Source organism: Olsenella sp. DNF00959, assembly GCF_001553055.1.
Lineage (GTDB): Bacteria > Actinomycetota > Coriobacteriia > Coriobacteriales > Atopobiaceae > Olsenella_I > Olsenella_I phocaeensis.
In genome coordinates this window covers 343,868-399,529 of the sequence record NZ_KQ960133.1, presented here as the reverse complement: position 1 = coordinate 399,529, position 55,662 = coordinate 343,868, and the positions used below count along the sequence as shown (strand labels likewise).

The following is a 55,662-nucleotide window of genomic DNA, read 5'->3' as shown; positions in this document are numbered from 1 at the left end:
CGAGCCCGTCACGATGGACACCGAGGAGTTCATCTTCGCCGTGGCCGAGAGGCTGCGGGGGCTGCAGGAGTAGGGGTTCTGCGGCCTATGCCGCCACCAGGCGTTTCTCTCTAATCCACACCGATCGGCCGCAGATGTCTGCGACGAGGTCGCTGTGCGTGGCAACGACGACGCGCACGCCCTCGGACTGCAGGTCGACGAGCAGGTCTAATATGACACGCTCCGTCTCCTCGTCCAGCGAACCCGTTGGCTCGTCCGCAAGCAGGATCCGCGGCCTCCTCACGAGGGTCTGGACCAATGCCACGCGCTGGGTTTCGCCACCAGACAACCTTCCTGCCCTCTTGCGCTGATAGAGCGGGAGCCCCACGCGCTCCAGCAGGAGCCCCGCCTCCTCCACGGCATGGCTGGCATGAGACAGTCCGAGCAGCACGTTGTCCAGCATGCTGCGGTCGGTCAGAAGACGCGGAACCTGGGTGACGTAGCCAATGGTGCCCTGGCGTATCCGCACCAGCTCCCTGACGCTCTTCGGCAGCAAGATGCCATCAAGGCGGTACTCGCCATCGTAATCGGCGTCTAGGCCAGCCAACATGCGCAACAGCGTGGTCTTCCCCGCACCGCTGCGCCCGCGGATAGCCACGCTCGAGCCAAGGTGCCACAGGGCCGCATCTCGCCTCTCCCTTTGCGACGAGAGCTGCCACGAGACCACCGTCGCAAGCCCCAGGAGCACTGCCGCGAGGAGTGCCAGCGTGCAGACGACCAGGGACACGTTTGACAGCACGAGGTTTCTAATGAGCCTGAACTGGATGAGGTACTCCGGTGTGCCAAGCAACGCATAGCTCGTGAAGCCCGTCCTCTGGCCGATGAGCGCAAGCTCGTTGGCTACGGAATCGGGCGAAGAGCCCTCGTCCAGGGCGATGTCGCCCGACACCAGGCAAAGGCGAGTGCTCTGTTGAAGTCCTCGGGGTCGCCCACTCCCCTTTTTACCGAGTCGAGTCTGAGGGGATAGGGGATGACCACCATCTCGTCCAACGAGTAATTGAAGTCTCCCTTGTAGAAGACGGCCGAGCACTCCTCGAGGAAGCCGACGACCTCAAAGGTGAGAGGCCTCATATAGAACCGGGCATCGATCCTATCGCCCACCTTATACAGACGAGAGTACCCAGAGCCCAGCACCACCGGCTGGCACGTATCGGCCTCGTAGGTCACGGTGGCCCAATCGACCTTGCCAGAGCCGTCCGCAAGGCGAAGGCCATAGAAGTCCCACGCGTTCTTGTCCAGTTGGACTGCAGGGACGTCGTAGGCCAGCCCGCCAAGGATCTTGTCCTCGTACGGACAGGGATCCCAGCTCCACCCAAACGCAACCACGGCAAAATCGCGAATCGGCTCCGAATGCCTGACGGCGATGGGCTGCCCGAATATGGACAGATACGTGCCGCCCGACAGGTCATGGGACAGGGCGTCGTAGAAGTCTTGCACGCGTCCGATCCCGTCGAGGTCACCCTTGTAGCCCTAGAACTCGACCATCCCGAGCGTGTCCGTTATCGACACGAACTCATGCTCGGCACCATCCCGCAAGCTCGTCTTGAACAACCCGACGGCAGAGGCGGAGAACGACGCGAGGCAATAGGTGACCGCCAAGAGGGTGCCAAGAAGGACGCTCCTCGCCATGCGCAGGAACAATCCCAGACGCAGGTCATAGAGCAGCTCGCACACGAAGGCCCTCACCATGGCAGAGCCGCTTTAGACGAGACGCAGAAGGAGGCTGCAAAGACCATGCAGACGGCGAGGGCGGGAGCCAGTGCGGCTACGTCCCTCCCCGAGACGCGCATCACAGGCAGCAAGACGACCGCCAAGGCCGCGAGGCAGCACATGAGCAAGGTCCCCACGACCTGGAGAAGAACCCTCCGCCAAGACACGCCCAAGACGATGCACGAACGCACCCATGGCGCTACGAAGCGCGCCATGGGTGCGCCCGCCACGACGGAGCCAAGGAACTCTCCCACGACGCCAAGCCGAATCAGAACCGGCGAGATGACGTCGACGTTCGTGCGGTCGGAGGCTCCGGCCGCCATCGGCGCGACCCTCACGTCCGGAGCAATCTCCCTCAGTCGCCTTACCGCCCTCGCCCCATCGATGACAACCGTCCCGCCGACGCCGCTCCTTGCGAAGACCTCCTCGTCGGCAATGAGGACGGAGCGGTCAAGGAGCGACTCGCTTCCCATGCCGAGCCGTCCCACCAGGGAAAACCGCTCAAATCCAAAGAGGACGAACTGGCTCCCGCCAATCGTCGTGGCGCCCACCCTGTTTCCCGCCACTGCGGAATGGGCTGCCAGTGGCTTCGTCTGGCTGCCGAGCGGATGCGGGTAGTCAAAGGATTCGGGATGCGCGGCGACGAACGCACGCACGATGCCGAAGTCGTCCAGGTCGACGAACGCACGCGCGTCTCCGCCAATCTCGTGCACGAGCCGGACGGCGGTTGCGGGAGTGACATCGACCCGCAGGGCAGACGTGGAGCAGAGGCTTCTTCCCTCGAGGCTCAGCTGCCGCTGCACGACCCAATAGACATAGAGGGAGGTCGAACCCAGCATGAGCAGAGACAGCACGAACGCGAGCAAGGCGACGCGCGGTTTGGTCAGCGGCATATGTGTTACCCGACAAGAACGGGCCCGCCTTTCATGGGCGGGCCAGCTTCAATAAAGCTGCTTTTCATAATAAGTTGATTTACGTATATACAATCTACCTAATTTTAAAGATATTTTCAATTTTCTACTTAAGCAAATGGGTTTTCAAACTGTACGTGGCCAATCGTTCGTCGGCATATTTCTTGGGAGGAAGTGCCGACAAACCGAATGCCGAAGCCGGGTTCGCGTCGCAACCGACGGGTTGTCGGCACTTCTGCCTTGGCAAAGCACCGACAAATCGGCCCGGGAGAAGGACTCCCCCCTCCCGGGCCGACGCGTCGCTACCAATTTGCACTAGCCTTCCGCCCAGGCAAGCCGTCGAGCATGGCACCTATCAGACCGGCAGGCCGGACGCCCGCCACGACGCCGGCCCACCGCGACGCCCGGCCCGTCCCTCTCGCCTAGATGGCCCAGCCCTCGCTCTGCCGCTGCAGGCTCACCATGTGGGCAAACGTACCACCCGCCGCCAGCAGGTCCTGGGGCCTCCCCTGCTCGCTCACGCGGCCGCCCTCCAGCACCACGACCTTGTCCGCATTGGACACGGTGCGCATGCGGTGCGCGATCACCAGCGTGGTCTTGCCCCTGAGCAGGGTCGAGAGCGCCCTCTGGACCTTGGTCTCGTTCTCCACGTCGAGCGACGCCGTCGCCTCGTCCAAAAGCACGATCGGCGCGCCCTTGAGCATGGCGCGGGCGATGGAGATGCGCTGGCGCTCGCCGCCGGAGAGACGGCTGCCGTTCTCGCCGATCATCGTGCCGTACCCCTGCGGCAGCCTGTCCACGAACTCGTCGCAGTTGGCCGCGCGCGCCGCAGAGAGGACCTCCTCGTCGGTGGCCCCGCGGCGTCCCAGGCGGATGTTCTCCATCACCGTGTCGTCGAAGAGCATGACGTCCTGGAACACGACGGAGCAGTGCCCGTAGAGCGTCTCGGGGTCGACCGTGGACACGTCGACGCCGCCCACCCTCACGGCACCGGAGTCGGCGTCCCACAGGCGGGCAACCAGGCGCGCGCAGGTGGACTTGCCGGAGCCCGAGGGCCCGACCAGCGCCGTGACCTCGCCCTCGCGCGCGATGAAGCTCACGTCGTCCAGCACGCTCTCCGCGCCGTCGCCGTAGCGGAACGCCACGTGGTCGAACTCGATGTCATGCCCTGCGGGCGAGAAGTCCTCGCTGCCCGTGGCGAGCGGCTCGTCAAAGAAGCGGCGGAGCCTGTCGGACGAGACCTTTGAGGCGAGCAGCTCGTACACCAGCGCGAGCGACTGGTCGAACGGCGCATAGATGCGCGAGATCGCCAGAAGGAACATGAAGAGGGTCAGGAAGTCGGTGCCGCCCGAGGCAATCAGCATGGCGCCCACGAGGATCGTGGTGGCGATTCCCAGGCGCAGGGTGATCGAGCACCCGTTCACGAAGACGCCGCCCGCGAGCTCGGACCTGAGGTTCGCCGCCTCGGACTCGTCGACCTTCCGGTTGACGGAGCGGAGGTAGCCGTCCACCTGGTTGGTGGCGTGGACCTCGCGCACGCTGTCGAGCATCTCCTGGATGGCGTCGGAGACCTCGACCCCCTTCTGGCGACCGACCACCTGCAGGGGGCGCACCCAGCGCTGCGAGGCGAAGAGCAACCAGAACGCGACGGGCACGGTCCAGAGCGCCGCGATGGCCAGCTGCCAGTTGAAGGCGAGGAGGCCCACCGCGACGATCGCCGTCGAGACGAACGAGCCATAGAGGTAGCCCAGCACGTGCGACCACACGTGCTCCAGCTTGTCCACGTCGCCCATGACCGTCTCGGTCAGGTCCGCCAGGTCATGGCTGCCGAAGAACGAGAGCGGCAGCTTGCGCAGGCGCTCGGCGAGCGAGATGCGGATCTTGGACACCTCGTCGTACACGGTGCCGTAGGTGTTGTTGTACTGCTGCATGTGCGTGACGAACGAGAGCACGAAGAAGGCGAGGCAGCCCACGAGGTAGGGAATGGCCGACGGAAGGCCCGCCTGGCCCTGGTAGGCCGCCATGAGGTCGCGCATGAGGAAGTAGAGCAGGCTCATGCTGGACATGACCACGAGGTTCACGACCACGGTCCAGAAGATCCCCTTTTTCACGTTTGCCGCCCCCTGCTCGGAGAGGCCGTGGCGCTTCTGAAGGTCGAACATCTCCTACGCCTCCCTTCCGGTGGCTGCGGCGTCCGCGCCTGCGGCCGTCCCTCTCGCTGACGGCGCGGCCCCGGAGGACCCGCCCCGCGACCCCGCTATCTTCCAGTCGACGGCCGTCTGGTAGTCGGCCCACATGCGCGCGTACAGGCCGCCTGCGGCCACCAGCTGATCGTGCGTGCCCCTCTCCACCACATGACCTGCGTCGAGCACCACGATCTGGTCGGCGCCCCTCACCGTCGAGAGGCGATGCGCCACTATGAGCACCGTGCGACCCTTGGCGAGACGCGCCAGCGCGCGCTGGATGAGAGCCTCGTTCTCGGGGTCGGCGAAGGCGGTCGCCTCGTCCAGGACCACGATGGGAGAGTCCTTGAGGATCGCGCGGGCGAGCGCGATGCGCTGGACCTCTCCGCCGGAGAGGTACGTACCGCCCGTGCCTATGAACTCGTCGACCCCGTGGGGCATCTTGGCGACGATGTCGGAGCACTGGGCCGCCTCGAGCGCGGCGAGCGCCTGCTCGCGCGTGGCGCCCGGCCGTGCGGCGCGGACGTTGTCCAGGATGGTCCCCTTGAACAGGCGGTCGTTCTGGAACACGAACGCGACCTGATCCATGAGCTCGTGCTGGGCGATCTGGCGCACGTCGACGCCGCCCACGCGCACCGCGCCGGAGCCGACGTCCCAGAAGCGGGGGACCAGGCTCGCGGCCGTGGTCTTGCCGCCGCCGGAGGGGCCGACGAGCGCCACGGTGGAGCCGGAGGGGACCTCGAGGCTCACGTGGTCGAGGGCGGGCGTGGCCGCACCCTCGTAGGAGAAGGACACGTCGTCGAAGGCTATGGAGGCGTCCGCCGGGTGGCGGGGCTCGGCGGGCTCCGCGAGCGTCGGCGCCGCGAGGACGCCGGAGATGCGGCTCATGGCATTGCCCGCCTGCTGCGTGTAGGCGGCGACGAACATCAGGCGCTGCAGCGCGGTGGATATGACGGCCGAGAAGATCGCATAGAACGCGTAGTCGGTGAGGAACTTCGCCCAGTCGGTGACGCCGGGGGCGATGAGCAGCACCGCCGGAACCAGCAGGACGACCACGCCGTCCACGAAGGTGAGGTTGAGCGACTGCGGGACGCGGCAGAGCGTCACGGAGTACTCGTGCGCCATGTCCCCGTAGTCCTTGATGGCGTCGTGGAACGCCTTGAAGGAGTAGACGGTCTGCTGGAACACCTTGACCACGGGGATGCCGCGCACGTACTCCGTCCCGGCCTTGTTCATGCGGTCCATGGCGGCCTGGTACTTGTTCATGTAGTCCATGCGGTCGCCGCTCATCATGCTCATGAGGCAGCCGACCGAGATGACGGCGGCGAGCAGGCAGGCGAGGCCCATGCGCCAGTCGAACACGAAGAGCATCACGAGCATGCCCACGACCATGGCCACGGTACCGCCCATGTCGGGCAGCTGGTGGGCGAGGAGGGTCTCGGTCAGGCCCACGGAGCCGTCGATGATGCGGCGTATCTCGCCGGACGCGTGCGTGTCGAAGTAGCCCAGCGGCACGCGCATGAGGTGCTCGGCGCAGGCCTTGCGCATGTTGCTCGCGGTGCGGAACGCAGCAATGTGCGTGCACATGAGGGCGCCGAAGTAGACCAGGATGCCCACCATCGCCGTGACGAAGGCGACCCATCCGTAGGTCGAGAGGCTGGTCGCGGCCGACCAGTCGGGAGCGACCGCGACGAGGTCGCGGACGACCAGCCAGATGCAGACGTAGGGCACGAAGCCCAGCAGCATCGACACCGCCGAGAGCACTATGCCCAGGTAGGTGAAGCGTCTGTGCCCTCCCGCGAAGCTCAGGATCTGGGACAGGCCGCCGCCCTGCCGCGACGCGCCGCCCCTCTCCCGTGCCTGGGAGGACTTGCCCCCCTCGGCCTTCTTCTCTTCCATGAGAACCTCCTTGCTCGCCCGGGCGGGCCCCTGCGGCACCGTGCGCCGGGCAACGGGCACCAGGCGTCGGACGCCGGGCGCGGTCGCGCCGGCTCCCCGGATCACAAACAGTTAGTTTGAGTAAACTGTATTTTGCAGGTGAGGGGGAGGTCGCCCGCCACATGCGGAAGAAATCGAAAGTGCGGGACGGCGGGCGGCGACGCTGGCGTGGATGCGAGCCAGCAGTGACGAAGCACGGGAAGAAGGCGAGAATGGACCAGAGCCTGAGGCAGCTCTTCGAGCCACAGCTGGCCCAGATGCATGCGCGGAGTTGCCATCACTGCTCCGACGGCCTGGTTGCCGAGGCGTACGACGGCTGGAGCCGCGGACGCATGGCGAACGTCTCCCCCACCGAGGGCTGCCTGGTGAACTTCCTCGACCTCGTCGTGAGCGAGGACTACGTGCTCAGGGAGTACCCCATCGAGTCGATCTGCCTCTGCGTGGGGTCGCGCGACTCGGCTGCGTACTCGCCTGTCTCCATCACCAATCTTCGCGCGTCAGGGAACGTGGCCGCGTTCTCGCAGGACCCGGGCGAGACCAAGTCGTTCCTCGGCAGGGGCGAGCGGATCCGCTCCACGAGCCTCTGCCTCACGCCCGACTTCTTCAGGCGCAACGCCGCCATCTACGGGCGCGACTTCTCGTCGGTGAAGGACGAGCTGTCGCTTCTCGACCCCAATGACGTGAACGAAGAGCTGAGGGGACTCTTGGCGCGCATGGGCACGTGGAGGCTGGGCCGCACCGACCAGCGACCGACCTTCGAACGAGACGTCCATGAGGAGGTCGGAAGGTTCCTGAGCTGGGCGGACGAGACGGTCTCTGCCCAGTCCGGAGGGCTCTCGTGGGAGGACCTCTCCCTCGTCCGAGAGGCCCGACGCATCATAGACACCGCACCCTCCGGGCCGCCCTCCGTGGAGCAGATCGCCCGTGCCACCCACTGTGGCCACACCCGCCTCTGTGCCGTGTTCAAGCACGTCACAGGACAGACGCTGGGCAACTATGCGCGCTGCTCGAGGATGCGCCGGGCGCGCAGCCTCCTTGCCGAGGGCCGCATGCCCGTGGCGGAGGTCGCCCGCGCGGTGGGCTACTCCACCCCGGCAGCGTTCTCAAGCGCGTTCAGGAGGGAGACGGGCCTCTCCCCCACCGCCTGGCGCGCACGAGCATGACCTCGCGGTGCCGCTCGCCGCGCTGGCGGTCGACCCCACCGCCTGGCGTGCGCGGGCATGACGCCAATTCGTCTCCAGCGGAGGCGAGGCGTGCGCCCGCCACCCGGCATGCACGGGCCCAAACGCGAGACTCTGCCGCAACGGCAGCTCGCCCCTCTCCCCTAGAGCAGGGCCAGGGTCACGAGGGCGACCATCGCCAGGCCGCCCTGCTTCCAGATGATGGAGCGGCTGCTGGTCATGCCGCCATAGATGGCCACGAGGACCACCAGGACCAGGAGCATGCCCACGACCTCGCGGGGGCTTCCGCTGAGGAAGGTGCCCCAGAGGATGGCCAGGCCGATGAGGCCGTTGTAGACGCCCTGGTTCTTGAAGAGGGTGCTCACGGTCTTGCCCTCGAGCTCGCCCACTGGGATCGAGAAGACGCGACTCGTGGACTCCGATGCCGTGGCGAAGGTCTCGAGGTACATGATGTAGAGAAACTCCAGGCCCACGAGGGTGGCCAGGGTGGTGGTGACGATGCTCATGACGAACCCCAAACGATTCGTGGCCGCAGGACGCATCCCGGACCTTCTGCAATGCCTTCGTACCTTGGCCTTGTACCCAACGACCACCCGCCACGGACCAAATAAATTCGCATTGTGTGGCATTTCGGCGTGTTAGTGGGAATACTGCGCCTAACGGTAGCGCCCCAGGCGCGCCAACCCCCTGCCGCAGCCAATGGCGCTGCGCGCAACAAGACACTCCGAAGGGAGAACCAACATGAACTTCAAGAAAGTCGTAGTCGCCGGTGGCGGCGTCCTTGGCAGCCAGATCGCCTTCCAGACCGCGTTCCGCGGCTTCGACGTCACCGTGTGGCTGAGGAGCGATGCCTCCATCGAGCGCGCCAAGCCCAAGTTCGAGCGGCTGCGCGACATCTACCTGCAGACCCTTGAGGCATCCAAGACCAACCCCGCCGCGTGGGCCCGCGGCTTCGCGGACGAGAAGCCCGACGACGCCGGCATCGACGCCCTCAAGGAGCAGGTGCTCAAGGCCTACGAGGGCCTGAGGCTCACCACCAGCTACGCCGAGGCCGCCGAGGACGCGGACCTCGTGATCGAGTCCATCGCCGAGGACCCCGCGCAGAAGACCGCCTTCTACCAGGAGCTGGCCAAGCACCTGCCCGAGAAGACCGTCATCGCCACCAACTCCTCGACCATGCTGCCCAGCAGCTTCGCCGAGGCAACCGGCCGTCCCGCCAAGTACCTGGCCCTGCACTTCGCCAACGAGATCTGGCGCAACAACACCGGCGAGGTCATGGGCCATGCCGGCACCGAGCAGGAGTACTACGACATGGTCGTCGAGTTCGCCGAGGCCATAGGCATGGTGCCCCTGCAGCTCCACAAGGAGCAGCCCGGCTACATCCTGAACTCGATGCTCGTACCCTTCCTCAACGCCTCGCAGGCGCTGTGGGCAAACGACGTGGCCGACCCCGAGACCATCGACAAGACCTGGCAGCTGGGCACCGGCGCGCCCGCCGGCCCCTTCCGCATCCTGGACATCGTGGGCCTGACCACCGCGTACAACATTGCGGTCATGGACCCGCGCGCCAAGGACCCCTCGACCATCCAGGGCAAGATCGCCGCCAAGCTCAAGGAGAAGATCGACGCAGGCGAGACGGGCGTCAACGCCGGCAAGGGCTTCTACGATTACCGCAAGTAGAGCTCGATAGTAGGTATCGCGGGGCAGGTCGTGGCTGATGAACGACAGGAGCCTGCCCGTAAACGCGGCGCGCCCGCAGCTGGATTCGGCTGCGGGCGCGCCTCTTCGTGCGCATGCGGTTGGACTGATGCGAGAAGGCGGGTTCCTCTCGCCTGCCCTAACGAGGTGCAGGTCCCTCACCTGCTGAGAGCGAGACTACTTTGCCGGCTCGGCTGCAGGAGGCTCCACGAGGATGTCGGCATATTCCGGGTGCTTCTGGAACCAGCGGATGGCGTAGGAGCAGGTCGCACGGGCCTTCTTGCCCGCAAAGCGCACGTGACGGACGGCCTGGCCCATGAGGCGGCCTGCCATGCCACTGCCGCGCTCGCTGGGCGCGACGTAGGTGTGGTTGAAGTTCAGGATACCGTCCTCGTCCTCGGGAAACGAGACCTCACCTAGCACGTCGCCGTAGTCTCCCACGAAGCTGAGCTTGTCGTCATCGGTCTGCATGTTCATGCCAGACTCCCTTCTGCTGGTGGCCTGCGCCGCTACCCACACCGCATGGAGCGGAGGGGCGGGCGGTTCGAGTTATGTAAAGCTATGTACCCAATGGCGCGACATGGGAGCCGTTGGGATTCGGCGAGCGTGCACGCTGGGCGAGCGCCTCTGCGAACGCCACTCTCATTCGTGTGCCGCTGAGCACGCCCCTCTCACCCGCACGCCGATGCGCACGTCTAGCGATGCACACGCCTATCTCCTACGCGAAAGCGTCCAATGCGTCTATCTCCTGTACGAAAACGTCCGACGCGTCTGGCTCCCGCGCGAAAGCGTCCAACGCGTCTAGAGACAAAAACTGACCTGGGGTTTTGCTGTCGATTAGACGCGTTGGACGTTCTCGACGATTCGGTGGACGCGTTTGGCGCTATCGATGACGCGGCAGACGCATTGGGCGTTGTCAGTAGATGCCGCAGCCGTCGCGCACGCCGTTGCGCACAATTGGCTCGGCGAACACGCTGTTGCGCACGCGACAGGCAGCGAGCACGCTGTTGCGCACATGCACGGCTCCCAGCATCTGGACAAATGCAATCACACGTGTGCGTTCGCGCGTGTTGGATGACACCAGCGTGCGCTTGCGCGTGTTGGGCGCCGACGGCACGCGTTCGCTCGCGCTGGGGCCGTCGCCCCGCCACTTGCGCATTCGGCGGAATCGGGTCGAAGGCGCCGCCACGACACCGCGGCGGGCAGATAATGGCACCCGTCATATGCAGACAACGCCAGCAGCAAGGACCATCGCATGCCCTCCAGCGTCCCACGAAAGCCTATCAGCCCCAGCTCGCGGAGCATGGACCTCGTCCGCCGACACTGCCAGGACATCCTCGACTCCGAGGGCATGCGCATCGAGCGGCGCTGCATCCAGCACGGCACCACCACCGTCTTCGCCCACTCGCTCTCCGTCACCCGGCAGTGCGTGCGCCTCGCGCGCAGCTGGCGAATCCCCGTGGACGAGCGCGCCCTCCTGCGCGGCGCCCTCCTCCACGACTACTTCCTCTACGACTGGCACGACCCCGACCCCAGCCACAGGCTCCACGGCTTCAGGCACCCTGGCTTTGCCTGCGCCAACGCCATCCGCGACTTTGGCATCGGCCCCATCGAGCAGAACATGGTCCGCAGGCACATGTTCCCCCTCACACCCATGCCGCCCAGCTGCCGCGAGGCAGCGCTTCTCTGCCTTGCAGACAAGATGGTCGCCACGTCCGAGACCCTCGACGGCTTCTGGCTGCGCCTGCGCGCGGGCCTCGGCGCCTCCGTCCGCGACGACGCCTAGGAGGCACGCCTTGCCACATGCCATCCATCAGCTCATGGTTGCCTGGACCTACTTCTTCTTCTACTGCGTCGGAGGTTGGGTGGTGGAGAGCACCTACTGCTCCGTCGCAGAGCGCCACTTCATCAACCGTGGCTTCCTCAATGGACCCTACCTGCCCATCTACGGCTGCGGCGGCATCGCCTCCGCCCTGCTGCTCTCGCGGATTGGCAGTCCGCTCGGAGTGTTTCTCACGGGCGGCGCGCTCAGCTGCCTCCTCGAGTACGTCACCTCGTACGTGATGGAGAGGATGTACCACGCACGCTGGTGGGACTACTCCGACAAACCTCTCAACCTGCAGGGACGCATCTGGGCGGGGGGCTTCCTGCAGTTTGGCTGCTGCTGCCTGCTGGTCACCTACGTCTCGCAGCCGCCCCTCGCGGTAGCCGTCGCCTCGCTCAGTGGCACGCAGCTCGCAGCGCTCTCGTGCTTGAGCGCGACGCTCATGCTCTCTGACCTCGTGGTGACCCACGTGGGCATCGCCGGCCTGCGCGCGAAGATGGACTCCCTCAAGCAGGAGACCGCCGCGCGCCTGGATTCCGTGCGAGAGCTGCTCCCCTCCCGCCCCGAGCTCGCCCGCGTGAAGGACTGGAGCCAGGTCATGGAGGCCTCGCTCAGACGTCGTCTCGCCGGGGCGCGCGACAGGCTGCGCGAGGCAACGCCGGAGCTTCGCGGCATGCCCAACCTGCCACAGGTACCCTCACTCGACGAGCTCGCCTCGAGCTTCTCCTCTCGCCTGACCGACCAGGAGCTTCGACTCCTCAGGGCCTTCCCGTCGCTCAGGCCCAGCGACTACCGGCGCGTCTTCGACGAGTACTACCAGAAGGTGCAGGGCATGGCACGAGCGACCGCCGAACGCGTCCACGACGCCGTGGAGGAGCGCCGGGGAGAGTAGCCCCCGCACTCGGCTACGGCCGGCAGCCAGCGCGGCGACCGCTGACCGGCATAGGCCTAGCCGTCGACGACGCACGCGGGACCCTTTCCCCTAGAGCCTCAGGTCGCGGAAGCGGAAGCGGCTCCTGCCCTCGGCGTAGTCCGCGACCACCTGACCGGAGCCACGCAGCCGATACTTGTAGGTGACCAGACCGTCCAGACCCACCGGGCCGCGCGCGTGCAGCTTCCCGGTCGAGATGCCCACCTCGGCACCGAAGCCATAGCGGAAGCCGTCGGCAAAGCGGGTCGAGGCGTTCTGGTACACGCCGGCCGAATCCACCAACTGCATGAAGCGCTCTGCCACGGCATCGTCCTGGGTCACGATGGCATCGGTGTGGTGGGAGCCGTGTCGGTTGATGTGGTCGATCGCCTCGTCCACGCCGCCCACCAGCTTGGCGGATATGACGAGCGAGAGGTACTCGCGGTCCCAGTCCGCGTCCGTCGCAGGCACGCAGCCCACGATGGCCCGGACCTCGTCTGTGCCCCTGAGCTCGACCCCGGCGGCACGATAGGCGTCGGCGAGCAGGGGGAGGAAGTCTCCCGCGACGTCGCGGTGCACGAGCAGGGTCTCGGCCGCGTTGCAAGCGGCAGCATACTGGACCTTGGCATCAACGCAGATGCGCACGGCCTTCCGGAGGTCCGCCGCGGCGTCCACGTAGACGTGGCAGATGCCGTCAGCGTGACCCATCACGGGAATCCTCGTGTTGTCCATTATGTGGCGGACGAAAGCGTTCGAGCCGCGGGGGATGAGCAGGTCGACGTCGCGGTCGCAGGCCAAAAGCTCGTCGACCTGGCTGTGCGCCTCGACCTGGAAGAGGCAGCCCCCGGGCAGCCCGGCCTCCAGCGCGGCGCCGTGGATGAGGGCGAAGAGGGCACGATTGGTGCGCGCGGTCTCGGACCCGCCCTTGAGGATGGCGCAGTTGCCACTCTTTATGCACAGCGCCGAGATCTGGACCAGGGCGTCCGGACGCGCCTCGAAGATGACGCCGACGACCCCGATGGGGCAGGTGACACGCTCGAGCAGCAGTCCGTCGTCCAGCTCGCGGCGCAGCGTCATGCGACCGACGGGGTCCGGAAGGCCCACGAGGCCGTCGATGCCGGCGCAGACGTCGTCGAGCTTGTGCTGGTCGAAGCGCAAGCGCTTGACGACCGCGGGAGAGACCCCCGCCTCCTCGGCCGCGCGCACGTCCTCCTCGTTGGCAGCGAAAACGCTGCTGGCGCTGGCGACGAGCGCCTCCCTGATGCCCGCGAGGGCGGCGTTCCTCCGCTCGACAGATGTTGCCGCCAGCTCCGGGCTCTGCAGCTTCATGCGCGCGGCGACCTCCGCGATGCCGGTCCCGACCGCCGCACCGTTCGTGCTGACCATGTCGCCCATCCCGGTCGCGCCGCCCGTCCCCGCCACGTCGACCCTGCCGATGCCGTCAGACATGCTTCCTCCCCCGCCGTCCGTATTCGGACCAGTATACGGGCCTGCCAGCCCACCCGGACGTCAGGCGGCGCAGACGGAAACGCTTTGGTATATTCGCTCCAAGAGCCGTCTACGCTCCAGGAGCCGTCCGAGCCCGTCGCCATCGTCACCCACCCCGCACGTCGTCGAGGAGGTCCCATGAAGGAGAGAAGGTCCCTTGCAATCGTCGTGGTCGCAGCGTGCGCGATCGTCGTCGCCGCCATCGCCGCCCCGCTCGCGTGGAAAGCCACTCACACTCCCAGCGACGACGAAAGGCAGATCGCTCCCCGTCGCGCCGACGAGGCCGGCGTGACGCTCGTCGCCGCGGACACGCTGCCGGTCCAAGGCAACGCCGCCTGGTGCGCCCCGCTCCAGCTGTGCTGGGACGAGCTTCTCGCCTACCACAACGACGGGAATCCTCTCGAGCCGACCGCCGGACCGAACGAGCTGGTGGACGCCCTGAACGGGAGCCCCTTCGAGGCGGGCATGGTCTCGGACGACCACTATTACAGCTACGCCGGCCCCATGACCAAAGATGCCCGCAGCACCATGGAGGAGGCCATCGACCAGCGTTTCGGCCAGCGAAGCGACCTCCTCGACCTGCTGGACTGGGAGAGCGCGGAGCCAGACACCACGCTGTTCTACGCCATGCTCTATCGCCGGTTCTCGTTCGAGCGCCCGTTCGCGCTCCTACCCTACGACGGCACCTTCGGCCCCAGCCACACGGAGGGAGCCAGGTACTTCGGGACAGCAGAGACCGACGGGGCGGAGCGGAGCGACCTTCTCGCCCAGGTCACCCCCCTCTACTACGACGACTACGCGCACTGCGCCTGCAGGGTCTCGACCAAGGAGGGCGACGAGCTCGTCCTGGTGAAGTCGCCCGAGGGCCAGAGCTTCTCGGACATGTGGGACAACGCGACGTCGAGAACCGAGTCGGCGGGGGCGCAGAGGGCGCTCGGGGACGACGACGAGTTCGAGTGTCCCCTACTGAGCACCGACGTGTTCAAGGAGTACGACGAGCTCGAGGGCCTGGAGTTCGCGCTTCCCAACGGAGGTGGTCTCCGCATCGCCCAGGCGGTGCAGACCCTCAAGTTCGACCTGGACAACGAGGGTGGCAGGGTCAAGAGCGAGGCAGCCATCACCGCCGTTACATCAGCTGCGCCTCCACTCGACATCAGCCAGCCGCGCCACTTCGTGTTCGACGACAGGTTCGCGCTCTTCCTGGTGGATGGGAACGCCCCCGAGGGCTCGCGCCCCTACCTCGCGGTGCTCGTGGACGACGTCCGCGCGTTCCAAGGTCAGGACGCCTAGCGACGAGTGACGGACGCCCGGCGGTGACCGCATGGGACGAGGCGGGCGAGAGGACCAGACGGTGCGGGCGTATCCGGGCGTCGCCCCTCGCGTGCCCCATAGCACTTCGGTGCAGCCCAATCATCATCCGAACGTAATCTATGCCTAAGGGGCGGTTAATCTTGGCCTGTCACCATGCAATCATCGGATGGCAGCGGTTGCCACCCACGCGACACCCGCAAGAGGAAGGGACGCATGGTCATGGACGACCTCGAGAAGGCAGAGCTCATTCGCGAGAAGACGGGCGTGGGCTACGCCGATGCCAAGCTGGCGCTCGACGCAAGCGGCGGCAACGTGCTGGATGCCATCGTCTACCTGGAAAACGAAGGCAAGGCGAGGCCCCAGACGGCAAGCTACTCCACCGCCGGCAGCGAGCAGGGTGGCATATCTCCCGAGATGGCGGAGGCCCAGGACGCCTACCGGCAGGCAAGCGAGGGAGGCAGGTTCGAGAGGGGCTTCGAGCGCTTCTGCGACGGCTGCCGCCGCGTGCTGAGGAAGGGCATCGATGTCACCTTCGTGGTGGATCGACACGGGCGGCGCATCCTGGCCGTGCCCGTCCTGGTCCTGGTGCTCGCCCTGTTCGCCTGGGCGATCACGCTGCCCGTGCTCGTCGTGGGCCTGTTCCTCGAGTGCCACTACCACTTCGAGGGGGTGGGCAGGGTGACCGTCGACGTCAACGAGGCCATGGACAAGGCGGCCTCGGGCGCGGAGTCCCTCAAGCGCGACGTCATGGGACACGAGAAAAGATAGGATTCGCGGTCGGGCCCGTGCGTTCGGGCCCGACCGCAAGGCACGTCCGAACGGAAGCGGTGCATGAGCAGGATTCTTGTGGTCGAGGACGAGGCGAAGATCGCCCGCTTCGTGGAGCTCGAGCTGACACACGAGGGGTACGAGGTGGACAAGGCCGCCGACGGCAGGTCGGGGGTGGACGCCGCCCTCTCGGGTGACTACGACCTCGTCCTTCTCGACCTGCTCCTTCCGCAGCTGAACGGCCTCGAGGTGCTGCGCCGCATCCGCAGGGAGCGTGACGTCCCCGTCATCGTGCTCACCGCGCGAGACTCCGTGATGGACAAGGTCGCGGGGCTCGACGCAGGGGCCGACGACTACGTGACGAAGCCCTTCGCCATCGAGGAGCTGCTCGCCCGCATCCGCGTGGCGCTCAAGCGTCGGGAGGCGACCGCAGGCACCGCCTCGGCGGCCGACGCGCCTGTCGCGGCTGCTACCGCGACGGCGAGAGACGAGACCGGCCCCGCCGGGGACGACACCGACGGCAACCCCAGGGATCCCGCGCGCCACGTGCTCAGCTCCAACGGCGTGACCCTGGACGTGGAGAGGCACGAGGTCACCGTCGCGGGCGAGGAGGTCCAGCTCACGAACCGCGAGTTCGAAGTCCTGCGCGCCCTCATGGAGAACGAGGACATGGTCATGACGCGCGATCGGCTCCTGCAGCTGGCGTGTGGCTACGAGTACGCGGGCGAGACGAACGCCATCGACGTCTACGTGCGTCACATCCGCTCCAAGATCGACGACCGCTTTGGCATGAGGCTCGTGACGACCGTCCGCGGGGTGGGGTATGTCATCCGGGAGGGGTAGCGCCAGGGCGGTCAGGCAGGGCATGCCCTCCACCGCCCGTTCGATCAGCTGGAGCTTCTGGTGGAGAAGGCTGGCCGGGATGATTGCCTTCGACCTGTTCGTCTGCGTGGCGCTCGTGGCAAGCTTCGCAGTGCAGTGCGCCAGCAAGCTCCCCGAGAGGGCCCTGCGGGCCGGCTCCCCCAATGCCATTGCCTCCCTCGAGCTCGCCACGGACGGCGACAGGCCAGAGGCCCTGAGCCTGGACGTGTTGCTCGGCGACGGAACGAGGACGAGCTTCCCCATGGGAGACCTCTTCCGCCTCATGGGACCCGTCGCCGTCGCCGCCGGCTCATGGCAGCTCGTCTCGCTCCTCAGCCTGCCGGAAGACACCAGGCGCGTGCGGCGCAAGCTCCTTCCGCTGAACCAGCTGGCGTTGGACGCCGAGGCGATGGGCAGCGGCGCCGGCGGGATCGAGGCGGACAAGATGGAGAGCCTTGAGCAGGCCATCTCGCGCGCGACGGTCGACTCGCCGCGCGTCACCACCGGCGACCAGGACCTACAACCCATCGAGGTCGCGCTCAACGGACTTCTCAACCAGATGCAGAAGTCCCGGCAGCAGCAGACGAGGTTCGTCTCGGACGCCTCGCACGAGCTGCGCACGCCCATCGCCGTGATCAAGGGCTACGTGGACATGCTCGACAGATGGGGCAAGACGGACGAGGCCGTGCTCGAGGAGTCGATCGAGTCCCTGAAGGCCGAGACGGACCACATGCAGGAGCTCGTCGAGCAGCTGCTCTTCCTGGCCCGCGGGGACTCGGGCCGCAACGCGCTCCAGATGGCCCCCCTCAACTTGGCCGAGGTCACGGCAGGCGTGTGGGAGGAGTCGTGCATGATCGATGACGCCCACCGCTACGCGCTCGAGAACCCCGAGGGGGCGGAGGGAGACCCCCGCTACCAGATGACGGGCGATCTGGCGATGGTCAAGCAGTCGATAAGGGTCATCGTCCAAAACGCGGCGAAGTACTCCCCGACCGGGTCGACCATCACCCTCGGTGCCAGGGCCAGGGACGGCCGCGTCTCGTACCAGGTGCAGGACGAGGGGATGGGCATGGGCGAGAGTGATGTGGCACACGCGTTCGAGAGGTTCTGGCGCGCGGACGAGGCGCGCGGCGGCGAGGTCGGCGGCACCGGGCTGGGACTCTCCATCGCCAAGTGGATCGTGGACGCGCACCAGGGGACGATCGACGTCGTCTCGCGCGAGGGCGTGGGCACGCGCTTCTCCGTGAGCTTTCCCGTCTCTGCGGATGGACGCGCCTGACGGGGGACGCCCCGTGCTTCTCCCCCGTAAAATGTCATGGCCCCACGGCGGCCGCCCGCCGTGGGGTGGCTATTCTCCCCTTTGCACGACTCGCAAGCCCGCAGAAGGAGCAGCGCATGAGGGAACTCGCCGACGCCTGCCGCATTGCCGTGGTGCAGATGCAGCCCACGATCTTCGACCGCGACACCTGCGCCTCTCGGATGGTGGAGACGATCGATCACGTCTCGCGCGAGCGCCCCAGCGACCTCATCGTCTTCCCCGAGCTGGCGATTCCCGGTTACCCGCATGGCCTGACCTTCGGCTTCGTCACCGGTGCGCGCAAGCCAGCCGGCCAGCTCGACTGGAAGCGCTACTACGACGGCTCCGTCCTGGTCGACGGACCGGAGGTGGGGACCATCGCCGAGGCGGCGCGCCGAACCAGCAGCTGGGTGAGCGTGGGAATATCGGAGCGCGACGCCACGAGCGGCACGCTCTACAACAGCAACGTGGTCATCGACCCCGAAGGAAGGGTCGACGCCGTGCACCGCAAGCTCAAGCCCACGGGCCTCGAGCGCGTGGTGTGGGGAGACGCCCAGGACCACTACTTCCCCACCTCCGACACGCCCTGGGGGCCGATGGGCACCCTCATCTGCTGGGAGAGCTACATGCCCCTGGCGCGCGTCGCGCTGTACCAGAGGGGCGTGACCATCTACCTCGCCCCCAACACCAACTGCAACCCCGAGTGGCAGGCCACGCTGCGGCACATCGCCCTGGAGGGGCGCTGCTTCGTGGTCAACTGCGCGCCCTACGTCGAGCGAGCGGACTACCCGGCCGACCTGGCGGAGCCGGAGGAGGTCGAGGCGCTGGACGAGGTGGTGTACACGGGCGGGAGCTGCGTGGTCGACCCCTACGGACACTACGCCGCCGGCCCCCTGTGGGACGAGCCGGGCGTCATCTATGCCGAGCTCGACCTGCAGCAGGTGGCGGCGAGCAAGTGGGAGTTCGACCCCGTGGGCCACTATGCCCGGCCCGACGTGCTCGAGCTGCGCGTGAGCGACCGGTAGGACCTCGTTCGGCCGGTTCGCCCCTCCCGCACGTAACGATTCCGTGAGGATGTGAGCACCGGCTCAGCATCCCGACGGGCCACGCCGGGCTTCGGTGCATCATGCCTCTCATGCGAAGCGACGCAGACGACACAGACGTGACCGCACGGACGGACGCGGCCGAAGCCCACCACAGGGGCAGGCAGACCCCCGAGGAGAAGTTCCGGCAGATGACCGAGGAGCCCATCCGGCCCCTGATACTCTCGCTCGCCACGCCCTCGATCCTCTCCAACCTGGTCACCAGCATCTACAACCTGTCCGACACCTTCTTCGTGAGCAGCCTGGGCACCTCCGCGTCGGGTGCCATCGGCATCTCGTTCGTCGCGATGACCGCGATCCAGGCCATAGGCTTCTACTTCGGGCAGGGCACGGGCAATGCCATCTCGCGCCACCTTGGGGCGAGGGAGAGGGACGAGGCCTGCGTGCTTGCCACCACGGGCCTCGCCTGCACGCTGACGCTGGGGCTGGTCGTCGCCGTGCTGGGCAACGTCTTCATCGACCCCATCTGCCTCCTGGCCGGGTCGACCCCCACTATCCTCCCCTACGCGCGGCGCTTCGTGGGCATCATCCTCATGGGCGCGCCGTTCATGTGCAGCTCGCTCATGCTCAACATGCAGCTGCGCTTCGAGGGGGAGGCCTTCTACTCGATGGCGGCCATCATGACGGGCGCCGTGCTCAACATGGCGCTGACGCCGTTCTTGATCTACGTCTGCGGCATGGGGATCGCGGGCAGCGCGACCTCCACCGTCATCTGCGAGTTCATAAGCTTCTGTCTCCTGGTCTTCCAGATGCAGAGAGCGGGCATCACGCCGCTGGGCCTACGGTGGCTGCGGCGTCCCACGAGGGAGATGGCGCTCAAGATCAACAACGGCGGCGTGCCGTCCTTCGTACGACAGATCATGCTGGGCGTGGCGACGACGCTGCTCAACGACGCCGCGCGGCCGTTTGGCGACGCGGCCATCGCGGGACTGGCCATCGTCCAGCGCATCTGCGGCTTCGGCAACTACGTGCAGATTGGCATCGGACAGGGCTTCCAGCCCCTCGTGGGATACAACTACGGGGCACGGCGCTTCGGGCGCATCCGGGAGGGCTATGCGTTCGCGGTGCGCGCGGCGCTGGTCGCGGTGTTCTCTGTGGGCGTGTTCACCTGCGCCTTCGCGCCGCAGCTGGTTGCCTTCTTCAACGACGACCCCGAGGTGGTGCGCATAGCCACGCTCACCCTGCGCGTCGAGAGCTTCACCATGTCCATCACGGGCATGGCCATGATCACCAACTTCCTGCTCCAGACCACGGGGCGCATGTGGCGCGCCACCATCCTGGGTGCCTGCAGGCTGGGCCTGGTGATCGGCCCGGTCGTGACCGTGCTGCCGCACTTCATGGGGCTCCTGGGCGTGCAGCTGGCCCAGCCCCTGACCGACGTGATCACGGGCCTGGTGGCGCTGCCCATGGCGGCGAGCATCCTCGGCGAGCTCGGGCGAGAGGAACGGGCGGCAGCCTAGCCGCAGCCATTGCCTAGCAGCCATCGCCTGACCCAAGCCGACGAGGCGATTCTGGGTGCGACGACTGACGGGACAATCCCCGCGCCTGGGCGCGTCCCTGGGCCAAGCCCGCTAGCTGCGTGCGACCTTGAGCCGGCGGGCCTCGTCCCTCTCCGCGTCGACCTCCGCCTGCACCTCGGCGAGCGCGGCGGCAAGGCGCTCCGCCTCCCCCTGGGCTGCAGCCACGGCCTCCTTGGCGGAGGCGAGACGGGCCGTGGAGTCAGCCTGGGCCTGGACGGCGCGCTCGACGGCAGCCTCGGCCTCGCCCGCGATCCAGCGCGCGGAGCCCAGGCGCTCGGCGGCCGCGTCTGCGGCCGACTGCGCCGCACCCGCCGCCTTCGTGGCCTCCGCCAACAGCAGGGCGATGCGGTCCCTCTCGGCCCAGGCATCGGCGGCGACGGCACTGAGCTCCTCGTCCTCCTGGACGGCGGCCTCGACGGACTTCGCCTCGTCGCGCGTGCGCTTGCGGGCGGCCCTGAGCTCGGACTTTGCCTGTTTCAGGGTCTCTGCCGCCGTCTCGAGCTCGGTCGCGGCCGACTCGCGCTGGTTCGCGGCATGCTCGGCCTCGGTCTGCGCTGACGCGAGACGGGCGACCAGCTTGCGGTCGATGAGGCCGTTGGGCGCCAGGAGGCAGGGCAGCAACTGGCGTGCCTCCTCCTGCCACCAGAACCAGCTGGGCACGACGTCCCAGCCCCAGTACTCGAAGCTTGCCTCGAGCCCCAGCTCGCAGCAGAGTGCGTCGAGGCCACGCTGGGAGCCCAGGCCGAGCTCGTCGGAGGAGCGACCACAGACGAAGGCAAGCTGCTTGCCAGCAAGGGCCTTCATGCCCTTCGCGTCATTGGCAAGCGTTCGCACGATGTCGACGGGAGAGACGTCAAGCCACGCCTGGTCGGGGTCGGCTCCCGCAAACGCGCGCGCGTCATAGCTGCCCGACATCGCGAGGAGCCCGCCCAGCCTCTTGGGCTGTCGCAGCATGAGTGCCGTGGCGTTGAGCGCGCCGATGCTGGCACCGGCAACGAGCGGCAGCTCCTTGCTGGCGGAGTGCCGTGCCGCATAGGGAAGGAGCTCCTTCTCCACGTAGCCTTGCCATTGCTCAAGGTTGCGCAGGCGGTAGTCGTCCACGGCGCCGCGGGCGAGCCAGGTCTGCGCGTCCATGGACTCGGTGCAGAAGAGCTGCAGCTCTCCAGCCTCGATGCGCTCGCGAAGCGCCTCGACCATGCCGCCGTTCTCCCAGCTGGTGCTGCAGCCGTCCTCTGACGGGAAGGCGATGACCGCGCGTCCGGCATCGCCATAGACTGACACGTCGAACGACCTCTGCGCCAGCTTGCTTTGGATGCTGATGTCTGCCTGCTTCATGGGAGACCTCCGGTCTGGCTCGTCGGCGGCGCATCGCCCAGCGATGCCCTGGTATCCAGGCTTAATTGTACGCGCTCGAAGGACGGCCGAAGCGCCAGCGGGCCGCTCGCAGGCCACGCCTGGCGAGGGCGCACCGAAAAAATGCGCATTGGATTACGTTCAGGCGGGGGCATTCTGGGCAAACGCGGCGCGTCTCCACAATTCGACACTACCGTGCGCAGTTTTTTGGCGCACTAGTCCGATTCCCCAGCCAACCAGAGACAGATGCGCGTGACGAGTCCCCTTGGGAGCGGCTCGTCATACTCCAGGCGCAGCGTCCCCTTCGAGCTGCGACGCGAGCCAAGCTCTTGGGCGAAGTGGTCGAGAGCGGCCGCTCCCGGGTAGATTCCGACATGGCTCGCGTAGCCCGCGAAGTGCAGAAGCAGCTTCCCGTCCAGCCGATAGCTGGGCATCTGCCACGAGATGGTCTCCTCGGCCCCTGGGAGAGCGTCAACGACAGTCGCCCTGAGCTCGTCCAGCAGGAGGCGACGCTCCGCAGGCTGGGCCTCTAGGTACTCGTCCGCCGTGCGAGGTCCCGCGACGACGTCAGGGGCCTCGGGGCCGCCCACCTCCGCACCGCCCGACGACGTCGCATCCTTCTCCTTGCGGGACGGACGGTGCTCCATGCCCATGTACACGCCACCGCGCGCAAGCTGTCCAACATCTGGGCGATACGCCGCTCGCGCGTGGCCGGAAGCTTGGCGCGGTCAATCCAACCCAGGTAGTCGTTTCGTTGGTAGGCGGGACGCTGGTCGTAGTCCGCCCTCAGCCCGCGAGACTCGAGCAGCTCAAGGACGTCCTGCGGCATGGGGTTCCTCGCGCGCATACCATCCTCCCTTGGTTATTTAAACGAGAGACGCAGCCAAGTTAAACGAGAGACGCAGTCAAAGACGGCACCGGGCCTCATGCTGAGCAGATATCGACAGGCGACAAACACTGTATTTTTGGAAAATCATACATAAACGGAACCAGATATTACCTGCTAGATGCAGAAAAAATGTAGGAATTCGGTTACCATGGCACAGATACGATGGAATTTGACAAAGACGCCCTTCTGGAGAAGACAGACCAAACACACGAGAGGAAGGCCCGCCATGAAGAGCAGGCTCTTTGCCCTTTTGGGCATGGTGCTGGCATTCTGCATCTGCCTACCCCTAGGCATGCGGACAGCCCTTGCCGAGAGTGACCACCCCATCTATGTGAACGGCTCCACCGGGTCTGACAGCAACCCCGGCACGGAGGATGCGCCGGTGAAGACCTTCGCCAAGGTCAAGGAGCTGCTGCCCGGCTCGGGCTTCGACTTCGCCTACGTGAGCGGGGCGCTCAAGCCCTCTGGCGACGAGACCTGGGACCTCGGCGGCAAGATGCTCCAGCGGGCGTCTGGTTACTACGGCGAGCTCATCCATGTCGGGGGAGGCGCGAAGCTGACGCTCGCCAACATCGTCGTAGATGGCGGCATTGACAACGGCAGCTGGGCAGAGTGCACGGGCGGCTCAGGCGAAGGCGGATCCATCGTTGGCGTGTTCGACGGCGGTGCGCTGACGATCGCCGAGGGCGCCACGTTGCAGAACAACTACATCCGCAGCGAGGGGCATTGGTACCCCGAGGCAGGAGGCGGGGTCTTCGCGAAGGATGCGGGCACCACGGTGAACGTCGAAGGCGGCACCATCCGCAACAACTCCGCCGTCCGCGGCGGCGGCATCTACGGCTGCGATAATGCCGTCATCAACATGTCAAGCGGCACCATCACGGGCAACCACGCCGTCGATGGCACAAACAGCAACCCCGATCTTGATCAACGCTATGGCGGTTCCGGCGGCGGCATCTGCGTGTTCGATGGTGCCGACATCAACCTCTCGGGCGGCACCATATCCGGCAACGATGCCTTCGAGCGGGGCGGCGGCATCTCGGTAGGCACATTCTTTGGCCCCCAAAGCCAATCCGTCCTCACCATGACCGGCGGCACGATCGACGGCAACAGCGCCGGGAGCGGTGGCGGCGGCATCTTCGTGCAGTACGGCGACGATTCCGCCTATAGCATCGCGACCATCACCGGCGGCAGCATCACCAACAACGCCATGACGGGCGAAGGCGATGACAACGGCATGTTCGGCGGCGGCGGCATCTACGTCAACGGCATCGGTGACGGATATACCGGCTGGCACGACGCCGAGCTCTACCTCTCGAACGTCGAGGTGGCTAACAACTCGACGAAGGTCTACGGCGGCGGCTATGCTGCCTGCCCCGCCTCCGTCACCGAGATCAACCTGACTAACGGCTCGGTCTTCTACAACAACAAGGCCGACGAGGGCGCCAACGAGCTCTACATCCTCGCCGCGACCTGGCTCGGCACCCACAGCGGTAACCCTCCCTACGAGATCTCGCCCTCCATGCTCGGCGGTGGCGCCTACAGGTGGACCTACGACGACGGCAGCGAGGTTCCCCTCGACGACCTCAAGGGCGTGCTGGATGCCTGGTCCGGTCAGGAGCTCTCGCTCGGTAACGCGCTGACCAAGGACGATCCGGGCGTGCAAAAGGCACTCGGTTTGGCGAAGGTTCACATCACGGGCAACAGCTCCGCCACACGCGGTGGCGGTATCGGCTCCAACGGCACCGTGTTCATCGGCAAGTCCGTCGAGACCACCGAGATCAAGGTCACCAAGACCTGGAACGACGGCTCCGAGCAGAACGCCACCCATCCGGGCTCGGTGCTGGTCAACCTCTATCGCGACGGCCAGTACGTGGGCTTCCAGAAGGTCACCCCCGACTCCGACGGCAACTGGACGGCGACCTTCCAGAACCTCCCCAAGAACGACCCCAGCGGCCACGTGTACGACTACACCGTCGAAGAGCGCAAGGTCGAGGGCTACGTCCCCGAGGTCAGCGGCAGTGCCGCAGAGGGCTTTGTCATCACCAACACCCCCGCCACCTCCGTCCAGGTGAAGAAGAGCTGGGTCGGTCCCGTCGCAGGACCCGTGACGGTAAAGCTCCTGGCAGACGGCCACGACACGGACAGGGAGCTCGCACTCAACGAAGGGAGCGGCTGGAAGGGCAGCTTCGACGACCTGCCCAAGTATGCCGAGGACGGTCACGCGATCGCATACTCCGTGCGGGAGTCCGACGTGCCCGACGGCTACGAGGCCAGCGATCCGGCGGGTGACGCAGCGACCGGCTTCACCATCACGAACACCAACGTCGAGAAGGTCCACGTCCAGGGAAGCAAGACCTGGGACGACGACAACGACCGCGACGGCCTGCGACCCGCGAGCATCACGGTGCGGCTCCTCGCCGGCCAGACGGAGGTCGCAAGCAAGGAGGTCACGGCAGAGCAGGGCTGGAGCTGGGACTTTGGCGAGCTGCCGAAGTACGACGGCAACGGCAGCCCCATCAGCTACCGGATCGTCGAGGACAAGGTCGGGGGCTATGCGAGCACGACGTCCGAAACCGGCTTCGACGTCACCAACACGCACTCCCCCAGCGTCACCTTCGTCAAGGTGGAGAAGGTCTGGGACGACGCGGACAACGCCTCCGGCAAGCGTCCCGCCTCGGTGCGCGTGCAGCTGACGGCCAACGGCAAGGCCACGGGCGACGCGGTTGAGCTCTCCGCCGCCAACGGCTGGAAGCACAGCTGGGACAAGCTGCCCGTCAACGAGGCCGGCAAGAAGGTCACCTACGCGGTCCAGGAGGTCGAGGTCCCCGACGGCTACGCCTCCGAGGTCACGGGGAACGCTGGTGAGGGCTTCACGATCACCAACAAGCTGACCACCACCCCTCCCGACAAGACCCCCAAGAAGCCGAAGCCTGAGACCCCGAGCAAGGCAACCCCGAAGCCGAAGCCCGCGACGCCCAAGACCGGGGATGACAGCGCCTCGCCCATCGCTCCCCTGCTCGCGTCGGCATGCGCCCTGAGTGCGGGACTCGCCCTGCGACGCGGCGCGCGTCGCGAGGACTAACACCAGGCGAGAGCATCCACGACACCGATTGACGGTCCAGGCGGCCAGCGGAGTCAACTCCGTTGGCCGCCTTCTCGTTGGCATGACGGACGGAACGGATACGCCACCCGCGTTGCCAGCACACCAATGTTTGGCGCGAACCCCTAGCGTGCGTTCCTGACGAGAGCGGCCAGACGCGCGGCAACGGACGCGACGTCACTCTCACCAAGACTTGAGTAGCTCATCACGAAGGCGTGCCGGTCGGCCTCGGGCGCCTCGCCCCCGGCGTAGAAGCCGCTCATCGCCCGCAGGGGCACGCCCGCCTCGCGGCACGCGCGCTCGAGCTCCTGGTCGCTCGTGCCGGAAGGCAGCTCCAACCGTAGGACGAAATGCAGCCCCGCGTCCTTTGACCTCACGTCCGCGAGACGCACCCCAAGCTCCCCCTCAAGCGCGAGGAGAAGCCGGTCCCGCAGGTGGCGACAGCGCGTGCGCGTTCGGTTCACGTGCCGCTCGAAGCTGCCGGACTCTATGACGCGCGCCAGGACGAGCTGGTCGACGGTGCCCACGGTGCCCGACGCGAACGAGAGCTCGTCTCGCCAGCGCCGCGCCAGGGCCTCGGGCAGCACGGCGTACGCCACGCGGAAGGCCGGGCCAAGGCTCTTGGTGAAGGTGTTGGTGTATATCACACGACCCGCGACGTCGACGGACTGCAGCGTAGGCGCCGGCAGGCCCGAAAGGCGGAACTCGCAGTCGTAGTCGTCCTCGACCACGTAGCGCCGGGGACGCTCCGCCGCCCAGGCCAGGAGCTCGTAGCGGCGGCCAACCGGCATGACGACACCCGTGGGGAACTGGTGGGACGGCGTGACGTGCGCGACGTCGGCGCCGTTCGACCTGAGGCCGTCCACGACGAGGCCCGCCACGTCCATTCCCACGGGGACGACACGCACGCCGCTGGCCTGGTAGAGGCGGCGCAGCTGGGGATATCCGGGGTCCTCCACCGCAAAGCAGAGGTCCCGGCCCAGGAGCTGCGCCAGCATGGCGTCGAGCAGCTTGGAGCCGGCGCCCACCACGACCTGGTCCGGCGTGGCCGCGAGCCCGCGCGTCTGGGCCAGATGGCGACAGATGGCGGCGCGTAGGCGGGGTGACCCCAGGGGATCGGTCTGCCCGAGCAGGGAGCGCTCGTCCTCCTCGGCAAGCACCTCGCGTGTGATGCGCGCCCAGTTGCGAAGGGAGAAGAGGCCCGCTGAGCCCAGCTCCGCCTCCTCGTCGGGGAGGGTGGGAACGAATCGTTGCGCCCCGGACCCATGGGCTGGCCCCGACGCCATGGCGTGGCTCGGGACGAGGGGCCGCGCAGCTCTCGCCTGCCCGGAGGCGCCCCGTGCCACGAAGTAGCCCCGGCGCTCGGCAGACTCGACGTAGCCTTCGGCCAGGAGCTGGCGATACGCCGCCTCCACCGTGATCACGCTCACGCCCAGGTGCTCCGCCAGGCGACGCTTGGGGGGCAGCCGGTCGCCCGCCACGAGCCGCGCCGACTCTATGTCTGCCCGCAGGCACTTGTAGAGGTGCGCGTACAGCGTGTCGCTGCCACGCCGCCCCATGTCGTAGGTAAGCATTTCTGACCCTGTTCTGGACTGGTACTGACCTTGTTGATTAATCATCTATTGGATATAGCGACAATATCAGACTCAATCTAGCCTTTGGTTCGTGACACCAGACGGCCTGCGCGGACGGGCGGGGGCACACGACCAAGGGAGAATGGCATGGCAACGGAGCAGACAGGCAAGGACCAGGCGGCGGCCAACCGCGAGTTCGCTCGGTCACTGGCGGGCGGCGTCATCATGGACGTCACCACGCCCGAGCAGGCGCGCGTCGCGGAGGAGGCGGGCGCGGTCGCGGTCATGGCCCTGGAGCGCATACCGGCAGACATCCGCGCGGCAGGTGGCGTGTCCCGCATGAGCGACCCCAAGATGATCAGGGGAATCCAGGAGGCGGTGGGCATCCCCGTCATGGCGAAGTGCCGCATCGGCCACTTCGTCGAGGCGCAGGTCCTCCAGGCGATTGGCATCGACTTCATCGACGAGAGCGAGGTGCTCTCGCCCGCGGACGACCTGAACCACATCGACAAGACCGACTTCGCGGCGCCCTTCGTCTGCGGCGCACGCGACCTGGGCGAGGCGCTGCGCCGCATCGCCGAGGGGGCGGCGATGATCCGCACCAAGGGCGAGGCCGGCACGGGTGACGTGGTGCAAGCCGTGAGCCACATGCGCAGGATGAACGCGCAGATCCGGCAGGTCCAGAGCCTGCGCGTCGACGAGCTCTTCGAGTTCGCCAAGGAGCTGCAGGTGCCCCTGGGGCTGCTGAGGCGCGTTCATGACGAGGGCAGGCTACCCGTGGTCAACTTCGCCGCCGGTGGCGTGGCGACCCCGGCGGACGCGGCGCTCATGATGCAGCTGGGCTCTGAGGGCGTCTTCGTCGGGTCGGGCATCTTCAAGAGCGGCAACCCCGCCAAGAGGGCTGCGGCCATCGTCGAGGCCGTGCGCCACTACGAGGACGCCGAGCTCGTCGCCCGCGTGAGCGAGGACCTGGGCGAGGCCATGGTTGGCCTCAACGAGGACGAGGTAACGCTGCTCATGGCCAAGCGCGGGAGGTAGGGGCCGCAGGCGCGCCCGGACAGGCCGGAACGGAAGGCTCAGCCGCCAGGCCGATGGGCGCGACCTGCACGACCTACATTTCAGGCGCAACGGGCGCGGCGCGGTCACCCAGTTCGGTGGTCGCACCGCGCCTTGCGCGCCGATACTCGGAGGGGCACCAAGAAACTGTACATTGGATTTCTTTCAGGCGATAAAATCCTGGGCAAACGTCCCTCGCCTCCACAACTCTGAGGAATCATGCGCAGTTTTTCCCACGAAGTCTGATAGGTCGCGCGCGATAAGAATTGGATGTCGGGTATCAGGATAAAGAGAGCAGGTGAGGCCGCCGTCCCAGGAACGACCACCCGCCCATTCCGCGCGCCCGATGGCTCCTACCTGGTTGAGGGCAAGCGCGTCAGCGGCTTCACCAACATGGAGGAGAAGCTCAGCCGCACGGCGAAGGCCATGCCCTTCTCACCCGAGGACGAGATCGGCAAGCGCGGCGGCAAGTTCACCAAGAGGCCCCCCTTCAGCACGTTCGCCGTAGCCGACGGGCGCCTGATAAGCGGCCAGAACCCCATGTCGGCCGCAAAGACCGCCACGCTGCTCGTCGAGGCCCTGCGCGCGTAGGCGGCAGGGCCCCGGCCGGGGCGGGCAGGGCCCTGCGTCCTTGCCCGCTACCCTAGCAGCCCCCGGTAGATCTGCTCATCCCGGGCGAGGAACACGTTGAAGACCACCTGGTCGACCGCACCGGGATGCTCGTCGAGCCAGTTGCGGACGGAGCCCACAGCGATGCGCGCCGCCTCCTCCTGAGGGAAGCCGAAGAGCCCCGTGCTGATACAGCAGAAGGCGACGCTACGGTCGCCCGCCTCGCTCACGGCGTCGAGGCAGCTCGCATAGCAGTCTGCCAGCTGGCTTCGGTGCAGTCGCGTGGGCGCGCCTCCCGCGATGGGTCCCACGGTGTGGACGACGTGGCGCGCCGGAAGGTTGTACGCCGACGTCAGCTTGGCCTGGCCCGTCAGCTCCTCGTGACCCTGTGCCGTCATGAGCCGCGCGCACTCCTCGCGCAGCTGCACCCCCGCATAGCTGTGAATCGCGTTGTCTATGCAGTGATGACCGGGTACCCAGCAGCCCAAAAGCTGGCTGTTGGCCGCGTTGACGATGGCATCCACCTCGAGGGCGGTGATGTCGCCACGCCAGAGCGAGAGGTGCCCGTCGACGTCACTGCGCGGCAGCTCCGTGGCACGCACGACGCCCTTCTCCTCTGCCATGACGCGCAGCAGTCGGTCCTGGCGTGCATAGAACTCGTCGCTCGTCCGACGCGGCTCACGCAGGTTCATCAGCGCCCTGAGGTAGGGCCAGAGCTGGCCCGGCTCCGTGGCCGAGGCGCGGCTGGCCGAGCCGCGCTCCTCCTCGAGGTAGTCGATGAGCCACCTGAGCTCTGACTCCCTCTTGTCTCCAATGGCACCCATGGCACCTACGCCCCCTCGGCGAGCTTCGCCCTCAGCCCAGAGATCACCTTAGCCGCATCGTCGCGAATCAGGATCGCGCGATTAGCCAGCATGGCGGGAGCCAGCGGCTCCATGGCGTTGACCTGTGTGTACGTCGCCCGCTCTTCCCATTGGCATCGCGACCCCCCTCCCGTTTCCGCAAGCATTTCCGTCCATTCTTACCCAAGCGAGAGGGGCTCTGGCGCACGATGCCCCCGCTTCCTCTTGCCTGTATTTTTCTTCCTTTTTGCTAGAATGTGCTTTCGTACGTAAGAAACATGCCACTGCCATGGCTTCGCGTCGATGCGCTGCCACGCAGTCGCCCTCTTGGTGCAAGCCAGACAGAAGGTCCCACATGTCCAAGCGCGACGCCAAGATCCTCGAGCTGCTCACAGTCGAGAAGAAGATGGAGGTCACGCGCCTGTCGGAGCGGCTCGGCGTCTCCAACGTCACCATGCGCAAGGACCTCGACTCGCTCCAGGACCGCAGCCTCGTGCTGCGCGAGCACGGCTTTGCCCTCCTTGCCAACCCCAACGACGTGAGCGGGCGCCTGGCGTACCACTACGAGGAGAAGCGCCGCATCGCCCAGCGCGCGGCCGAGCTCGTGCCCGACGGCTCCACCGTCATGATCGAGAGCGGCAGCTGCTGTGCCATCCTCGCACGCGAGCTCGCCGTCCAGAAGCAGGGCGTGACCGTGGTCACCAATAGCGTCTTCATAGCCAACTACCTGCGTGACTTCCCGAGCGTCGAGGCAATCCTGCTGGGCGGGATCATGCAGCGCGACTCCCAGGTCACCGTGGGTCCGCTCCTGCGCACCTGTGCCCGCGAGTTTGCGGTCGACCACCTCTTCGTGGGAGCGGACGGCTGGATCGACGGCGTGGGCTTCACCAACGGCGACCAGATGCGCGCCGAGGCGGACCGCACGATGGCAGAGTCGGCCGGACACGTGGTCGTGCTCACGGAGTCCGAGAAGTTCCGCCAGCACGGCGCCATCCCCCTGCGCTTCGGGGACAAGCCGCTGAGCGTCGTGACCGACCCCGGCCTGGGCTATGAGACCCTCCGGAGGCTGGAGCAGATGGGAATCGAGACCCTGATCGCGTGACGAGGCCACGACGTGCCGACGGCGCGGCGCAAGGGCCGGGCGAGAGACCCGTGCCTGCCTTGCGGCGGGCGATACCCCTCCGCGCCCTCCCAGCCAATCCACGCTAGAAGAACGCGCGCACGCCCTCGTCCGCGTAGGCGCGCGCGTACTCCACGAGATCCTCCTCGTGCAGGTTCGTCTTGCCCGCAAGGGCATAGGGCCGCTCGAGAAGCGCGTACTTCGACTCCCCGAGGTTGTGGAAGGGAAGAAGCTGCACCTGGTCCAGACCCAGGCCGCGCAGCAGCCGCGCCATCTGGCGCGCGTCCTCGATGTCGGCGTTGAAGCCCGGCACCACCGGCGTGCGCACCAGCACGTCCCGGCCAGCCCCCACGGCCCAGTTCAGGTTGGCGAGCGGCAGCTCGTTGCCGCCGCCCGTCCCCGCGCGATGCGCCGCCGCATCCCAGTGCTTCATGTCCACGAGCAGGTGGTCCACCAGTGGTGCCACACGGGCGAAGGCCCCCTGGGGCACGTAGGCCTCGGTCTCGAGGCAGCTGTCTATGCCCTCCTCGCGCAGGCGACCCAGGAACTCGACGCAGAAGTCGGGCCAGAGCAGCGCCTCCCCTCCCGAGAGCGTCACCCCGCCGCCGGAGTCCTCGTAGAAGGGCTTGTCCTGCAGGCAGAGTGCCAGCAGCCCCTCGACGTCGCGCGTCCTCCCCACCACGCTGAGCGCATGGCCGGGGCACTCTGCCACCGCACGCGCGGCGGCCTCCGAGCACGCGTCGACACCATGCAGGTCCACGTGCCGCCTGCCGCCCGTCACGCGCTCGCCCGCCCCAGCGCAGAGATCGACGCAATGCCCGCAGCCCACGCAGGAGGCGCGCTCCCACTCCAGCTCTGGCTCGCGCCGCTGGCTCTCTGGGTTGGCGCACCACTGGCAGCGCAGGGGGCAGCCCTTCAGGAAGACGACGGTACGAATGCCCGGGCCGTCATTCAGGCTGAACTTCTGGACGTTGAAGACGGTCGCCGTCTGCATGCTGCCTCCACGGGGACGTTTTTCTCGCCTTGACTTCTCTTCCGTGTCACCTATCATTATATTTACGTTCGTAAGTATATATTATTTCTTACGTAATTAGGAGAACGGATGGAGAACGCACCGCACTTTGGGTCTCTCACCCCGCGTATGCAGGCGTATCGCGAGGAGGTCCTGGACGAGAAGCCCTTCGTCGACGCCGAGCGCGCCGTCCTCTGCACCGAGTCCTACCGCCAGACCGGCAGCCAACCCCCCGTCCTGAGGCGCGCGCTCTCGTTCGCGCACATCCTGGACAACATGAGCATCTACATCGAGGACAAGACCCTCCTCGCAGGCAACCAGGCCACCAAGAACTGCAACGCGCCCGTCTTCCCCGAGTACACGCTGGGCTTCGTCCTGGACGAGCTCGACGAGTTCGACAAGCGCGACGGTGACGTCTTCCACGTGACCGACGAGGACAAGGCGCGCATCCGTTCCATCGCCCCCTTCTGGGAGGGCAACACCCTGCGCGAGCGCGGCCTGGCGCTCCTGCCCGACGAAGTCGCCGTCTTCATGGAGACGGGCGTCCTTGGCATGGAGGGCAAGCTCAACGCGGGCGACGCGCACCTGGCCATCAACCACGCGCGCCTGCTGCGCGAGGGACTGCGTGGCTACGAGGAGCGCACGCGTGCGGCGATGGGCGCGCTCGACCTCACCGACCCCGAGTCCGTCGACAGGCTGGCGTTCTACCGCGCCGTCCTGACGGTCATCCCCGCCGTCCGCCGCTGGGCCCGGCGCTACGCTGGCCTCGCGCGCGAGCTCGCGGCCCGACAGGACGACCCCGCGCGCAGGGCCGAGCTCGAGCGCATGGCCGCCACCTGCGAGCGCGTGCCCTACGAGCCCGCCCGGAGCTTCCGCGAGGCCGTGCAGGCGGTGTGGTTCTCGCAGGTCCTGCTGCAGATCGAGTCAAACGGCCACTCGCTCTCGTACGGCCGCCTCGACCAGTACCTGCTCCCCTACTACCAGGCGGACGTCGAGGGCGGCGCCATCACCCGCGACGAGGCGCTCGAGCTGCTCTGCAACCTCTGGATCAAGTCGCTCACGGTGCAGAAGGTCCGGAGCCAGTCGCACACGCTCTCGTCGGCCGGCAGCCCCATGTACCAGAACGTCACCATCGGCGGACAGACCACGGCCCGCGAGGACGCCGTCAACGAGCTTTCGTACCTCGTCCTGCAGTCCGTGGCGCAGACCCGCCTGACCCAGCCCAACCTCACCGTGCGCTACCACGCGGGCATCGACAAGCGCTTCTTGGACGAGTGCGTCGAGGTCATGAAGCTCGGGTTTGGCATGCCCGCCCTTAACAACGACGAGGTCATCATCCCCTCGTTCGTCAAGTGGGGCGTCGCCGAGGAGGACGCGTACGACTACTCTGCCATCGGCTGCGTCGAGACCGCCGTCCCGGGCAAGTGGGGCTATCGTTGCACCGGCATGAGCTACCTCAACTTCCCCCGACTGCTCCTCTGCTGCATGAACGGCGGCGTCGACCTCACCACCGGCAGGCGCTTCACCAAGGACTACGGCCACTTCACGCAGATGAGCAGCTACGACGAGCTGCTTGCCGCCTGGGACAAGACCATCCGCGAGATGACTCGCTACTCCGTCATCGTCGAGAACTTCATCGACAAGGCCTCCGAGCGTGACGTGCCCGACGTCCTCTGCTCCGCCCTCACCGACGACTGCATCGCCCGCGGCAAGACCATCAAGGAGGGTGGCGCCGTCTACGACTTCATCAGCGGTCTGCAGGTGGGCATCGCCAACATGGCCGACAGCCTCGCCGCCATCAAGAAGCTCGTGTTCGAGGAGGGCAGGATCGGGCGGCAGGAGCTCTGGGACGCGCTGCTCGACGACTTCCAGTCCCCCCAGGGCAAGCGCGTCCAGGAGCTCCTCGTGAACGATGCCCCCAAGTACGGCAACGACATCGACTACGTCGACGACCTGGTGGTCGAGGCCTACGACTCCTACATCGACGAGATCGCGAAGTACCCTTCTACGCGCCACGACCGCGGCCCAATCGGCGGCATTCGCTACGCAGGCACGAGCTCCATCAGCGCCAACGTGGGGCAGGGCATGGGCACCATGGCGACGCCCGACGGTCGCCACGCCCACGAGCCGCTTGCCGAGGGCTGCAGCCCCGCGCACAACTGCGACAGGCAGGGCCCCACGGCCGTGTTCAAGTCCATCACCAAGCTTCCCACCGAGAAGATCACCGGCGGCGTGCTGCTCAACCAGAAGCTGACCCCCACCATGCTCTCGCGCGACGAGAACAAGCAGAAGCTCGAACTCATGCTCCAGACCTACTTCAACCGCCTGCACGGCTACCACGTCCAGTTCAACGTGGTCTCGCGCGAGACGCTGATCGACGCGCAGAAGCACCCCGAGGACCACAAGGACCTCATCGTGCGCGTCGCGGGCTACAGCGCCTTCTTCAACGCGCTCAGCAAGTCCACGCAGGACGACATCATCGGGCGCACCGAGCAGACGCTCTAGAATCAGGAAGCAACAGGGCAGGAAGGACCAGGGGAGAGGAACGACATGGAGTTCTTCATCGACACCGCGGACATCGAGGCAATCAGGGAGCTGTGCTCCTTTCTCCCCATCGATGGCGTGACCACAAACCCCACCATCATCACCAAGTCCGGCAAGGCGCCCGAGCAGGTGTTCGCCGAGCTCGAGGAGGTCCTGGACGAGGACCAGAAGATCATCGCCCAGGTGGTGGCGACCGACTACGAGGGCATCCTGGCGGAGTCGCGCAAGATCGCCTCGCTGCGCGGTGGCAAGAACGTCGTCGTCAAGATTCCCGTATCGCGGGAGGGACTGCGCGCCATCCCCGCCGTCAAGTCTGAGGGGACCTGCGTCCTGGCCACCGGCATCTACAGCCCCGACCAGGCCTTCTGGGCGGCGAAGGCCGAAGCCGACTACCTGGCGCCCTACGTCAACCGCATGTGCAACTACGGCGACGGCGTGAGCCAGGTAATCGAGCTCGTCGACACCCTGGCCACCTACGGCTTCGACGCAAAGGTCTGCGCCGCGTCGTTCAAGAACGTCGACCAAGTGCACCAGCTGCTCGCGGCGGGCACGCCCGCGATAACCGTGGCGCCCGACGTGATCCGCGCGATGGTTGACCACCCCGGCACCGCCATCGCCGTGGACGAGTTCACGAGCAACTGGCGGAAGACCTACGGAAGGTCCACGCTCGAGGCGTAGGGTCTGAGGCCGGAGGCAATGGATGCCGCTCGAGAGGTGGAAAGGACAGCATTTCGCGTGAAATGCTGTCCTTTTTCTCGCTCAACTGGGCAAACGCAAAATTTGACAGCATTCTACGCAGAATGCTGTCTTGGAGGGCCTTCGCCAAAGCAAGGTCGACTGCGGCTACCCCAGGCCCAGGCTCACAGTCCGAGCTCGCGCACCCAGGACGCGAGCTCGGCCGCAGAGGCGCCGGCGCTCAACCTGCGACCACCGCGCACCGTGGCGTCGGGCACGAGCTGCTGCATGCGCTCCGGAGCCTTGCCCAGACCACTTCCGCCGCTGGTGGCAAAGGGCACGACGGTCTTCCCGGAAAAGTCGTGAGCCTCCAGGAAGCTGTCTACGATGCGCGGCTCGACGTACCACCACACGGGGAACCCCACGAAGACGACGTCGTAGCCAGAAAGGTCGACGTCGTCGCCCGCAAGCTCGGGACGGCAGGACTCGTCCCGCATCTCGACGCTGCTGCGCGACGCCCTGTCGTTCCAGTTGAGGTCGGCGCTGCTGTAGGGTCGCGCCGGCGCGACCTCGTGCAGGTCGGCCCCCGCGGCGTCTGCCAGCGTCTTTGCCACGCGCGCAGTGGTTCCCGTGGCCGAGAAGTATGCGACCAGAACCTTTGCCATGATCCTCTCCCCCTCCATGGACGCCGGCGGACGCACCATGCGGCCAATCGGCGCCCCGCTCGTTGGGATAATCATGCGCCGACGTGGAGCCATCGTTCAATGCCCAGAATCGTCGCGCGTGGAGTCGTCCGGCATCCTTCCCAACTCGGCAAAAATTGAAATTTTGCCGAGTTGCATGTGAGCTAGCTGGGGCCTTGCAAAACGAGTCAGCAAAATTTCGAATTCTGCGGACTTCGCCGGCGCGACGCGGCAACATGCGGACTTCGCCGGCGCGGCACGGCAACCTCACGCGAGAGCCTGCGTACCCGGACGGCACGCGACGGCGGCACGCGGCAGTCCGGCCGCTACTCCTCCACGAGCAGGGGCTCTCCGGCCCTCTCCAGGCGACGAAGCCTGGCAAGGAGCAGCGCCGCAGCCACGACGAAGCCCACGCCGCCCAGGATGCCCGTGGGCGCCGAACCCACGAGGGGATTGCCTGCCGTCCGCGCGAAGGCATAGCTCAGGCCCGCCGTCCCGTCGAGCGAGCCGTGCGCGAGCGTCGCCGGGATGCAACTGCCCGACCTCAGCGTGAGGTAGCTCAGAAACACCCCCACCACGGTGCAGTAGGCACAGCAGGCGACGACCCCCGCGACGGGAAATCCCGCGTAGCCCGCTCCGTACTCGCTGCCCAACACGACCAGAGGGGCGTTCCACGCGCCCCACACCAGGCCGCTCGCCAGAATCGCCCTGGTCACGGAGCCCTCCTCGAGCAGCTTGGGAAGAAGGTAGCCCCTCCAGCCCCACTCCTCCCCAAAGGAGTAGACGAAGTTGGCCATCGGGGCAACGACGATGATGCCCAATGCGAACGGGATTCCCTCGAACACGAGGTCGAGGTTGCCCAGCAGCGGCAGCTCCTCGCGCGCATAGCTCATGCTTGGGTCGAAGGCACCGAGAACGACCAGGTAGTAGAGGCAGGCTCCCACCGCCGCGAGCACGACGGGCCCAAGGTATCCCGCAAGCCAATAGCGCCAGGTCTTGTCGAAGCCCGCCGAGGTGAGGTGGGACGTGCCCTGGAACCCCTCCCCCGTGACGGCCCTCGTCACGATGACGGCGATCGAGGGCGCAAGCATGATCGCCCCCGTGACCAGCTTGGTGGCCATGGGCAGGTAGCTTGCCAGCGCGCTCCTGCTCATGGGGTACACCGCAAGGAACGCATACGCCCACGCGATCCCAAAAGTCACGAGCAGGACGATGAGGATCCGCCTTCTGGTGTCACTCATTCGGGAACCAGTCACCTGCCACTCTCGCCTGGCTGCGACTGCCGTGCCGAGGCCCGCTGGGCTGGCGGCTACCGTGCCGAGGCCCGCTGGGCTGGCGGCTGCCGTGCCGAGGCCTGCTGGGCTGTGGCCTGACGGGCCGCCGGTTCTCCGCCGACGTCACGCACGCTACGGACGCCGTCCTCGATCAGGCCGCCCAGGAGCTCGGCAAGCCGTTCGGGCGAGACGCGCCTTCCCCCTTCCACCCAACGGCGGAACATCACATGCGAGGCACCGCTGGCAAAAGAGTTGACGAGGTCCTTCTCCTCGGGCGGAAACGACGCGAAGGGGTCGAAGCCCTCCCGGTTGCTCCGCAGAGATCGTGCCGACACGGCCTGGAAGAGGTCCGCCCAGCGCGGGTCGCAGATGAGCCGCTCGGCAAAGGCGTCACGCGTGTAGAAGTCGACGAAGACCCGCGTGAGCCTCTTGTAGTCGTAGGGCACGGGCAGCTTGGAAACCTCGTCGGCGTATTGCTGGCACACCTCTGCGACCATGTCCTCATACAGCGCCTCGATGCAGCTGTAGTGCAGGTAGAAAGTCTTGCGATGTATGCCCGCGCGCTCCGACACTGATGTGACGGTCACTGCGTCGGGGCTGCCCTCCACCACAATCTGGCGAAACGCCTCCCTGATCGCGTCGCGCGTACGCCGCGAGCGCTGGCTCCTCTCGACCGCCTGATCCATGGCCCACACCCCCTCCCGGCCCATGCGACGTCCGTCATGCCACGCAAGGCACCACCTTGGGCACAAGTGGCCATTGAAGATGGGCGCGGCTGTGGCTAGCGTCTGGAACATACAGTATATCCACGTGAGCAGCGCGCCGGCACGTGGTCCGGGCCGGGAGTGGCCCCGAGCTGGCTTCCAGGAGGCACGCAGATAGGGGGACGCGACATGAAGTACCTCGACGGGGAAGAGTTCCAGAAGGCGGACGCCTTTGGCGTGGGAGGGCCCAACGACGCGTACGCGGCGTACTTCGTGGGCAACTCCTACCTCAAACTGCTGACGGACCCGAGCAAGGTCTCGCTCGCGGTGGCAAACGTGAGCTTCGAGCCGGGCTGCCGCAACAACTGGCACGTCCACCACGCCAGCGAGGGCGGCGGGCAGATCCTCATCTGCACGGCCGGAGAGGGCTGGTACCAGGAGTGGGGCAAGGAGCCCGTGGAGCTGACGGCGGGCAGCGTGGTCTCGATCCCGCCCGAGGTGAAGCACTGGCATGGCGCCAAGAGGGACAGCTGGTTCTCTCACCTTGCCATCGGCGTGCCTGGCAAGGACGCGTCCAACGAGTGGCTCGAGGCCGTGAGCGACGAGGACTACCTGGCGCTGTAGCTACGCCGGAGGCAGTCCGCGTCACGACATGCAATGACGCCGCAGCGGGCGATGCGGCGGCGGGGTGGGACGGTCTGCGGCAAACGGCACGAACGAGTCTTTATGGCGAGAGGAGCCAACGATGGTCCTTGAAGAGAGCTTCGTCCTGAGCAACGGCGTCAGCATTCCCAAGCTGGGGCTGGGAACCTGGTTCATCGACGACGGCAAGGCACCCGAGGCGGTGCGGCAGGCCGTGCGCCTTGGGTACCGGCACTTCGACACCGCCCAAGCCTACGGCAACGAGCGGGGCGTGGGCGAGGGCGTGCGCACGGCAGGCATCGCGCGCGAGGAGCTCTTCGTTACCACCAAGCTGGCAGCCGAGGCGAAGGACCACGCCACTGCGGCGGCGGCCATCGACGAGTCACTGAGAAAGGCAGGCCTCGACTACTTCGACCTCATGCTCATCCACAGCCCCCAGCCCTGGGCGAACTGGCGCGAGGGCAGCTACGCCGAGGGCAACCGCGAGGCCTGGGAGGCGCTGGAGGATGCGTACCGCGCGGGCAAGCTCCGTGCCATCGGCGTCGCCAACTTCGAGGAGGCGGACCTCCAGAACCTGGAGGCCGAGGACGTGCGGCCGATGGTCAACCAGCTCCTGGTCCACGTGGGCAACACCCCGGAGCAGCTCATCCGGCACTGCCGGGACAAGGGCATCCTGGTCGAGGCGTACTCTCCCGTCGCTCACGGCGCAATCCTGGACGACCCGAGGGTCGCCGGAATGGCCGAGCGCTACGGCGTGAGCGTGGCCCAGCTCTGCATCCGCTACGACCTGCAGCTGGGAACCCTCCCCCTGCCCAAGACGGCGAACCCCGACCACATGCGCCAGAACAGCGAGCTGGACTTCGAGATCTCTGACGAGGACATGGACACGCTGCGCGGCTACGACGCGGTCGACTACGGCAGCTATGCGGCGTTCCCCGTGTTCAGCGGAAAGTAGGGCGCCTGGAGCAGGGACGCGACGAGCGCGCGACGGGCACGCAGACGGGCGTTCGGCCCAGACGAATCGAGAAAAGGCATCAGGCGAGAGGGGCCAGGCATGGCAGTGAGGCAGACGGCAGGACGCGACCAGCTGGGCGAGTTTGCCCCCAAGTTCGCGGAGCTCAACGACGACGTGCTGTTCGGCGAGGTGTGGAGCCGGGAGGAGGAGCTCTCGCTGCGCGACCGCTCGCTGGTCACCGTGGTCGCGCTCATGGCGCAGGGGCTCGTCGACTCGTCGTTCAAGTACCACCTGATGACGGCGAAGAAGAACGGCATCACCAAGGAGGAGATCGCCGAGGTCATCACCCACGCCGCCTTCTATGCCGGCTGGCCCAAGGCCTGGGCCGCCTTCAACATGGCCAAGGAGGTCTGGGAGTAGGATACGGCCGTGCCGGGCTGGGTGTGGCTGGACCGAGCCGGAAGGCGCAGCGCCGCCCAATCTTGCGATCGTGGACTGAATTGGCCCCGCACGGCGGCAAAACTGTCCACACTGGCAAGACTAAGCCTTACAGCATGAGGCTTCGGGCGAGAGTGACGCGCGTACGATGCCGGCCGCACCGTCTCACCAACGACCCGCATTCACGCTCGTACCGCACGCCACGCGCCACGCTGCGCTCGTTCCCTATGCACGCAGAGCTTGCACCCGGACACATCACGCACGTCGACGCAACGCGCCCCGGGGCCGAAGCCCCGGGGCGTGGCATGTCTCACGCGACGAAGAGCATCACGGCAGCAACGCCGGCGCGCCTCTCGCCTACTCGACGTCGATCTTGTGGACCCAGTTGAACTTGTCCTCGACCTCGCCGGACTGGATGCCGGTCAGGGTCTCGCGCAGCTTCCTCATGACAGGTCCGACCTCGTCCATGCCGTAGACGACCTCGCCATCGGGGCCCACGACCTTGCCCACCGGCGAGATGACGGCCGCGGTGCCGCACATGCCGCACTCGACGAACTCGCCGATCTCGTCGAAGCGCACGGGACGCTGCTCGACGGTCATGCCCAGCATGTTCTGGGCCACATCCACCAGCGAGCGGCGCGTGATGGAGGGCAGGATCGAGTCGGTCGCAGACTGGGGAACCACCAGCGTGCCGTCCTTCTTGACGAAGAGGAAGTTGGCGCCGCCGGACTCCTCCACGAAGGTGCGGGTCTCGGGGTCGAGGAACATGTTGTCGGCGTAGCCCTCGGCATGCGCCTCGACGCTGGGATACAGCGACATGGCGTAGTTGAGGCCGGCCTTGATGTTGCCGGTACCATGGGGAGCTGCGCGGTCGTACTCCGAGACCTTGACCGCGACAGGCCTGACGCCGCCGGAGTAGTACGGGCCAACGGGGGTCACGAGGATGCGGAACTGGTACTCGTCGGCGGGCTTGACGCCGATGACGTCACCGGTGGCGATCATGAGCGGGCGCACGTACAGCGTGGCGCCAGAGCCGTAGGGCGGCACCCATGCGGCGTTGGCGCGTACGACCTTCTCGACGGCGTCGACGAAGCGGTCCTCGGGGAAGGGCGGCATCACGATGCGCCTGGCGGAACCGGCCATGCGGGCGGCGTTCTGGTCAGGACGGAAGCAGACCACGTCGCCGTTCTTGGTGGTGTACGCCTTGAGGCCCTCGAAGACCTCCTGGCAGTAATGGAAGATGCCCGCGCACTCGGAGAGCGTGATGCTGTGGTCGGTGGTAAGCGCGCCCTCGTCCCAGGCACCGTCCTTGTAGTTCGAGACGTAGCTGTAGTCCGTGGGCATGTAGCTGAAGCTGAGGTGCTCCCAGTCCAGGTCCTTCTTCTGCATGTGGCCCTCCTTGCCTTGTTTGTGGTTCGCGCGGGTGCGGCCCGGGAGCGTCCCAGGCGTCACCTCCGCCGCGATGCACAGTGTACTCTCGCCCTTGCGGGCGCCCTGAGTAGGTGACGCTCCCGAAACATGGGAGGGGCTTCTCCTCGCGTTCATCATCTGGTCAAGCATCTTGCGGGCGGGTGCCACCGGACGTCGGGACGCGGGTGGCAGGAGGCGCGGTGCGGGCTGGGCTCACCTTGGCTGTGGGAGGCGCGGGCTGCGCTCACTTCGGCTGTGGGAGGCGCAGGCGGCACATCACCGGCACAGGAGGCCCGAAGTGGGTGATTTCCGTCCCCTTGAAGGCGAGAAAACCACCCACTTCGAGCGCGCGACAGCAACTCACTCACCCATTTCTCGCCTCTCGCGCGCTAACGCCGAAGTGAGTGGTTACGCCCTTCTCGCCCGCGAGAGAACCACCCACTTCGGACGTGGCGTGACGACTCGCCCGCCCACTTCGAGCATGGCACGGCAGCTCGCCCGCCCACTTCGAGCCCGCCATGGTCGTCCGCCAACCCACTTCGAATCCGGCGCGCGGGAGGCCCGAAGTGGGTCGCGAGCCAGCAAGTAGGTCGTGGGCCAGCAGGCGAGCCGAGGCCAGTCGCTAGCCGCGGGCACGCCCTCGCACGCCCCGCACGAGGACGAGGCGGTTCGCCACCATTGCCACAAGCGCGTATGCCACGCAGACGACGGCCACGACCCCCAGCCCCCACGCGGGAAGCGCGGCGAAGTCCAGCGGCTCGGCCAGAGGCGAGAGGGGCAGCCATGCACCCAGGAGCCCCACCGCGACGGCGACCAGGGTCACGCGCCAGGAGGCGCGGCTCTGGACGAAGGGCAGCTTGCGCGTGCGCATGACCTGCACGGCCAGGAGCTGCGTGACCAGGCTCTCCGTGAACCAGGCGCCCTGGAAGACCGCCACGAAGAGGGCGCGCCGTGCCGCCATCCCCGCGCCGGCCGACGCGAGCTCCGCCCAACTGCCACCCGCGACGGCAGGGCAGACCCAGAAGAAGAGCAGGCCAAAGGTGAGAAGGTCGAACGCCGAGCTCACGGGCCCGATCCGCCTCATGTAGCCGCCCAGCGAGCCCACGTCCCAGCCGTTGGGCGCGGCCACGGACTCCTCGTCCACGTTGTCCCAGGGAATCGCCGTGCAGGCGATGTCGGAGAGCAGGTTGAGCAGGAGCATCTGGGTGGCACGCATGGGCAGGAAGGGCAGGAACAACGACGCGGCGAGCACGCTGAAGACGTTCCCGAAGTTCGAGCTGGCAGCGATGCGCACGTACTTCTCCATGTTTGCGAAGGTGTGACGACCGGCCATGATGCCCCTCTCCAGCACCATGAGGTCCTTCTCGAGGAGGATGATGTCCGCCGTCTCGCGCGCGACGTCGGTCGCCCCCTCCACGCTGATGCCACAGTCGCTCTGGCGCATGGCGGGGGCGTCGTTCACGCCATCCCCCATGTAGCCCACCACGTGGCCGTTGGCACGCAGCGCGGCCACCACACGGGCCTTCTGGTCGGGCGCGAGCTTGGCGAACACGGTGACGTCCTCGGCCACCTGCGCGAGCCGGGCGTCGTCCATGGCCTCCACGTCTGACCCCTCCAGCACGCCGCCCACGTCCAGGCCGATGGCACGGCACACGTGGACGGCGACTCGGGCGGAATCCCCCGTGAGCACCTTGGTCCCCACGCCGTGCGAGGCCAGGGCGGCGATGGCGGTCTTGCTCGACTCCTTGGGCGGGTCGAGGAAGGCGAGGAAGCCGATGAAGCGCATGTCGCGCTCGTCCTTGGTGCTCAGGACGCGCACGCCCGCAGGCTCGGCCTTGCGCGCCACGCCGAGGACGCGCATGCCCTCGCTCGCCATGGACGCCGCCCGCTCCATGACCTGCGTGCGCAGGTCGTCGCCCAGCGCGCACGCCTCCCCGCCCAGGTCGACCTCGCTGCAGGCCGCGAGCACTTCCTCGACCGCGCCCTTGGTGATCATGTGGGTCCTGCCCCGCTCGTCCCCCACCACGACGCTCACCAGGCGACGCTCGAAGTCGAAGGGAAGCTCGTCCACCAGCGTGTAGCGCTCAGCGAGCTCGTCGGCGCTGGGCAGGTCGCGCGCACCCGACGTCATGGCGACGCCAGTCGCGACCGCGCCGGCCTCGTCACTCTCGCCCGCGTCCCTCGCCGCCGCGCTCAGCTCCTGCGTGCGGCGGATGATGGCGGAGTCGACGAGGTTGCGCAGGCCGGTCTCGAAGAAGCTGTTCAGGAAGGCCTCGAAGAGCACGCGGTCGTCCTCCCGGCCCAGGGCGTCGAGGTGGCGTTCCAGGACGACGCGGTTCTCGGTGAGGGTGCCCGTCTTGTCGGTGCAGAGGACGTCGATCGATCCCAGGTTCTGCACGGCGTCGAGGCGCTTCACGATGGCCTTGCCGCGGCTCAGGTCCTGAGCGCCCTTGGCCAGGCAGGCGGTCACGATCATGGGCAGCATCTCGGGCGTGAGTCCCACGGCGACGCTCGAGGCGAAGAGCAGGGCGGCGAGCCAGTCCCCCTTGGTGAGGCCGTTCGCAAGCAGGACCAGAGGGGCGATGACCAGGGTCATCCTCATGAAGAGCGCGCCAACCTCGTCAAGGCTGCGCTGGTAGGCGCCCTTGGGACGCACCTCTCCAAGCGAGCTGGCAACGCGTCCGAAGGCGGTCCCCTCTCCCACGGCGACCACGACGCAGCTAGCCCCGCCCGAGATGACGGTGGACCCCATGAGGGCGACGTTGGGCAGGTCGGTGACCTCCCGGCTGGCGGCAGCGCACTCGTCCAGCGCGGCGGCGCAGCGCTCAACGGGAGCGCTCTCGCCCGTGAGGGAGGCCTGGCTGACGAAGAGGTCGCGCGCGTGGGTGAGGCGCACGTCGGCGGGGACGATGTCGCCCGCGCGCAGGTGGATGACGTCGCCCACCACGACCTGGTCGAGCGGGAGCTCGGCGCGTCCGACGTCCGCGCGCTCGACGCAGCAGGTGGTCTGGATCGAGCGCGCCAGCGCCTCCGCGGCGTTTGCGCTGCGGCGCTCCTGCACCTCGCGCATGAGGACCGAGATGCCCACCATGACCAGGATGATGAGGGTGGTGGATGGGTCGCGCTGGCCAGGCTGGGCAAATGCGACGTCAGTCACGAACGAGACGATGGCCAGCACGACGAGGATGTCAGTGAAGGGGTCCGAGAACACGGACAGCAGACGAGAGAAGACGGACGGCCGATCGGGCGCGCCCACCACGTTGGTGCCCCACTCGGCGCGGGACTCCTCGACCTCCTCGGGCCCGAGGCCCGCCTCATGGCTCTTGAGCTCGTCGAACGCCTGGTCGATGGACAGGGTTGCGAGGTGGCGCAGCCAGGAGAGCCTCAGCTCCCCAGCAGTGCCGACGTTGATCAGGGACATGCTATGGCCCCCTCCCTCCAGCTGGTCCCGCCTGCATGGCGGAAACCAGGGTCAGGGGGCGCAGGCGCTCGGGCTTGCTAGCTCAGACACGGCGCGGCAAAGGCGCGGGCAGGCGCCCCCTCTCGGAAATTGCATGATCGACTGTGACCAAGACCGACGTCCATGGGGCACCTCCTTGGGGTCAGGGACTCCCGTCCCTCTCGCCTTGCCTGAAAGCCTGCCGGGCCATCCCTGGCGCAACGGCGTGTGCGGCACGCGGGTTCGCTGCGTGCCCATGCCTCGACGCATGTATACCCGAGCACGGACCATCTTGAACCCCTTCACCACCAAAGGCAAGCCCGGCGGGCCGTCTCGATCCGGCAGAAGGATCGCTTTGGGCTGACGAGAGGAACCCGCCACGGGCTTCCCGCACAAAGAGAGGAACCCGCCACAGGCTTCCCGCGCAAAGGTGACAATGTGAGCGGACAAGATGCCGCCGCAAGTTTGAAGTGGGTGGCAGGTTGCCACCGCAGGCCCAAGGTGGGTGGTTCTCTCGCCTGGCGGAGCCTTGCAACAACCCACTTCGCCCGCGGCGCGCCGGAACGCCGATGTGGGTGGGCGGACGACCACGCCGAGGTCGAAGTGGGTGATTCTTGCGCAGCCGAGAGGGGCGGAACCACTCACTTCGGGGCTCGCACGCCACACGGGGCTCGCACGCCACACGGGGCTCGCACGCCGCATAGGGCTCGCACGCCGCATAGGGCTCGCACGCCATCGCGGGATGTGGAAGACATGCGAGTCCCCCGATGCCGGCGCGGCATTACGCACACGAGCCTCGGATGGTCGTCACGACGCCTCACCCCGTACCCCATGGCACCCGCGCGTTCCCATGTGTTCATCGTCTGAGCAATCCGCTGCCCGCAAACCGACGTTTCTCCCCGACAACGCGAGCGCGTTATGATGAGATTGCCGTGTCCTGCCGCGACGCGGCAAAACCGAGACCGTTCATCGTTGGAGGCCCTACATGCCCGTAACCGCGATCATCCTCGCCGCCGGCGAGGGAACGCGCATGAAGTCTCGCCATCCCAAGGTAATGCACAAGATGCTCGACCACCCCATGATCTGGTGGGCCGCCGACTCCGCCCGCAAGGCGGGGGTCGAGCGCATCGTCGTGGTCGTGGGCAACGGCGCCGACGAGGTGCGCGACTACTTCGCCCATGACGAGCTGGGCGCAAGCGTCGAGTTCGTCGAGCAAGCCGAGCGCCTGGGCACCGGCCATGCCGTCCGCGTGGCGCGCGACGCCCTCGGCGCCTTCGAGGGACCCACCGTGGTGATGTACGGCGACACCCCGCTGGTGCGCCCCCAGACCATCAGGTCGCTCATCGACCAGGCGAGAGACACGCACGCCGCGTGCACCGTGCTCACCATGACGCCGGACGACCCCACGGGCTACGGCCGCATCCTGAGCGAGGACGGCCAGGTCAAGGCCATCATCGAGCACAAGGACTGCACCCCCGGGCAGCGCGAGGCCCTCAGGGAGTGCAACTCCGGCCTCTACTGCTTCTGCGGACGCCGCCTGACCCAGAACCTGGACAAGATCGGCAACGACAACGTCCAGGGCGAGTACTACATCACCGACATGGTGGGCATCTACGCCCAGATGGGCGAGCCCGTGAGCGCCGTGCACTGCGAGGACGCCGGCGAGCTCCTGGGCGTCAACAGCCGATCGCAGCTCGCCGCCGTGACCAAGATCATGCAGCGCCGCATCAACGAGGGCCTCATGGCCGCCGGCGTCACCATGATGGACCCCGAGCAGGTCTGGGTGGGACCCGAGGCGACCGTCGGCCAGGACACCGAGCTCCTGCCCCAGACCTTCGTGTGGGGAAGGAGCCACGTGGGCTCCGACTGCGTCGTGGGCCCCAACAGCCGGCTCGTCAACGCGAGCGTGGGCGACGGCTGCCTGGTGGACGAGACGATCATCGTGGACTCCGCGATCGACGACGAGGTCAAGTGTGGCCCGCGCGCCTACCTGCGCGGCGGCGCCCACTTCCACAAGGGTGCCAAGGCAGGCACCCACGTCGAGATAAAGGGCTCCGAGGTGGGCGAGAACTCGAAGGTGCCGCACCTCTCCTACATCGGTGACGCGACCCTAGGCCGCGACGTCAACATCGGCGGCGGCTCCATCACCTGCAACTACGACGGGAAGCACAAGAGCCACACCCAGATCGGAGACCACGTCTTCGTGGGCTCCGACACCATGATGGTGGCCCCCGTGACCATTGGCGACAACGCGCTCATCGGCGCGAGTTCGTGCATCACCAGAGACGTGCCGGCGGGAGCCCTCTCACTGGAGCGCTCGAGGCAGTACGTCCAGGAGGGCTGGGCGGATCAGTACTGGGAGAGACTTGGGAAAGAGGAGTAGATGTACGAGAACCTGTGCAAGCCGCTCAACGTCGAGAAGGAGATAAAGCTCTTCTCCGGCACCGGTAACCCGGAGCTGTCGAAGCGGGTCGCCAAGATCCTGCACCTCGAACTGCAGGGCCTGCACCTGGAGAAGTTCGCAAACGGCGAGACCTACGCGCGCTTCGTGGAGTCCGTCCGCGGCGACGAGGTCTTCTTCATCCAGACCCTGGCCGGCCCCAACGTCAACGACCTGCTCATGGAGACGCTGATCGTGGCAGACGCGGCCACGCGCGCCTCCGCGGACAACTTCACCGTGGTCATCCCCCACTACGGCTACGCGCGCCAGGACCGCAAGGCCGCGCCGCGCGAGCCCATCACCGCCCGCCTGGTGGCCAACCTGCTCGAGGCCGCCGGCGTGGACCGCGTGATCACGCTTGACCTGCACTCCAACCAGATCCAGGGCTTCTTCGACATCCCCGTGACCCACCTCACCGCCCTCTACCTCTTTGGCGACTACTTCAAGGAGAAGGACTTCGACTGGGAGAACACCGTCGTGGTCTCGCCCGACATGGGCCGCGCGAAGGTCGCCAAGAAGCTCAGCGACTACCTGGGCTGCGAGGTCGCCATCGCCCACAAGAGCCGCCCCAAGCACAACGCCGCCGAGGTCATGGGCATCATTGGCAACATCAAGGGCAAGACCTGCATCATCAACGACGACATGATCGACACCGCGGGCACCCTGGTGGGGTCGATCAACAAGCTCAAGGAGATGGGCGCGGGCGACATCTACATCAGCGCCACCCATGGCATCTTCTCGGGCCAGGCCGTCGAGCGCATCGAGAGCGCCCCCATCGTGGAGTGCGTGGTGTCTGACGCCATCCCCTGCGCTGTGGCCAACCAGCCCGGCTCCAAGATCAAGACCGTATCCGTCGCGCAGGAGCTGGCCGACGCGATCTACGCCGTGTACGTGAACACCCCCGTGTCCGGCGTGTTTGGCGGCAACTCCGAGATGTAGCGCTGCCAGAAGCGCAAACCACCGGCAGCGAGCATGGGCAACATGCGCCCTGTAGCTTGCTTCGGTTCCTGAGCTCGACCCCTTGGGCGCCCCGGCTTCGGCCGGAGCACCCTTCTTCTCTGGGAAGTGGGTCGAGGGCGCGCGACGATGGGGTGCGGCGTGCAGGCGAGAACGGCCTGCGTCCGCGCCCGGGGGGCTAGGGCTCCCGCACCGCCTCCCAGACGGCGGTCGAGACGCGCGCCATGAGGGCGTCCGCCTGGCCCTGGTCCATCCCCGTGGTCATGACGACGAGCACGTAGGGGTGGTCTCCCAGGACGATGCCGCCGTCGTGGCGCACGCCGTCCAAGCTCCCCGTCTTGTGCGCGAACGCGACCCCATCCGGCAGCCCCTGCGCCAGGCCTCGCGTATCCGCCTGGTCCTCGAGCCAACCCAAGGCGCGCTCGGAGGCCTCAGGGCTCACGAGCTCCCCGCGCGCCACCATGAGCAGCAGCCTCGCCTGGTCGCTCGCGCTCGTGTAGTTCTCGCGCCCGGAGGCGGCCGCAACCGTGTCCATCATCTTGCGGCGGAGGCTCGTGTCGGCAAGCCCAAGCCGCTGACACTCCTCGTTCACCGCATCCATGCCCAGGGCGTCGATGAGCAGGTTGGTGGCCATGTTGTCGCTCTGTCCGATCATGTATGCCGCAAGCTGCCCATAGCTGAGCCAGGTGCCCGCGCGCATGCCCTGCACCACGCCCGAGCCTGCCACGCGGTCCTGACCGCGCAGGATGGTGCCGTCCGCAAGCGAGATGCGGCCGTCCTGGGCCTCCTGCAAGAGCGTCGCCATCACCACAGTCTTGATCATGCTGGCCGAGGGGACGCGCTCCTCTCCCCCAAGGGAGAATCCCGTGGTGCTGCCATCCACCGACTCGTAGGCGACGTAGGCGCTTCCGGAGTGGCCGGCGAGCGCCGCCTCGACCGCCGCCTGGATGGGGGCTGAGTCACGCGGCCACGTGCCCGACGAGGAGTCGCCCGGGGACGCGTCGCTCACCGTGGGCCACGCCGTCTTCTGTCCCGCCGTGGCCTGGTCCGACGCGCCAGGCTGGCTTGCCTGGCCTTCCGCCGCGCCCGGGCCACTCACGACCCGAGGCGAGCAGGCGCCCAGGAGGCAGGGGGCGACTGCCGCGAGGGTGGCGAGGGCGACAAGGGCTATTCTGGAATGGTGCATGTTCACGCCTCACGTACGCAGGTCTTTGACGTTCTGGCGCCTCGAGGCGCGGACGGGTCGGACGATAGCCCAGCCAACCATGGTACCTGCCATGAAGCCTTGCCCACGCGAGCTCACGGAGGAAGCGATGGCCGGAAACAACTTTTGCGTCCACTGCGGGGCTCCCCTCCAGGAGGGCGCCCGCTTCTGCACCAACTGCGGAGCGCCCGTGCAGGCCCTCGTCGACGGCGGCGCTACCGAGCCCACGAGTGACGCTTCGGCAACGGAGCCCCAGCCCGACCAGACGCAGCGGCTCGCGGCTCCCGGGGAGGCCGCTCCCATGCAGCCTGCGGGAGCCCAGCCTTACGTGCCCGTGAGGCCCGGCAGTCCCCATCCCCAGGCTGCGTTTGCGCAGGCTCCCTATGCACGGGCGACCTCCGCCGTCGCAGGCGGCGACAACCGCCACAGGACCATCGTCGTCATCGCCGTCGTCGTGGCGGCGCTGGTGGCCCTCGCCCTCGTGGCCGCACTCGCCCACGCGTGGCTGTCGGGCACGGGCACGGGCGGCAACGATGGGCAAGCCCAGCAGGGCCAGCAACAGGGTGACTCCGATGGCGAGGCAAACGGCGACGCCTCGAGGAAGCAGGAGGACGACAAGGCGGGGGCCGAGGCAGAGGCCAAGAAGAAGGAAGAGGAGGCCGAGGCCCAGGAGGAGAAGGCCAAGAAGGAGTCCCTCGACCAGCAGGACAGCGCCTTCCACGACTCCCTGGTCTCGTACTACAACGTGCTCTCCGACTACGACGCGCGCGTGCGTGACGCGGCCTCGAACTTCAACGCGTCGTTCCTCTCCAAGGACATGGACCTCAGGCGCAGCCTTGCCAGCAGCTGCTCCAGCCTCAAGGTCGAGCTCCAAGGCAAGGTGGACTCCCTGGGCAAGATGACGGCACCGGAGGGGTCCGCGTGGACCACGCAGCTCTCGCAGATCCGCCAGTGCTACCAGGACCACCTGAGCCGTGTCACGGTGATGGACTCCGCCTGGCAGGTTGACCTGCGCTACCCGGACCCGGAGCCCCACCAGTCAGAGATCTTGGGACCGATCTCTGCCGGGAACCTGGACGGCTCCAACAAGAACGCAGCGCTGGACGACTACGAGAAGCTGTACCCACAGATCACGCTGTAGGAGCGTAGGCGCAGGCGATGGCGCTGGACCCGGGCGCGCATGGTTCGACGTTCACGCCGTTACGCACGAGATTGCCAGCGAGCACGCTCTTGCGCACATGAGCCAGTCCCATCAACTGGGCAAACGCGATGCGGCATGTGCGTTTGAGCGTGAGCGACGAGGCGTGCGTGCGTTCGAGCGTGCCCGGCGGCCGGGTGCGTGCGTTCGAGCGTGAGTGATGAGCCGTACGCGGGCAATGGCGCGCGTGACGCATGGCGTGCACGGCAAACGTCAGGCGAGAGAGGCGCGCCTCACGCCTCGAGGCAGGCCCCCAGCATGAGCTCAAGCCCACGCGTGGCAACGTCCAGCGACATGCTGGGCACGTCCGACCCAAGCGCCGCAGCCTGCTGGGGCAGGTAGGGCAAGTGGACGAAGCCGCCCCTCACGCCCGGCCTCCCGCCGCGCAGGCAGTCCAACAGGCAGAAGAGAAGCTCGTTGCACACGTAGGTCCCGGCCGTGTACGAGACCGCCGCAGGCACGCCGCCGTCAGCGGCCGCGCGCGCCATGCCCGCCACAGGCAGGGTGGAGAAAAGCGCGTCCGGGGCACCCTCGAGGATGCGCTCGCCAAGGGGCTGCCTGCCGGCGTTGTCCGGAATGCGTGCGTCACGCCAGTTGATGCCCACGAACTCCGGCATGACCTTGGAGCGCCCGCCCGCCTGTCCCACGCAGAGCACCAGTTCGGCGTCACAGGCCTCCAGCTCCTCGCGCAGCCTCGCGAAGGCGCCGCCGAACTCCACGGGAAGCACGACGCGCACGAGCTCCCTGCCCAGGATGGTATCCGGAAGCGATCGGACCGCCTCCCAGGACGGGTTGGTCGCCTCTCCCCCAAAGGGCTCGAAGCCCGTGACAAGAACCTTGCCCATGGTACCGCCTTCCGACGCTCTCCTGCGTCCGCATGATACGACAGCGCAGGTCCTGGACGAGGTGCCTCTCCCCTGCGCTATGCTCTTTGCAACGAACGGCTACGCAAGAGAGGCTGGCATGAAGGCGGCACCCAAGGCACCCAAGCAGATTTCCCTCATCTGCGGGCTGGGAAACCCCGGTCCCGAATACGCCGAGACCCGACACAACGCGGGCTTCGCGACCGTCGACCTGCTGGCCGAGCGCGCGGGCGTGCGCTACTGGAAGAGCCAGGCGGGCTGCGACGTCGCGCGCATCGGCTGGACGTCGGCGGGAGAGGCGCGCGAGGTCGTCCTCGCAAAGCCGCAGAGCTACATGAACACCAGCGGCGGCCCGCTCTCGAAGCTCATGAGGGAGCTGCGCGTGGGACCGCAGGAGGTCCTGGTGGTCCACGACGAGGTGGACCTCCCGCAGGGCCAGGTGCGCGCCAAGTTTGGCGGTGGCCTCAACGCGCACAACGGACTCCGCTCCGTCGCGGACAAGCTGGGCACGCGCGACTTCGCCAGGCTGCGCTTCGGCGTGGGCAGGCCCCCGGGAAAGATGAGCGTGGCAGACTACGCCCTCCGCCAGCTCAAGGGCGGCTTCCTGGACGAGCTCAGGCTCACCGCGCAAGACGCGGCGGACCTGGCCGAGCGCTGCCTCGACGGGAACGTGAGCTGGGACTAGACGACGCGTACGACTGGCACGTCCAAACGGACAGCGCTGGAACGGCCGGGCGTCTTCGCGCGACCGCATTCCGGGGGAGGGCAACGCATGGAAACCGACAAGCTCGAGGCGTTCTCGGATGGCTGCATCGCCATATTCATCACCATCATCCTCCTGACCTTCCACGCCCCCGACGGCGGGACCTACCGCGACCTCCTCGCCTTCGTCCCCAGCCTCCTCTGCTACCTGATGAGCTTCATCGTCATCGCCATCTACTGGGGCAACCACCATCACCTCCTCCACGTCATCAAGAACGTGAACGGCAAAGTGATGTGGGCGAACCACGCCCTGCTCTATGCCGCGGGTGCCATCGTGTCGCTCTGGCTCCCGTGGGTCGCCCTCGCCATGTACTTCATCGTCAACGTCATCTGGTTCGTCCCCGACCGTCGCATCAGCAGGGCGCTGGACGCCCGTCCGGAGTAGGACCGGAACTCCCCTGCGGCAACGGCCGCGACGCCCCTCTCACCAGAGCTGAATAAATCGGCTAAAGGCGAAGTTGCGTACGCAAGCGGACCCTTTGAGCATAAAATGGACGAGGCCGCCGCAATTGGGGGACGCGGCTCGCCAGTTTGCTGTACGAATGATGCTTCAGGAGAGGAGCCATTTGATGTACAAGATCCTCGAGAAGACTCAGTTCTCGGAGAAGGTGTTCAAGTTCCGCATCGAGGCACCCGAGATGGCCAAGCACGCGCATGCCGGCCAGTTCCTCATGGTGCGCGCCAACGAGAAGGGCGAGCGCGTGCCGTTCACCTTCGCGGACTGGAACGCCGAGGAGGGCTGGGTCGAGTTCATCTTCATGGTGATCGGCAAGACCACCCAGATGCTCTCTGGCTACGAGGCGGGCGACGAGCTGCAGGACGTCACCGGACCGCTGGGCCAGCCCACCGAGATGGGCCCCGGCAAGTGGGCCGTCATCGGCGGCGGCGTGGGCCTGGCCATCGCCTTCCCCGTCGCGCGCCAGCTCGCGGCAACCGGCCACGAGGTCCACGCCATCATGGGCGCCCGCACCAAGGACCTGCTGCTGCTCGAGGAGCAGTTCCGCTCCATCCTGCCCGAGGACCACATCCATATCACCACGGACGACGGCTCCTATGGCGAGAAGGGCGTCGTCACCGCACCCCTGGAGCGCCTGCTCCAGGACAAGGCCGTCGACCAGGTCTTCTGCGTCGGCCCCGTGCCCATGATGAAGTTCTCCACCCTCACTGCCGAGAAGTACGGCATCCCCATCATCGCGTCGCTCAACCCCATCATGGTGGACGGCACGGGCATGTGCGGCTGCTGCCGCGTCGAGGTGGACGGCCAGACCAAGTTCGCCTGCGTCGACGGCCCCGACTTCGACGCAACCAAGGTCGACTGGAACGACCTGCGCGCCCGTCAGGCCGCGTACCGCACCGAGGAGGGCCAGGCCCTCAAGGCCTACGAGGAGGCGAACTGCGCATGCCAGAGGTAAACGGCCGTTGGGTTGCCGACATGAAGTCGCCCCGCACCACAGACAACGAGGAGCCCGCCGCCGAGCGCGCGCTCGACTTCCGTCCCGTCGACAAGGGCTTCACCGAGGAGATGGCCGTGGCCGAGGCCGCGCGCTGCATGAGGTGCAAGAAGCCCCTCTGCGTCCAGGGCTGCCCCGTCAACATCAACATCCCCGCCTTCATCGAGGCCATCTACGACAAGGAGTACGGCAAGGGACTCGACGTCATCCGCGAGCAGTCCATGCTGCCCGCCATCTGCGGCCGCGTCTGCCCGCAGGAGAGCCAGTGCGAGGGCATGTGCATCCGCGGCAAGAAGGGCGATCCCGTGGCCATCGGCCAGCTTGAGCGCTTCCTGGGCGACCAGCCCGAGCTTGCCAGCGCACCCCAGATGGCACCCAAGAACGGCATGAAGGTCGCCGTCATCGGCTCCGGCCCCTCCGGCATCACCTGCGCCGGCGAGCTGGCCCGCAACGGCTTCGACGTCACCGTCTTCGAGGCCTTCTTCACCGGCGGCGGCGTGCTGGTCTACGGCATTCCCGAGTTCCGCCTTCCCAAGGCCGTCGTCAAGCGCGAGATCGACGGGCTCAAGGAGATGGGCGTCAAGTTCGAGTTCAACTCCGTCATGGGCCGCCTGGCCGACGCGGAGGAGCTCCTGGGCGAGAAGGGCTTCGACGCCATCTACGTGGCCACCGGCGCCGGACTGCCCAAGTTCCTCAACATCCCCGGCGAGAACCTGCCCAACGTGTTCTTCGCCAACGAGTACCTCACCCGCGTCAACCTGATGAAGGCCAACGGCTTCCCCGAGTACGACACCCCCACCAAGCACGGCAAGAACGTCGTCGTCTTTGGCGGCGGCAACGTGGCCATGGACGCCGTGCGCACCGCGAAGCGCCTGGGTGCCGAGCGCGCGGTCATCGCCTACCGACGCACCGAGGACGAGATGCCCGCCCGTAAGGCCGAGCTGCACCACGCCAAGGCCGAGGGCGTCGAGGTCATGCCCCTGGTCTCGCCGCTGGAGTTCGTCGCCGGCGAGGACGGCAACGTCTGTGCCGTGCGCGTGCAGAAGATGGAGCTCGGCGAGCCCGACGACTCTGGCCGCCGCCGCCCCGTGCCCATCGAGGGCGCGATCGAGGAGATTCCCTGCGACGTGGCCATCTCTGCCATCGGCACCAACGCGAACCCCTTCGCCAAGCTGATCGGCGGCATGGAGCTCAACAAGTGGGGCTACATCGAGGCCGACGAGAACGGCCAGACGAGCAACCCCAAGATCTGGGCCGGCGGAGACATCGTCACCGGTGCCGCCACCGTCATCCTGGCCATGGGCGCCGGCAAGAAGGCCGCTGCGGCCATGACCGCCGCGCTCACCGGCAAGGGCGAGTAGCGGGCGAGACACGCGGCGCGGCAGGCATGCAGCGTACTCGGCTTCGTGCAGGCGAGAGGAGCCCACGGAGTTGGATTGAGACTCGGACCCCGACGGAGGGTTTTCTCTCCGCCGGGGTCTTTTTGTATGCGGACGATAGGCGACAGGGCGCGAGTGCGTCGAACGCGTGCACTTGAGCAGCAAGTACGTCGAACGCGCACAATCTGGCCGCGGCTACGTCGAACGCGCGCACTTGAGCAGCAAGTACGTCGAACGCGCGCGCAAAACTCCCGAGTACGTCGAACGCGTCTCTCGCCTCGCAAACCCGCAGGTAAAATTTCGCGCTCAGACGCGTTGGACGTAGTCGACGATTTAACTGACG

Annotated in this window: 50 protein-coding genes (1 of these 50 running past the window's edge); 27 read left to right on the top strand and 23 right to left on the bottom strand. The window is 67.1% G+C overall.

Annotated elements, in window-relative coordinates:
- A protein-coding gene (locus tag HMPREF1868_RS08735) for an NADP-dependent isocitrate dehydrogenase (protein WP_062531698.1) crosses the window boundary here: on the top strand, positions 1–73 show its final stretch. 1,139 nt of this gene lie to the left of the window's left edge; the window shows 73 of its 1,212 coding nt (coding positions 1,140–1,212); its start codon lies off the left edge, out of view; the stop codon is at positions 71–73.
- 12 nt (positions 74–85) lie between these two features.
- Here HMPREF1868_RS08735 and HMPREF1868_RS08730 read toward each other — a convergent pair whose 3' ends face one another.
- The 6 genes from HMPREF1868_RS08730 to HMPREF1868_RS08705 all read right to left on the bottom strand — a co-directional run bounded on the left by HMPREF1868_RS08730 (position 86) and on the right by HMPREF1868_RS08705 (position 6,742).
- Positions 86–928: an ATP-binding cassette domain-containing protein gene (locus tag HMPREF1868_RS08730; RefSeq protein WP_062531697.1), complete on the bottom strand. Its 843-nt coding sequence runs from the start codon at positions 926–928 to the stop codon at positions 86–88.
- Positions 880–1,476 carry a hypothetical protein gene (locus tag HMPREF1868_RS09910; RefSeq protein WP_062531696.1) on the bottom strand — a complete coding sequence of 199 codons (597 nt, stop codon included), beginning with the start codon at positions 1,474–1,476 and terminating at the stop codon, positions 880–882. The genes HMPREF1868_RS08730 and HMPREF1868_RS09910 overlap by 49 nt, the downstream gene beginning before the upstream one ends.
- Before the next feature lie 33 nt (positions 1,477–1,509).
- Positions 1,510–1,728 (bottom strand): hypothetical protein, encoded by a 219-nt coding sequence (locus HMPREF1868_RS08720; RefSeq protein WP_062531695.1) that lies wholly within the window; start codon positions 1,726–1,728, stop codon positions 1,510–1,512.
- A complete protein-coding gene (locus tag HMPREF1868_RS08715) occupies positions 1,722–2,642 on the bottom strand; it encodes a hypothetical protein (RefSeq protein ID WP_062531694.1) in 921 nt (306 codons plus the stop codon). The genes HMPREF1868_RS08720 and HMPREF1868_RS08715 overlap by 7 nt, the downstream gene beginning before the upstream one ends.
- A 440-nt stretch (positions 2,643–3,082) precedes the next feature.
- A complete protein-coding gene (locus HMPREF1868_RS08710; RefSeq protein ID WP_062531693.1) occupies positions 3,083–4,822 on the bottom strand; it encodes an ABC transporter ATP-binding protein in 1,740 nt (579 codons plus the stop codon).
- Positions 4,823–4,825: 3 nt separating this feature from the next.
- On the bottom strand, positions 4,826–6,742 hold the full coding sequence (locus HMPREF1868_RS08705; RefSeq protein ID WP_062531692.1) for an ABC transporter ATP-binding protein: 1,917 nt from the start codon (positions 6,740–6,742) through the stop codon (positions 4,826–4,828).
- Between the two features lie 251 nt (positions 6,743–6,993).
- Between HMPREF1868_RS08705 and HMPREF1868_RS08700 the strand changes: the two genes are divergently transcribed.
- Positions 6,994–7,944: a helix-turn-helix domain-containing protein gene (locus tag HMPREF1868_RS08700; protein WP_062531691.1), complete on the top strand. Its 951-nt coding sequence runs from the start codon at positions 6,994–6,996 to the stop codon at positions 7,942–7,944.
- A 161-nt stretch (positions 7,945–8,105) separates the two neighbouring features.
- Here HMPREF1868_RS08700 and HMPREF1868_RS08695 read toward each other — a convergent pair whose 3' ends face one another.
- Positions 8,106–8,468 (bottom strand): DUF1304 domain-containing protein, encoded by a 363-nt coding sequence (locus HMPREF1868_RS08695; protein WP_040656930.1) that lies wholly within the window; start codon positions 8,466–8,468, stop codon positions 8,106–8,108.
- A 235-nt stretch (positions 8,469–8,703) separates the two neighbouring features.
- Between HMPREF1868_RS08695 and HMPREF1868_RS08690 the strand changes: the two genes are divergently transcribed.
- Positions 8,704–9,642, top strand: coding sequence for a 3-hydroxyacyl-CoA dehydrogenase (locus tag HMPREF1868_RS08690; protein ID WP_062531690.1), 939 nt, complete (start codon positions 8,704–8,706; stop codon positions 9,640–9,642).
- A 195-nt stretch (positions 9,643–9,837) separates the two neighbouring features.
- On the opposite strand, the gene HMPREF1868_RS08685 is transcribed toward HMPREF1868_RS08690, so the two are convergent.
- Both HMPREF1868_RS08685 and HMPREF1868_RS10060 read right to left on the bottom strand, forming a co-directional pair.
- Positions 9,838–10,137, bottom strand: coding sequence for a GNAT family N-acetyltransferase (locus tag HMPREF1868_RS08685; protein ID WP_062531689.1), 300 nt, complete (start codon positions 10,135–10,137; stop codon positions 9,838–9,840).
- A gap of 439 nt (positions 10,138–10,576) precedes the next feature.
- The gene (locus tag HMPREF1868_RS10060) at positions 10,577–10,777 is read right to left on the bottom strand and encodes a hypothetical protein (protein WP_156439451.1); all 201 of its coding nucleotides are present in this window, start codon (positions 10,775–10,777) and stop codon (positions 10,577–10,579) included.
- Positions 10,778–10,915: 138 nt separating this feature from the next.
- Here HMPREF1868_RS10060 and HMPREF1868_RS08680 point away from each other — a divergent pair, with 138 nt between their 5' ends.
- Together HMPREF1868_RS08680 and HMPREF1868_RS08675 are read left to right on the top strand one after the other, a co-directional pair.
- The gene (locus HMPREF1868_RS08680) at positions 10,916–11,446 is read left to right on the top strand and encodes an HD domain-containing protein (protein ID WP_009278510.1); all 531 of its coding nucleotides are present in this window, start codon (positions 10,916–10,918) and stop codon (positions 11,444–11,446) included.
- A 10-nt stretch (positions 11,447–11,456) separates the two neighbouring features.
- Positions 11,457–12,377, top strand: a complete 921-nt coding sequence (locus HMPREF1868_RS08675) for a putative ABC transporter permease (RefSeq protein WP_062531688.1) — start codon at positions 11,457–11,459, stop codon at positions 12,375–12,377.
- Positions 12,378–12,467: 90 nt separating this feature from the next.
- Here the strand turns inward: HMPREF1868_RS08675 and HMPREF1868_RS08670 are convergent, their stop codons facing one another.
- Positions 12,468–13,844 (bottom strand): glutamate-5-semialdehyde dehydrogenase, encoded by a 1,377-nt coding sequence (locus HMPREF1868_RS08670; protein ID WP_082719607.1) that lies wholly within the window; start codon positions 13,842–13,844, stop codon positions 12,468–12,470.
- 177 nt (positions 13,845–14,021) lie between these two features.
- Here HMPREF1868_RS08670 and HMPREF1868_RS08665 point away from each other — a divergent pair, with 177 nt between their 5' ends.
- From HMPREF1868_RS08665 to HMPREF1868_RS08640, 6 genes are all read left to right on the top strand, one after another.
- Positions 14,022–15,173, top strand: coding sequence for a hypothetical protein (locus HMPREF1868_RS08665; RefSeq protein ID WP_062531687.1), 1,152 nt, complete (start codon positions 14,022–14,024; stop codon positions 15,171–15,173).
- Positions 15,174–15,407: 234 nt separating this feature from the next.
- Positions 15,408–15,962, top strand: coding sequence for a UBA domain-containing protein (locus HMPREF1868_RS08660; RefSeq protein ID WP_062531686.1), 555 nt, complete (start codon positions 15,408–15,410; stop codon positions 15,960–15,962).
- 63 nt (positions 15,963–16,025) lie between these two features.
- Positions 16,026–16,805: a response regulator transcription factor gene (locus tag HMPREF1868_RS08655; protein WP_062531685.1), complete on the top strand. Its 780-nt coding sequence runs from the start codon at positions 16,026–16,028 to the stop codon at positions 16,803–16,805.
- A 79-nt stretch (positions 16,806–16,884) separates the two neighbouring features.
- The gene (locus HMPREF1868_RS08650; protein ID WP_082719606.1) at positions 16,885–18,102 is read left to right on the top strand and encodes a sensor histidine kinase; all 1,218 of its coding nucleotides are present in this window, start codon (positions 16,885–16,887) and stop codon (positions 18,100–18,102) included.
- A 116-nt stretch (positions 18,103–18,218) separates the two neighbouring features.
- A complete protein-coding gene (locus tag HMPREF1868_RS08645; protein ID WP_062531683.1) occupies positions 18,219–19,145 on the top strand; it encodes a carbon-nitrogen hydrolase family protein in 927 nt (308 codons plus the stop codon).
- Positions 19,146–19,282: 137 nt separating this feature from the next.
- The gene (locus HMPREF1868_RS08640) at positions 19,283–20,683 is read left to right on the top strand and encodes an MATE family efflux transporter (RefSeq protein WP_231782283.1); all 1,401 of its coding nucleotides are present in this window, start codon (positions 19,283–19,285) and stop codon (positions 20,681–20,683) included.
- 111 nt (positions 20,684–20,794) lie between these two features.
- On the opposite strand, the gene HMPREF1868_RS08635 is transcribed toward HMPREF1868_RS08640, so the two are convergent.
- The 3 genes from HMPREF1868_RS08635 to HMPREF1868_RS10220 form a co-directional block, all read right to left on the bottom strand.
- Positions 20,795–22,078, bottom strand: coding sequence for an alpha/beta hydrolase-fold protein (locus HMPREF1868_RS08635; RefSeq protein WP_062531681.1), 1,284 nt, complete (start codon positions 22,076–22,078; stop codon positions 20,795–20,797).
- A gap of 233 nt (positions 22,079–22,311) precedes the next feature.
- Positions 22,312–22,743: an iron chaperone gene (locus tag HMPREF1868_RS09755; RefSeq protein WP_197414988.1), complete on the bottom strand. Its 432-nt coding sequence runs from the start codon at positions 22,741–22,743 to the stop codon at positions 22,312–22,314.
- Complete coding sequence (locus HMPREF1868_RS10220; protein ID WP_197414987.1) at positions 22,626–22,925, bottom strand: YdeI/OmpD-associated family protein; 300 nt, start codon at positions 22,923–22,925, stop codon at positions 22,626–22,628. The genes HMPREF1868_RS09755 and HMPREF1868_RS10220 overlap by 118 nt, the downstream gene beginning before the upstream one ends.
- Positions 22,926–23,211: 286 nt before the next feature.
- Here HMPREF1868_RS10220 and HMPREF1868_RS08625 point away from each other — a divergent pair, with 286 nt between their 5' ends.
- Entirely contained in the window at positions 23,212–26,070 is a 2,859-nt protein-coding gene (locus tag HMPREF1868_RS08625) for a Cna B-type domain-containing protein (RefSeq protein WP_009278499.1), read from the top strand.
- A 143-nt stretch (positions 26,071–26,213) separates the two neighbouring features.
- Here HMPREF1868_RS08625 and HMPREF1868_RS08620 read toward each other — a convergent pair whose 3' ends face one another.
- Positions 26,214–27,662, bottom strand: a complete 1,449-nt coding sequence (locus HMPREF1868_RS08620; RefSeq protein WP_062531679.1) for a MocR-like pyridoxine biosynthesis transcription factor PdxR — start codon at positions 27,660–27,662, stop codon at positions 26,214–26,216.
- A 147-nt stretch (positions 27,663–27,809) separates the two neighbouring features.
- Here HMPREF1868_RS08620 and pdxS point away from each other — a divergent pair, with 147 nt between their 5' ends.
- Both pdxS and HMPREF1868_RS08610 read left to right on the top strand, forming a co-directional pair.
- Positions 27,810–28,700 carry a pyridoxal 5'-phosphate synthase lyase subunit PdxS gene (pdxS, locus tag HMPREF1868_RS08615; protein WP_062531678.1) on the top strand — a complete coding sequence of 297 codons (891 nt, stop codon included), beginning with the start codon at positions 27,810–27,812 and terminating at the stop codon, positions 28,698–28,700.
- 288 nt (positions 28,701–28,988) lie between these two features.
- Complete coding sequence (locus HMPREF1868_RS08610) at positions 28,989–29,309, top strand: type 1 glutamine amidotransferase family protein (RefSeq protein ID WP_062531677.1); 321 nt, start codon at positions 28,989–28,991, stop codon at positions 29,307–29,309.
- Positions 29,310–29,356: 47 nt separating this feature from the next.
- Here the strand turns inward: HMPREF1868_RS08610 and HMPREF1868_RS08605 are convergent, their stop codons facing one another.
- On the bottom strand, positions 29,357–30,151 hold the full coding sequence (locus HMPREF1868_RS08605) for a protein-ADP-ribose hydrolase (protein WP_062531676.1): 795 nt from the start codon (positions 30,149–30,151) through the stop codon (positions 29,357–29,359).
- Positions 30,152–30,524: 373 nt separating this feature from the next.
- On the opposite strand from HMPREF1868_RS08605, the gene HMPREF1868_RS08595 reads away from it, so the two are divergent.
- The gene (locus HMPREF1868_RS08595; protein WP_062531674.1) at positions 30,525–31,271 is read left to right on the top strand and encodes a DeoR/GlpR family DNA-binding transcription regulator; all 747 of its coding nucleotides are present in this window, start codon (positions 30,525–30,527) and stop codon (positions 31,269–31,271) included.
- Positions 31,272–31,374: 103 nt separating this feature from the next.
- On the opposite strand, the gene HMPREF1868_RS08590 is transcribed toward HMPREF1868_RS08595, so the two are convergent.
- Positions 31,375–32,283 carry a glycyl-radical enzyme activating protein gene (locus HMPREF1868_RS08590; RefSeq protein ID WP_062531673.1) on the bottom strand — a complete coding sequence of 303 codons (909 nt, stop codon included), beginning with the start codon at positions 32,281–32,283 and terminating at the stop codon, positions 31,375–31,377.
- Positions 32,284–32,391: 108 nt separating this feature from the next.
- Here HMPREF1868_RS08590 and HMPREF1868_RS08585 point away from each other — a divergent pair, with 108 nt between their 5' ends.
- Both HMPREF1868_RS08585 and HMPREF1868_RS08580 read left to right on the top strand, forming a co-directional pair.
- Positions 32,392–34,806 carry a glycyl radical protein gene (locus HMPREF1868_RS08585; RefSeq protein WP_062531672.1) on the top strand — a complete coding sequence of 805 codons (2,415 nt, stop codon included), beginning with the start codon at positions 32,392–32,394 and terminating at the stop codon, positions 34,804–34,806.
- A 45-nt stretch (positions 34,807–34,851) separates the two neighbouring features.
- On the top strand, positions 34,852–35,523 hold the full coding sequence (locus HMPREF1868_RS08580) for a transaldolase family protein (RefSeq protein ID WP_062531671.1): 672 nt from the start codon (positions 34,852–34,854) through the stop codon (positions 35,521–35,523).
- A 182-nt stretch (positions 35,524–35,705) separates the two neighbouring features.
- Here the strand turns inward: HMPREF1868_RS08580 and HMPREF1868_RS08575 are convergent, their stop codons facing one another.
- From HMPREF1868_RS08575 to HMPREF1868_RS08565, 3 genes are all read right to left on the bottom strand, one after another.
- Positions 35,706–36,185, bottom strand: coding sequence for a flavodoxin (locus HMPREF1868_RS08575; RefSeq protein WP_062531670.1), 480 nt, complete (start codon positions 36,183–36,185; stop codon positions 35,706–35,708).
- Positions 36,186–36,529: 344 nt separating this feature from the next.
- Complete coding sequence (locus HMPREF1868_RS08570) at positions 36,530–37,444, bottom strand: CPBP family intramembrane glutamic endopeptidase (RefSeq protein WP_062531669.1); 915 nt, start codon at positions 37,442–37,444, stop codon at positions 36,530–36,532.
- A gap of 68 nt (positions 37,445–37,512) precedes the next feature.
- Entirely contained in the window at positions 37,513–38,163 is a 651-nt protein-coding gene (locus HMPREF1868_RS08565) for a TetR/AcrR family transcriptional regulator (protein WP_009278487.1), read from the bottom strand.
- A 207-nt stretch (positions 38,164–38,370) separates the two neighbouring features.
- Between HMPREF1868_RS08565 and HMPREF1868_RS08560 the strand changes: the two genes are divergently transcribed.
- The 3 genes from HMPREF1868_RS08560 (at position 38,371) to HMPREF1868_RS08550 (ending at position 40,198) form a co-directional block, all read left to right on the top strand.
- On the top strand, positions 38,371–38,805 hold the full coding sequence (locus HMPREF1868_RS08560; protein ID WP_009278486.1) for a cupin domain-containing protein: 435 nt from the start codon (positions 38,371–38,373) through the stop codon (positions 38,803–38,805).
- A gap of 121 nt (positions 38,806–38,926) precedes the next feature.
- The gene (locus HMPREF1868_RS08555; RefSeq protein WP_009278485.1) at positions 38,927–39,778 is read left to right on the top strand and encodes an aldo/keto reductase; all 852 of its coding nucleotides are present in this window, start codon (positions 38,927–38,929) and stop codon (positions 39,776–39,778) included.
- A gap of 99 nt (positions 39,779–39,877) precedes the next feature.
- The gene (locus tag HMPREF1868_RS08550; protein ID WP_009278484.1) at positions 39,878–40,198 is read left to right on the top strand and encodes a carboxymuconolactone decarboxylase family protein; all 321 of its coding nucleotides are present in this window, start codon (positions 39,878–39,880) and stop codon (positions 40,196–40,198) included.
- A gap of 375 nt (positions 40,199–40,573) precedes the next feature.
- Here HMPREF1868_RS08550 and HMPREF1868_RS08545 read toward each other — a convergent pair whose 3' ends face one another.
- Positions 40,574–41,761 (bottom strand): branched-chain amino acid aminotransferase, encoded by a 1,188-nt coding sequence (locus HMPREF1868_RS08545; RefSeq protein WP_082719623.1) that lies wholly within the window; start codon positions 41,759–41,761, stop codon positions 40,574–40,576.
- A gap of 487 nt (positions 41,762–42,248) precedes the next feature.
- Positions 42,249–45,047, bottom strand: coding sequence for a magnesium-translocating P-type ATPase (locus HMPREF1868_RS08540; protein WP_062531668.1), 2,799 nt, complete (start codon positions 45,045–45,047; stop codon positions 42,249–42,251).
- 1,003 nt (positions 45,048–46,050) lie between these two features.
- On the opposite strand from HMPREF1868_RS08540, the gene glmU reads away from it, so the two are divergent.
- On the top strand, positions 46,051–47,448 hold the full coding sequence (glmU, locus tag HMPREF1868_RS08535; protein WP_009278481.1) for a bifunctional UDP-N-acetylglucosamine diphosphorylase/glucosamine-1-phosphate N-acetyltransferase GlmU: 1,398 nt from the start codon (positions 46,051–46,053) through the stop codon (positions 47,446–47,448).
- Positions 47,449–48,444, top strand: a complete 996-nt coding sequence (locus HMPREF1868_RS08530; protein ID WP_009278480.1) for a ribose-phosphate diphosphokinase — start codon at positions 47,449–47,451, stop codon at positions 48,442–48,444.
- Positions 48,445–48,640: 196 nt separating this feature from the next.
- Here the strand turns inward: HMPREF1868_RS08530 and HMPREF1868_RS08525 are convergent, their stop codons facing one another.
- Positions 48,641–49,648 carry a serine hydrolase gene (locus HMPREF1868_RS08525; RefSeq protein ID WP_062531667.1) on the bottom strand — a complete coding sequence of 336 codons (1,008 nt, stop codon included), beginning with the start codon at positions 49,646–49,648 and terminating at the stop codon, positions 48,641–48,643.
- 127 nt (positions 49,649–49,775) lie between these two features.
- On the opposite strand from HMPREF1868_RS08525, the gene HMPREF1868_RS08520 reads away from it, so the two are divergent.
- Positions 49,776–50,807 (top strand): zinc ribbon domain-containing protein, encoded by a 1,032-nt coding sequence (locus HMPREF1868_RS08520; RefSeq protein ID WP_062531666.1) that lies wholly within the window; start codon positions 49,776–49,778, stop codon positions 50,805–50,807.
- 290 nt (positions 50,808–51,097) lie between these two features.
- On the opposite strand, the gene pcp is transcribed toward HMPREF1868_RS08520, so the two are convergent.
- Positions 51,098–51,709, bottom strand: a complete 612-nt coding sequence (pcp, locus tag HMPREF1868_RS08515; RefSeq protein ID WP_009278477.1) for a pyroglutamyl-peptidase I — start codon at positions 51,707–51,709, stop codon at positions 51,098–51,100.
- 118 nt (positions 51,710–51,827) lie between these two features.
- Here pcp and pth point away from each other — a divergent pair, with 118 nt between their 5' ends.
- From pth to gltA, 4 genes are all read left to right on the top strand, one after another.
- On the top strand, positions 51,828–52,412 hold the full coding sequence (gene pth / locus HMPREF1868_RS08510; protein WP_062531665.1) for an aminoacyl-tRNA hydrolase: 585 nt from the start codon (positions 51,828–51,830) through the stop codon (positions 52,410–52,412).
- Between the two features lie 87 nt (positions 52,413–52,499).
- Positions 52,500–52,874, top strand: coding sequence for a TMEM175 family protein (locus HMPREF1868_RS08505; protein WP_062531664.1), 375 nt, complete (start codon positions 52,500–52,502; stop codon positions 52,872–52,874).
- 184 nt (positions 52,875–53,058) lie between these two features.
- Positions 53,059–53,901 carry a sulfide/dihydroorotate dehydrogenase-like FAD/NAD-binding protein gene (locus HMPREF1868_RS08500; RefSeq protein WP_062531663.1) on the top strand — a complete coding sequence of 281 codons (843 nt, stop codon included), beginning with the start codon at positions 53,059–53,061 and terminating at the stop codon, positions 53,899–53,901.
- Positions 53,889–55,301, top strand: a complete 1,413-nt coding sequence (gltA, locus tag HMPREF1868_RS08495) for an NADPH-dependent glutamate synthase (RefSeq protein ID WP_062531662.1) — start codon at positions 53,889–53,891, stop codon at positions 55,299–55,301. Before HMPREF1868_RS08500 ends, gltA begins: the two co-directional genes overlap by 13 nt.
- Positions 55,302–55,662 lie beyond the last annotated feature (361 nt).

What these genes read in the sequence shown, in the direction of transcription:
- HMPREF1868_RS08605 (WP_062531676.1), bottom strand. Translation starts at nt 30,151, where the DNA reads ATGGGTGCCATTGGAGACAAGAGGGAGTCAGAGCTCAGGTGGCTCATC.
- HMPREF1868_RS08590 (WP_062531673.1), bottom strand. Translation starts at nt 32,283, where the DNA reads ATGCAGACGGCGACCGTCTTCAACGTCCAGAAGTTCAGCCTGAATGAC.
- HMPREF1868_RS08665 (WP_062531687.1), top strand. Translation starts at nt 14,022, where the DNA reads ATGAAGGAGAGAAGGTCCCTTGCAATCGTCGTGGTCGCAGCGTGCGCG.
- HMPREF1868_RS09755 (WP_197414988.1), bottom strand. Translation starts at nt 22,743, where the DNA reads ATGGAGCACCGTCCGTCCCGCAAGGAGAAGGATGCGACGTCGTCGGGC.
- HMPREF1868_RS08635 (WP_062531681.1), bottom strand. Translation starts at nt 22,078, where the DNA reads ATGAAGCAGGCAGACATCAGCATCCAAAGCAAGCTGGCGCAGAGGTCG.
- HMPREF1868_RS08525 (WP_062531667.1), bottom strand. Translation starts at nt 49,648, where the DNA reads ATGCACCATTCCAGAATAGCCCTTGTCGCCCTCGCCACCCTCGCGGCA.
- HMPREF1868_RS08595 (WP_062531674.1), top strand. Translation starts at nt 30,525, where the DNA reads ATGTCCAAGCGCGACGCCAAGATCCTCGAGCTGCTCACAGTCGAGAAG.
- HMPREF1868_RS08660 (WP_062531686.1), top strand. Translation starts at nt 15,408, where the DNA reads ATGGTCATGGACGACCTCGAGAAGGCAGAGCTCATTCGCGAGAAGACG.
- HMPREF1868_RS08610 (WP_062531677.1), top strand. Translation starts at nt 28,989, where the DNA reads ATGTCGGGTATCAGGATAAAGAGAGCAGGTGAGGCCGCCGTCCCAGGA.
- HMPREF1868_RS08690 (WP_062531690.1), top strand. Translation starts at nt 8,704, where the DNA reads ATGAACTTCAAGAAAGTCGTAGTCGCCGGTGGCGGCGTCCTTGGCAGC.
- HMPREF1868_RS08505 (WP_062531664.1), top strand. Translation starts at nt 52,500, where the DNA reads ATGGAAACCGACAAGCTCGAGGCGTTCTCGGATGGCTGCATCGCCATA.
- HMPREF1868_RS08500 (WP_062531663.1), top strand. Translation starts at nt 53,059, where the DNA reads ATGTACAAGATCCTCGAGAAGACTCAGTTCTCGGAGAAGGTGTTCAAG.
- HMPREF1868_RS08655 (WP_062531685.1), top strand. Translation starts at nt 16,026, where the DNA reads ATGAGCAGGATTCTTGTGGTCGAGGACGAGGCGAAGATCGCCCGCTTC.
- HMPREF1868_RS08680 (WP_009278510.1), top strand. Translation starts at nt 10,916, where the DNA reads ATGCCCTCCAGCGTCCCACGAAAGCCTATCAGCCCCAGCTCGCGGAGC.
- HMPREF1868_RS08620 (WP_062531679.1), bottom strand. Translation starts at nt 27,662, where the DNA reads ATGCTTACCTACGACATGGGGCGGCGTGGCAGCGACACGCTGTACGCG.
- HMPREF1868_RS10220 (WP_197414987.1), bottom strand. Translation starts at nt 22,925, where the DNA reads ATGCCGCAGGACGTCCTTGAGCTGCTCGAGTCTCGCGGGCTGAGGGCG.
- HMPREF1868_RS08545 (WP_082719623.1), bottom strand. Translation starts at nt 41,761, where the DNA reads ATGAACGCGAGGAGAAGCCCCTCCCATGTTTCGGGAGCGTCACCTACT.
- HMPREF1868_RS08650 (WP_082719606.1), top strand. Translation starts at nt 16,885, where the DNA reads ATGATTGCCTTCGACCTGTTCGTCTGCGTGGCGCTCGTGGCAAGCTTC.
- HMPREF1868_RS08720 (WP_062531695.1), bottom strand. Translation starts at nt 1,728, where the DNA reads ATGGTGAGGGCCTTCGTGTGCGAGCTGCTCTATGACCTGCGTCTGGGA.
- pdxS (WP_062531678.1), top strand. Translation starts at nt 27,810, where the DNA reads ATGGCAACGGAGCAGACAGGCAAGGACCAGGCGGCGGCCAACCGCGAG.
- HMPREF1868_RS08570 (WP_062531669.1), bottom strand. Translation starts at nt 37,444, where the DNA reads ATGAGTGACACCAGAAGGCGGATCCTCATCGTCCTGCTCGTGACTTTT.
- HMPREF1868_RS08705 (WP_062531692.1), bottom strand. Translation starts at nt 6,742, where the DNA reads ATGGAAGAGAAGAAGGCCGAGGGGGGCAAGTCCTCCCAGGCACGGGAG.
- pth (WP_062531665.1), top strand. Translation starts at nt 51,828, where the DNA reads ATGAAGGCGGCACCCAAGGCACCCAAGCAGATTTCCCTCATCTGCGGG.
- gltA (WP_062531662.1), top strand. Translation starts at nt 53,889, where the DNA reads ATGCCAGAGGTAAACGGCCGTTGGGTTGCCGACATGAAGTCGCCCCGC.
- HMPREF1868_RS08685 (WP_062531689.1), bottom strand. Translation starts at nt 10,137, where the DNA reads ATGAACATGCAGACCGATGACGACAAGCTCAGCTTCGTGGGAGACTAC.
- HMPREF1868_RS08550 (WP_009278484.1), top strand. Translation starts at nt 39,878, where the DNA reads ATGGCAGTGAGGCAGACGGCAGGACGCGACCAGCTGGGCGAGTTTGCC.
- glmU (WP_009278481.1), top strand. Translation starts at nt 46,051, where the DNA reads ATGCCCGTAACCGCGATCATCCTCGCCGCCGGCGAGGGAACGCGCATG.
- HMPREF1868_RS08625 (WP_009278499.1), top strand. Translation starts at nt 23,212, where the DNA reads ATGAAGAGCAGGCTCTTTGCCCTTTTGGGCATGGTGCTGGCATTCTGC.
- HMPREF1868_RS08645 (WP_062531683.1), top strand. Translation starts at nt 18,219, where the DNA reads ATGAGGGAACTCGCCGACGCCTGCCGCATTGCCGTGGTGCAGATGCAG.
- HMPREF1868_RS08580 (WP_062531671.1), top strand. Translation starts at nt 34,852, where the DNA reads ATGGAGTTCTTCATCGACACCGCGGACATCGAGGCAATCAGGGAGCTG.
- HMPREF1868_RS08540 (WP_062531668.1), bottom strand. Translation starts at nt 45,047, where the DNA reads ATGTCCCTGATCAACGTCGGCACTGCTGGGGAGCTGAGGCTCTCCTGG.
- HMPREF1868_RS08715 (WP_062531694.1), bottom strand. Translation starts at nt 2,642, where the DNA reads ATGCCGCTGACCAAACCGCGCGTCGCCTTGCTCGCGTTCGTGCTGTCT.
- HMPREF1868_RS08670 (WP_082719607.1), bottom strand. Translation starts at nt 13,844, where the DNA reads ATGTCTGACGGCATCGGCAGGGTCGACGTGGCGGGGACGGGCGGCGCG.
- HMPREF1868_RS08565 (WP_009278487.1), bottom strand. Translation starts at nt 38,163, where the DNA reads ATGGATCAGGCGGTCGAGAGGAGCCAGCGCTCGCGGCGTACGCGCGAC.
- pcp (WP_009278477.1), bottom strand. Translation starts at nt 51,709, where the DNA reads ATGGGCAAGGTTCTTGTCACGGGCTTCGAGCCCTTTGGGGGAGAGGCG.
- HMPREF1868_RS08520 (WP_062531666.1), top strand. Translation starts at nt 49,776, where the DNA reads ATGGCCGGAAACAACTTTTGCGTCCACTGCGGGGCTCCCCTCCAGGAG.
- HMPREF1868_RS08585 (WP_062531672.1), top strand. Translation starts at nt 32,392, where the DNA reads ATGGAGAACGCACCGCACTTTGGGTCTCTCACCCCGCGTATGCAGGCG.
- HMPREF1868_RS08555 (WP_009278485.1), top strand. Translation starts at nt 38,927, where the DNA reads ATGGTCCTTGAAGAGAGCTTCGTCCTGAGCAACGGCGTCAGCATTCCC.
- HMPREF1868_RS08695 (WP_040656930.1), bottom strand. Translation starts at nt 8,468, where the DNA reads ATGAGCATCGTCACCACCACCCTGGCCACCCTCGTGGGCCTGGAGTTT.
- HMPREF1868_RS08710 (WP_062531693.1), bottom strand. Translation starts at nt 4,822, where the DNA reads ATGTTCGACCTTCAGAAGCGCCACGGCCTCTCCGAGCAGGGGGCGGCA.
- HMPREF1868_RS08530 (WP_009278480.1), top strand. Translation starts at nt 47,449, where the DNA reads ATGTACGAGAACCTGTGCAAGCCGCTCAACGTCGAGAAGGAGATAAAG.
- HMPREF1868_RS08575 (WP_062531670.1), bottom strand. Translation starts at nt 36,185, where the DNA reads ATGGCAAAGGTTCTGGTCGCATACTTCTCGGCCACGGGAACCACTGCG.
- HMPREF1868_RS08560 (WP_009278486.1), top strand. Translation starts at nt 38,371, where the DNA reads ATGAAGTACCTCGACGGGGAAGAGTTCCAGAAGGCGGACGCCTTTGGC.
- HMPREF1868_RS08700 (WP_062531691.1), top strand. Translation starts at nt 6,994, where the DNA reads ATGGACCAGAGCCTGAGGCAGCTCTTCGAGCCACAGCTGGCCCAGATG.